Here is a 56,744-nt window from a genome sequence, read left to right as displayed (position 1 = left end):
TGCCTAAGTACTACGACTGGCGCTCTCGTTCAGGCTGTACGTTCTGCTTCTTCCAACGCAAGATTGAATGGGTTCGCCTGCGTGAAGAGCACCCTGAAGCCTTTGAGGAAGCAAAGGCTTACGAGAAAAGAGCAGAAACCAGTGCCAATGGTGAAACCTTCTTCTGGATGGGCCCTAATGAACCATTAGAAACACTCGAAGATCCTGAGCGTATCAAGCAAATCAAAGAAAACCACGAGAAAGTAAAGGCTCGGTTCGAAAAGAAAAAGCAACGTGAAAGAAAGCGCCGCTTAGGTATGCATGCTATGGTCGATGAAAGTATGCTCATCGACACGCTAGACATGGACGCGATGTATGACCTTGAAGAGGGCGGTGGTGCCTGTATCACTTGCTACAAATAAGTGAAAGCTGCAACAAAAAAGCGCTTTGTAAAACACAAAGCGCCTTCGACATTATGGTAGTAGGTTAAGCTTAGACTCGTAAGCTTAACAAACGCGCCTTCAAGGAGCTTTCCAATGCGTCAAAACGTTCAGACAAGGCAGCTTCAATATCCTCAATAGCCGAACCAGTAGAGATACGTTTAAACGAACCACCAATCAGAAGCGAATCCATCACAATATTGTTTTGTGGAATATCAGCAAAATAACGCGAGGGGTCCATTGAGCTAATCACATTATTCGCCGCACCAGAAATCAGTACTCGGTTTAACGGGCTATTTAAAATGTGATTAGGATCTTGACGGATATCCTCGGTTTTTTGCCCCAGTCCTTTTACTGAGCCCAGCGGGATAATATGGTGGTCATTCAAACCATCTGACGCATTCGCTGGCCACAACACAACGTCACCCTGCTCGTTCTTTCTGAATGCATTGAGTGGTTTAGTTTCTGTTGCATGTAAGTCATAACTAGGCGACACACTCAAAACGTATTGCAAAATCAAATTATGAATACCTTCTTTCGGATACTCATTTAAACGCTGCATCAATAGTTCTTTAGACGCAAACTTGTCATCTTGGAAAATCTGCGCTTCTCGATCCAAGATTACCTGTCCCTCTCCGTTAGCAACCCAGTTGTACAGCTGATTAATATCATCAATCACCACTGCACTTTGATCGTAAAGGTAACGACCAGAGAACGCACTCGTCCAATACCAGAACTCGACTTTTTTATGCACCGCAGCATCATTCCAAAAGCGATCTTCCGCGAAGATGAAAGCGATAGGCTGAATCATTAGCTTGTAGTGCAACTTGTTGGAGTTATAAACACCGCAGCGAATCAATAGGAACGAATATGCGCGCTGTACGGCCAAAGTCGCGGTTTCAATATACTTGCGGATAATTTCAGTATCTAGACTCAGCAACGTTTTTGAACTGGTATCTTTTTTCTTCACTTCAAAATCGTTGCCCGCTTCAAGCTCAATTTCACGACGAGCTAATGCAGTGCAGATAGCGAGAATCGCCTTAGAAAGGTAACCAGAAGGTAAGCCATCAGACAAACTGTCAAGCTCATTGAGATACAGACCACCTGATGCACCACTCGCGTGCTGAAGCGAAGAACAAAGGGTAACCGGTTTAATAAACATGGAACGAATGATAGAGCTGAGTGAGTATGTCGACGTATCCCCAGCAACGCTCTTTGCAACTTTAGCTGATACCAAATCAAAGTCATCAAGCTTCATACCACCATCGTTCAAATGACAGAAAATAGGAATAGCTCGGCGAATATCGTTGGTCACCAGACTATTGAGTTTATAGTCATCAAAAATATCACGAATTAAGTAGTTAGAAACGTTATTCTTCCACTCACTTTTGCAAGTGATGAAGATTTTTTCGATTTCTTCTGAGTAGACAATGCCATTTTCTTCACACTCTTCGATGGAATCAATACCATCAAAAAGCTGTGCCGTATCGTAATGTTCTTTAATGAATGCAAAATCGTCTTCGTATTTGTCACGAATTGCTTGCATGTTGATTTCAGCAATCCCCTCTAAAATGCGGTTCACTACGATCGACTTAGTACCGATCATAAACAGAGGAATCATGCCATATTCAACACAGTCGTTGACAAATTGAGTGATGACCTGTGGTTTAGTCTTACCCGTCTCGATGGCTTTGATTTGGTTGTATGGAGAAAACCACTTAGACACGCCTTTACTGTTGCGCTCATTGAACGTTTCACAGTTAAAAATATCGACGATATCATTAGGCTCGAAGTGATCAAGACCGTCTTTATCAAACACTACCTTAGTGGCATTGAAAACATCCGTAACGTTTTCATTCGCCTTACCAACAACCGGCACGCGAATAAACCAACGCACTTTCATAGGATTAGCTTTTCTCGAAATGAATTCAGACAGTTCGGCTTGGTCGGAGAACTGAGAGAAGTCAAACACATCATTAAATGCATTATACAGTGTAGTTGTTCTCTGCTGGCCATCGAGCAAATACTCGCAAGGGTCTGCACTAGCTAAAGTGTGTTGAACCGTTTCCCCAATTTTACGCAAAGCAAAATCGTTTGACTGCCCTTCTAAAATCAAGGAACTACCAACCGGGAACTTAAGCAGAATAGATGCAAGTAAGCTTTGTTGTTTTGCTGTTCCCCATTTGTAATCCCGCTGGAAGTCAGGCAATAACAAAGTTTGATCGTTAATTTTCTTAAACGTGTCACTGAGAGAGCGTTCCATAACCAACCTTAAAATTTATTTTTAGTCAATATTTTATGCGGTTATTTTCTATCATATAAACCATTCACTTTCCATTGTTAATACAAAAAACTAGCCAATACAAACACTTCTAACATTAATCTAATTACTCGCTCACACAAAATTAAGGATAAATATCAAAAATGAACTGAGAGTAGTAGAAACTCGAAGCTCTTTAAGGTGCTGCATTACCAATGCATTCTCCTTTTTCACAAGCAAGTGAACTATCCGGAAATTCTGGATAGTTCATCACAAGGCATTATTTCGATGGCTTTTGGATTCAAGTTCCAGTGCTAGTATCAAACCCACCAACCGAAAAACAACCCAAAAGCGCTCTTGCTCACAGCCAACCACGTGCTGCATCATGGGCTTTCACATGTGAAAGTTCATCAGCCCTCAAGCGCTTCAAACTGATCAAATCCCACAATAATCTAGAAATTTACCGTCACAATCCCATCAAAAGAAATAATCGACGCTCAGGTCCCACAATGATTGGAGTACAACTCCCTACATCCCCGCCAAAACAATAAAGCAACGAAAATAATCCGTAGCAACATCCCACAAAGATAGATATCTGGAAAGCACAAGGATAGGTCCCAGGAGAGGAATCGCTGCCATGCTTGCCAATCAGCGGTGGGACACGAGGAAAATTACGCACCCCAAAAGGGCAATTACAGATGCGTAAGTAACAGTACGTTTGCGCTACCTTGAGCAAAACAAACAAGGAGCCACTATGACTGTATTAAATGAACATTCCGCCGCCTATCAATGGCATCAACGAGCCCAGCAGCGACACCCCGAAAATGAACCAGAATGCTTTGAACTCGCGCTTTCCCAATCACTAAAAGCCCTTGCCGATATCGAGAACTTTGCAATGCAGGAGCCCTATTTGCTTGAGTTTTTAGCCAGTTGCTACGCGAACCAATTTTGGCGAATCCATCGAGCCCATAAGGACACCTCACCTGGCCGCTACGGCTGCCGTGTTCGGGTTCGCAATCATCGCTTTGAAGCGGCTTGGTACTACAACTGGTATATCAGTACCAATCAAATGACACAGCGACACAACAAAGAACAGCGTGTTCGCTCAAAGCATTTATCCAAAGGTAAAGGCTTTCGTTACCCACCGGGGCGCTTTTCAAAAGCCAACGCTGAATGGGAATCCGATCTTATTGAGTACACAGAGGATGCCTTCGCACTGATCCGCGAAGTGCGGCATGAAATCCTCACAATCAAACAAAAAGCGCAAATCTGTACAAAACGACTTCACAAACTTAGTGAACACTTTCAAAAAATGGAGAAGCAAAATGGCTAAGAAAACCATACCAAACGTCGGTATTACCGACTATTGCGGAGAGCTAGATCTATCAGATTTTGATATTGCACTGCCAGAACAATCTCCGTTGCCAGAATTAATCAAAGATTTACCTCTGTTTGTCGCCGATGAATCGAAGATACTAATGTTTGCGGCCAAAGACCTTGAAGCACGATTGGAAAATCTGTGCAAAGCTCTGACAGTTGAGTACAAAGTGAAATATCCAATGCGCTACAGATTCAAAGTCAAAAAATCAAAAGGCTTACCAGAGATCACATGGTATCGCCTCATTCTTCATCGCTTTCCAGACGAAGAGCTTGAAGAAAAAGAAGTATCCGAAGGGGTATTGAGACGTTTTTCAAACGCAATGTCCTGGGAGATCCCGCTGTATCTTCATTTGCTAGACCAGATCAACCGACTGGAACAGCGTGTGAAGCCAATAAGAGAGCTGTCTAGCCAGGTGAAAAAAACGATGCGAGCGATAAAAAAACTGCACATTTAGCTCTATCCAATCAGGAAGCTTCATGCCGTAAAATGAAGCTTCTAGCCACAGTTTGCATTTTCAAAATCGATGATACGCTGGTAGTAAAGTGAGGAGAAAATGCAGTGATGAGATTGAAAGTTCAGGTTGAAAAAATCAATGCTGAAAGCATCGAGGTCGCTTGGTTCACAGGGTTGAACAATCACGGTATCGTTACGGTTCAAATTGCTCAAAGTGAGTTCCGGTGCGCTGTAGCAGAGTTAACGGCGGCTAGGTTCTTAATTCTCGACAAACAGGTACTCGGGCGCTTACCAAACAGCGGTAAAGGTCTCGCACTCAGCCTAACCAAAGAAACCATTTTAGCGGCCAAGAATGAAGCTCTCAAAGCAGCCGCACTGTTTCTGTCCAACCGTCTATCCGGTATCAAACTTTATTCTGACGAGATTGTTGATATCACTCATCCAGAAACAAAAGACATTATTACGCCTTATGCTTCACCCTATCCTACGTTTGAGGTTGCAAAACTTGGCACCATCGCCATCAGTAACCATGCAATGCAACGCTACCAACAAAGACACAGGCAAGGTGATATTCGCAATCCGTGGCATAGCTTACAGAAGCAACTCTCCCATCCAAATCTAGAAAGACTAGCTTTGTCATCAAGAACACGTTTTCAAAAGCTACTCCGTTACGGAAGCGAGCAACATGAGATTTGGGCCAACCCTACAGGCAATATTTACTTTCAAATTGCATCCTTAGCAGAACACAAGTTGGTTGTGACGGTTTTTTCTCAGGTAACGCATGCTTTCGATGAAATTCATGCTTAGGAAAGCTAAGCTAAATAGAGATAGAAGATACTTGCAGGAGGTAAATATGGAACTTTGGATTTGGCTGGGTGGTTTATTACTGACAATAGCCGCAGTCGGTGGGATATTTTGGTATTCAGGACGACAGCGATAGCTTTATTACTGGTCGATGTTATCGAGCTCCTGCCTGATCTGCTCAATAAGCGCCTGCTTTTTAGTTTCACTGAGCTTTTCAATCAAACATGCCAGTTCTGCTGAGCTGTCGGAATCTGAAAAGAAAAACGCAACAGGCACACCAAGCTCCTGAGCAAGCTTTTGTAGCGTACCGATATCGGGCATATGACGCCCTTTTTCATAATGATTCATACGGCCACTCGCTGAACTTGGGTCCATACCCAAACGGATACCAAGCTCCCTCTGGCTGATACCAACGCGATTTCTTGCCTGTTTAAGGCGCTGTGGAAATGGATTTGTTTTAGACAAGTGAGAATCATCATCAACCTACGATGCTTAGATTTTCTAAGTTTTAATTATACCTGTATACTTAGGAAAACTAAGTACAAAATGGAGACTAAGATGAAAACACTAAAAAAGTTCGCACTCTTTTGCGTTTTTTGTCTTGGTGCGTTAGTGACTGCATATCAAAGCTGGGGAGTGGTGTTGATGGCCTTCCCAAGCGTTATTTGGCTACATAAGCCACTGGATGTTATCCACAAAAATAAGTACATCGCGTTGTTATTTTGGTTTGTACTCTTCTATATAAACTGGCTATTCGCCACTGCCGCCGCCCTCACCTATTTCTTCATTCATGTCTGGCATTTGCACCAACAGAACATTCCGCTCAATGACTCGTCTTGCGTTAAGCGAGCGCCTCGACGCATCAACCCAAGCACTGGTTTGTTGATGAAGAACAGGCACTTTGACATGACAGGTGAAGCTTATGGCTGGAAGATTGATTGATATGGGTAGGTGATGATCACACTCGCCCCTACAGGAAAGGATCGTAAATACAAAATGATCCACGATCCATAGCAAAAGCCCCCGATCAATAACTGATGAGTTTAATGATCAAAAGATATCTCCTGCTTATCCACAATGAGTCAACTTGGTGATCAACCGATAAATAACTGCAAAATCAAATTGTTTTGAAAAGGAAATCTCTCATGAAACCGAAGGCTAGGTTCACTCAGCTATCGTTACTAATTTTGCTCACTGGATGTGCCTCTACATCAACTCCTATCCAATATGACAACAGCCACAGCCGTGCTCATAACATTGCTCATGCAGGTGGGCTCTACCAAACAGAAGACAAAGTCATTCCAATGAGAGACTTTGAAGCATTTAAGCTAGCGAAAGCTGCCGCAGGAAATACATTGTTGCTTGGATGCCTATACAAGAAACGACATCCGCTCGAGACGCACAGCAAAAGTTGCTCTACCATTTCAACGAAGCCATCGAAACCGTGCTTCAAGAACAATCTATTCACTATGAGCGTACTAATGGCAATTCAGAACAAAAGGTAGAGTTCTACTTCCATAGTGCAGACTACCAATGTCCAAAATACCAAGCTGGTATGACAAACCAGGACCTATGCTATATCACCGCAGAAGTTTTCGAACCGAGAAGAACGATGTCACCATCTTTCATCAACGATGGACAGGAAAGTTTTGCATTTGAATCCAACCATCACGTCTACTATCAGAGATTTAGAATTTCGCCAGGCAAGAATAGTGACATCCCTTCTGATGCACTTTACGCTGCTATCAGTAGTAAGTTACCCGATTGGATCTTCATCTATATAGCAAAAGGGAACATTCACTTTGGTAAACAGACGATCACCGCACCTTACCTGCTAGAGAGAGGAAAACCACTCTTGTTTATCGTTGCTGAGGAGAAAGAAGGTGAAAGCAGATCCGGTTTCCCACCATTCCCACTTTTCCCATCCTGATCTATGATGGAAGTCATCTTGGGAAGTAAGAATTTGACCATAAATTGCAATTTGGTCCCCAATCGGTCCCCAAGACGTCGCACGAGGCCAGCTATTATGGGAAACTTCACTTTCTGTATCGGGAAGTAAATAATCGAACGCGCGGTGCTGAGCTTAACTCACACCGCGTTTCTTTTTGTACGGCAAGCCATCCATGAGCTTTAGCCGTCGCATTCAATAAGGAAGAAGTATGATCCACATTATTACAGGCAGCACGTTAGGTGGCGCAGAATACGTAGGGGATCACCTGAGTGATCTACTCAACGAGAATGGATTTGAAACAACGATCCACAACCAGCCTTCCCTCAGTGATATCGAAAATCAAGGTACGTGGTTGGTGATCACCTCTACACATGGAGCTGGTGAGTATCCTGATAATATCCAACCTTTTATCGCAGCATTACAAAATACACCGCCAAAAATGACTGATGTAAAATTTGCGGTGATTGCGATTGGTGACTCTAGCTACGATACGTTCTGTGCCGCTGGTCAACACGCTTATGATTTATTAGAGGATATTGGTGCAACCCCTCTCGCAGATTGCTTTAAAATCGATGTACTGAGCCATGATGTGCCAGAAGACGCCGCAGAGATGTGGTTAAAAGAGAATATCGAACGTTTTTAAACTCACGACTTTCCCTTCAACAGAGTCGAAATTCGGCTCTGTTTTCTCCCATGTGAATAACTCCCACCAAATTATTTTGTTTAACCGCTCAAAAACCAACCAAACAGACTGTGGATAACTACAATAAGATCCAGTGATTTTCCTTTAGTTATCCCAATAACAACTTTGATCAATTTTACCCCCTGTGTATAACCACCACTTTTGATCCCAGGTAATCCTCGATCTGATCCAATCATGATCACAAGATATGATCCAAAGAAGATCCATGATCTTGTTGATCATTTTTAGGTTATCCACAGAAACGGTCGATCTTAATAGTAGATCTAATAAAAGATCATATATATAGATCTTATATATTTATCTTGAAGCTTAAAACGGATAAAACGAGAAAACGTTTTTCTCTCTGGCATAAAGCAGGTAAAATACGGCTCCTTTATCTGTCCATTAAATCCCTTTGAATACCTGAGGTCAGTTCATGCTTTATCACGAAAACTTTGACGTCATTGTTGTCGGTGGCGGACACGCAGGAACGGAAGCCGCGCTCGCATCTGCACGCACAGGACAAAAAACGCTTCTCCTTACCCATAACATCGATACATTAGGCCAGATGTCTTGTAATCCGGCGATCGGTGGTATTGGTAAAGGTCACTTAGTAAAAGAAGTAGATGCTATGGGCGGTTTGATGGCTGAAGCCATCGACCATGCAGGTATTCAGTTTCGTACACTAAATGCCTCCAAAGGTCCTGCAGTACGAGCAACTCGAGCTCAAGCCGATCGCGCTCTGTACAAAGCGTACGTTCGTAATGCATTAGAAAATGCGCCTAACTTAACGTTGTTCCAGCAATCAGTTGATGATCTGATTGTTGAACAAGATCGCGCAGTTGGTGTGGTAACTCAAATGGGACTTCGCTTCCATGCGAAAGCCGTTGTGCTAACCGTGGGTACCTTCCTTGGTGGTAAGATCCACATAGGTATGGAAAGCTCGTCTGGTGGTCGTGCCGGGGATCCACCATCGATCGCATTAGCGGATCGACTGCGTGAACTTCCGTTCCGTGTGGATCGTTTAAAAACAGGTACTCCACCGCGCATTGATGCTCGTACTGTTGATTTTTCAGTGCTAGAAGCTCAGCACGGTGATAACCCAACGCCTGTATTCTCGTTCATGGGCAAACGTGAACAGCATCCGCGTCAGATTCCATGTTTCATCACCCACACCAATGAACAAACTCACGATGTGATCCGTAGTAACTTGGATCGCAGTCCAATGTACGCAGGTGTGATTGAAGGTATTGGTCCTCGTTACTGTCCGTCTATAGAAGACAAAGTGATGCGTTTCGCTGACAAAAACAGCCACCAAATCTTCATTGAGCCAGAAGGCCTAACCACGCACGAGTTATACCCTAATGGTATCTCGACCAGCTTGCCATTTGATGTGCAAGTACAAATCGTGCGCTCAATGAAAGGGTTTGAAAATGCACACATCGTTCGCCCAGGTTATGCGATTGAATATGATTTCTTCGATCCACGTGATTTGAAGCAAACGTACGAGACGAAGTTCATCCATGGTTTGTTCTTTGCTGGCCAGATTAATGGTACGACTGGCTACGAAGAAGCCGCAGCGCAAGGCTTGATGGCCGGTCTAAACGCAAGCTTGTTTAGCCAAGACAAAGAAGGCTGGAGCCCACGTCGTGACCAAGCTTACATGGGCGTGTTGATTGATGACTTATCGACCATGGGTACCAAAGAGCCGTACCGCATGTTCACTTCTCGTGCGGAATACCGCCTGCTACTTCGTGAAGATAATGCCGATTTGCGTTTAACGGAAAAAGCGCGCGAGCTAGGCTTGATTGATGATGTTCGTTGGGCTCGCTTTAACGAGAAAATCAACAATATGGAAACGGAGCGTCAGCGTTTGAAAGCAACGTGGATGAATCCGAAGTCAGAGGGTGTTGATGAGTTGAACAAGCTACTGAAAACCCCAATGGCCCGTGAAGCGAGTGGTGAGGATCTTCTGCGTCGTCCAGAGATCACTTATGCGCAACTGACGCAACTTGAAGCGTTTGCTCCTGCTCTTGAAGATCAGCAAGCGGCTGAGCAAGTTGAAATTCAAGTGAAATACGATGGTTACATCAAGCGTCAGCAGGAAGAGATCGAAAAATCACTGCGTCACGAAAATACCAAGTTACCTGCTGATTTGGATTACCGCGATGTAAAAGGTTTATCAAACGAAGTCGTTGCTAAACTGAGCGAGGCCAAACCAGAGAGCATCGGTATTGCATCACGCATTTCTGGTATTACGCCTGCTGCAATTTCTATTCTACTTGTTCACTTGAAAAAGCATGGTTTGCTGAAGAAAGGTGAGGAAGAATAATGAGCGCATTGCGAACAAAGCTGGATTCACTGATCGCGAAAACCGATTTGGAAGTGTCAGAACAGCAACGAGAGCAGTTAGTTGGTTATGTCGAACTGCTCGACAAATGGAACAAAGCGTACAATTTAACATCGGTACGTGATCCGCTTGATATGTTAGTGAAACATATTCTTGATAGTATCGTTGTAAGCGCACACCTGCCCGGTGAGCGCTTCATTGATGTTGGTACTGGTCCGGGGTTACCGGGCATCCCTTTGGCAATCATGAACCCTGAGAAAACCTTCTTTTTGCTCGACAGTCTTGGCAAACGCATCCGTTTTATCAAGCAAGTCGTGCACACATTAGGGCTGAAAAACGTGACACCAATTCAAAGTCGCGTCGAAGAATTCCAGCCTGAAGAAAAATTTGATGGCGTTTTGAGTCGAGCTTTTGCTTCAATGACAGACATGGTGGAATGGTGCCACCATTTGCCGAAACAAGAGCACGGGGTGTTTCTAGCGCTGAAAGGACAGCACCCTAAAGATGAAATGGATCAGCTTCCTGAATGGTGCAGTGTGACAGAGATCATATCTTTGGCTGTTCCTGAGTTGGAAGGTGATCGTCATCTAGTAATCTTATCGCGCAAGGAAAATTAGCGAGGTAATCGTGGGTAAAATTGTAGCAATCGCCAACCAGAAAGGTGGGGTCGGCAAAACAACAACGTGCATTAACTTAGCGGCTTCGATGGCGGCAACAAAGCGCAAGGTTTTGGTGATCGATCTCGACCCGCAAGGTAATGCTACGATGGCCAGTGGCGTGGATAAGTATATGGTCGACGCCACCGCATACGATCTTTTGGTCGAAGATACACCGTTCGATCAAGTCGTTTGTACCCAAACAACAGGGAAGTATGATTTGATCGCGGCGAACGGAGACGTAACCGCGGCAGAAATCAAATTGATGGAAGTTTTCGCTCGTGAAGTGCGTCTAAAAAATGCATTGTCGTCAGTTCGCGATAACTATGATTTCATCTTTATTGATTGTCCTCCTTCTCTAAACCTTCTTACAATCAATGCGATGGCGGCAGCTGACTCAGTGCTGGTGCCGATGCAATGTGAATACTTTGCGTTAGAAGGTTTAACTGCTCTTATGGATACAATCAGCAAGTTAGCGGCTGTTGTGAATGAAAACCTCAAAATCGAAGGTTTATTGCGTACCATGTACGACCCACGCAACCGCTTATCGAATGAAGTATCCGATCAACTTAAAAAACACTTTGGGAATAAAGTTTACCGTACTGTCATTCCGCGTAATGTTCGTTTGGCTGAAGCACCAAGTCACGGTAAGCCTGCAATGTACTACGATAAGTACTCCGCAGGTGCCAAAGCGTATCTTGCTCTAGCGGGCGAAATGCTCCGCCGCGAAGAAATCCCAGTTTAACTCTAACCTAAGGAATTCAATCCCATGTCTAAGCGTGGTCTCGGAAAAGGACTGGATGCGTTATTGTCGACCAGTTCGTTTGCTCGTGAAAAACAGCATATTGCATCGCATAGCCAAGAATTATCGGCAGACGGTGAGTTAACCGATTTAGCGATTGGTCAATTGCAGCCGGGCGTATACCAACCGCGTAAAGATATGGCGCCTGAAGCGCTAGAAGAACTAGCGGCTTCGATTCAATCACAAGGCATTATTCAACCAATCGTGGTTCGCCAGGTCGAAAATGGTCAGTTTGAGATCATCGCAGGTGAGCGCCGCTGGCGTGCTGCAAGGCAGGCGGGTTTAAAACGCGTGCCGTGTTTGGTGAAAAAAGTTGAAGATCGTGCCGCCATCGCCATGGCGTTGATTGAAAACATTCAACGTGAAGACTTGAATGTGATTGAGGAAGCCCAAGCGCTTGAGCGTCTACAAGATGAATTCACGCTGACACATCAGCAAGTGGCCGATGTGATTGGTAAATCAAGAACGACGGTGAGTAACCTATTACGTCTGAATCAGTTGGAAGTTGATGTAAAAGGTCTGGTTGCAGATAAAAAATTGGAAATGGGTCATGCTCGAGCTCTGTTAGCGTTAGAAGGCGAACAGCAAGTCGAAGTAGCTCAACAAGTGGCTAAGAAGCAAATGACTGTTCGCCAAACCGAACAGTTAGTAAAAAAGTGCTTAGCCCCACAAAATGAGCAAAAAGGGCAACAAGAGGATACCGAAGCCGAGCAAATGTCGCATAAATTGAGTCAGCTGCTTGATGCAAAAGTTTCTCTTACCCGTTCTGCAAACGGAAAAGCGAAATTGACGATAAGTCTTGATGAGCCTCACAAATTGGACCAACTAATTGCCAAGCTTGAGGCCTAGATGAGATAATTGATTTAGGTCAATTAATCTAATTAATCGAATTTTGTGCGAAAGTTGTCGTTTTGTAAACAAAACTGTAAGTTTTTGATGCAATCGAATTGCTTTACGTTGAACTGAACGTATAATTTTCGCCAATTTCCCAGCACAGAGAGTTAAGTGCGAAGTGGATATTACTAGAGGTACGAATACATGGTAGCTGCGTTAGCTAGACCAGGACGAGAGCTCGCAAGGCAATTGTTAATGATCCAGTCTGGCGCGGTTATTTTTGTGGCAGCAGGAATGGCGGTAGCCATAAATCCTGACTGGGGATTTTCAGCGCTGATTGGCGGAGGCATTTTTGTTGTTGCCAATGCAGTATTCGCGCTGTGTGCTTTCATGTTTAGTGGAGCTCGCGCTGCCAAGCGCATCGCTGCTTCCTTCTATACGGGTGAAGTACTGAAAATTCTCATCACGGTTGCACTGTTCTATGTTGCCTACATGTATATGCAGGTGGAACTTGTTCCCCTCAAACTAACCTATTTGCTGGTACTAGGTATTAATATCTGTGCACCAGTGCTATTCATTAACAACAAAAAATAGGATGAGTTATGGCTGCGCCAGGTGAAGCGCTAACATCGTCCGGTTACATTGCCCACCACCTTTCTAACCTATCGCTATACAAGTTGGGTTTAGTAGGGTCGGAGACAAGTTTCTGGAACGTACATATCGATAGCCTGTTTTTTTCTTGGTTTACTGGTTTAATTTTCCTCGGAATTTTTTACAAAGTAGCAAAGAGAACAACAGCGGGTGTACCGGGTAAGCTTCAGTGTGCTGTAGAAATGATCGTTGAATTTGTCGCCGATAACGTCAAAGACACGTTCCATGGACGCAACCCACTGATCGCGCCTTTAGCACTGACTATCTTTTGTTGGGTATTTTTGATGAACGTGATGGACTTAGTTCCTATCGACTTCTTACCATACCCAGCAGAGCATTGGCTAGGTATTCCTTACCTTAAGGTTGTACCGTCTGCTGATGTGAATATCACCATGGCTATGGCTCTAGGCGTTTTTGCATTGATGATTTACTACAGCATCAAAGTAAAAGGTCTAGGTGGATTCGCAAAAGAACTTGCACTACATCCATTCAATCACCCACTGATGATTCCGTTTAACCTACTAATTGAAGTGGTATCGCTATTAGCGAAACCTCTATCACTTGGTATGCGTCTATTCGGTAACATGTTCGCGGGTGAGGTTGTATTCATTCTTTGTGCGGCAATGCTACCATGGTACTTACAATGGATGGGTTCACTACCGTGGGCAATCTTCCATATCTTGGTTATTACGATTCAAGCCTTCGTATTCATGATGTTGACAATTGTTTACCTGTCAATGGCACACGAAGATCCTGATCATTAATTTTTTTAAAGCTTTTTATTTGGGCACTAAGCCAACAACTATAAATTGGAGATAGTAATGGAAACTTTACTGAGCTTTTCTGCAATCGCCGTAGGTATTATCGTCGGTCTTGCTTCTCTTGGTACAGCGATTGGTTTCGCACTGCTAGGTGGTAAATTCCTAGAAGGTGCTGCACGTCAACCAGAAATGGCTCCTATGCTACAAGTTAAGATGTTCATCATCGCGGGTCTACTTGATGCGGTTCCAATGATCGGTATCGTAATCGCGCTACTATTCACTTTCGCAAACCCATTCGTTGGTCAACTAGGTTAATCACCTTTAACTCGGGACGGGCGATTATCGCTTGTCACTGATTAACACTAAGTCCAAATAGAGGGGTAGCTGTTGTGAACATAAACGCAACTCTGCTAGGTCAAGCAATCTCGTTCGCACTATTTGTGTGGTTCTGCATGAAGTATGTATGGCCACCATTGATGCAAGCGATCGAAGAGCGTCAGAAGAAAATTGCTGATGGTCTTCAAGCAGCAGAACGTGCTGCGAAAGACTTGGATCTAGCACAAGCCAACGCTTCTGATCAATTGAAAGAAGCGAAGCGCACAGCAACTGAGATCATCGAACAAGCGAACAAGCGTAAGTCTCTAATTCTTGATGAAGCTCGCGAGGAAGCTCAGGCAGAACGCCAGAAAATCCTAGCGCAAGCAGAAGCAGAACTTGAAGCTGAACGCAATCGTGCACGCGATGAGCTGCGCAAACAAGTTGCTACTCTGGCTGTAGCTGGTGCTGAGAAAATCCTTGAGCGTTCTATCGATAAAGATGCGCAAAAAGATATTCTCGACAACATTACTGCAAAACTTTAAGTCTGGGGGCGCATATGTCTGATTTGACTACTATCGCACGCCCCTATGCTAAAGCAGCCTTCGACTTTGCTTTAGAGAAAGACCAGTTGGACCAATGGGGCCAAATGTTATCTTTTGCTGCTGAAGTGGCCAAAAACGAACAAATGAACGAACTACTAACGGGTTCGGTTTCTGCTGACAAAATGGCAGAAATTTTTGTTGCAGTTTGCGGCGAACAAGTTGATGCGCACGGTCAAAACCTTTTGAAGGTAATGGCTGAGAATGGTCGTTTAGCGGCCCTTCCTGATGTTTGTAAAGAGTTTTTTACTCTGAAAAAAGAACATGAGAAAGAAATTGATGTTGAAGTAATTTCAGCAACAGAGCTTTCTGATGAACAACTTGCAAACATTGGCAGCAAACTTGAAAAACGTCTTGAACGCAAAGTGAAGCTGAATTGCAGTGTAGATGAGACCCTACTTGGTGGGGTTATTATTCGAGCCGGAGACCTAGTCATCGATGACTCAGCGCGTGGTCGTTTGAACCGCCTGAGCGATGCATTGCAGTCTTAATGGGGATTGGAGCATGCAACTTAATTCCACGGAAATTAGCGATCTGATCAAACAACGTATCGAATCTTTCGAAGTTGTTAGTGAAGCTCGCAACGAGGGTACTATCGTATCGGTAAGCGATGGTATCATCCGCATCCACGGCCTAGCGGACGTGATGCAAGGTGAAATGATTGAATTACCGGGTGGCCGTTATGCACTGGCACTTAACCTTGAGCGTGACTCGGTTGGTGCGGTTGTAATGGGCCCATATGCTGACCTTAAGGAAGGCATGAAAGTTACAGGTACTGGCCGCATTCTTGAAGTGCCAGTTGGTCCAGAACTACTAGGCCGCGTAGTAAACACGCTGGGTGAGCCTATCGATGGTAAAGGTCCAATCGAAGCGAAAATGACTTCGCCTGTAGAAGTGATCGCACCAGGTGTAATCGACCGTAAATCGGTAGACCAACCTGTGCAAACTGGTTATAAGTCAGTTGACTCAATGATCCCAATCGGTCGTGGTCAGCGTGAGCTTATCATCGGTGACCGTCAGATTGGTAAAACAGCACTGGCGATCGACGCGATCATCAACCAGAAAGACTCTGGTATTTTCTCTATCTACGTAGCAATCGGTCAGAAAGCATCGACTATCGCTAACGTTGTTCGCAAACTAGAAGAGCACGGCGCACTACAAAACACTATCGTTGTAGTTGCATCAGCTTCTGAATCTGCAGCGCTTCAATACCTAGCGCCTTACGCAGGTTGTGCGATGGGTGAATACTTCCGCGATCGCGGTGAAGACGCACTGATTGTTTACGATGATCTATCTAAGCAAGCGGTAGCTTACCGTCAGATCTCTCTACTACTGAAACGTCCACCAGGCCGTGAGGCATTCCCAGGTGACGTATTCTACTTACACTCGCGTCTACTAGAGCGTGCAGCTCGTGTAAACGAAGAGTACGTAGAGCGTTTCACTAACGGTGAAGTGAAAGGTAAGACTGGTTCTTTGACTGCTCTTCCTATCATCGAAACTCAAGCAGGTGACGTTTCAGCATTCGTACCGACTAACGTAATCTCGATTACCGATGGTCAGATCTTCCTACAAACTGAGCTATTCAACGCTGGTGTTCGTCCTGCTGTTGACCCAGGTATCTCAGTATCTCGTGTAGGTGGTTCAGCTCAGACGAAAATCATCAAGAAACTATCAGGTGGTATCCGTACAGCACTAGCTGCATACCGTGAACTAGCGGCATTTGCTCAGTTCTCTTCTGACCTTGATGACGCAACGAAGAAACAGCTAGACCATGGTCAAAAAGTTACAGAACTAATGAAGCAGAAGCAGTACGCTCCAATGTCTGTATTTGACCAAGCTCTAACTATCTTCGCGGCAGAGCGCGGTTACCTTGATGATGTAGAACTTAACAAAGTTCTAGATTTCGAGGCGGCTCTACTATCGTACGCTCGCGGTCAATACGCTGAACTAGCAGCTGAGATCGACAAGTCTGGCGCTTACAACGATGAAATCGAAGCTCAGTTGAAGAAACTGACTGACGACTTCAAAGCAACCCAAACTTGGTAATTAGGTCGGTGGCAGTTTCTGCCACCAACTAACGGAGAGTAACGATGGCCGGCGCAAAAGAGATACGTAATAAAATCGGTAGTGTTAAAAGCACTCAGAAAATTACGAAAGCGATGGAAATGGTAGCAGCTTCAAAAATGCGTCGTTCTCAAGATGCAATGGAAGCTTCTCGTCCATACGCTGAAACAATGCGTAAAGTGATCGGTCATGTGGCTAACGCAAACCTAGAGTACCGTCATCCGTACCTAGAAGAGCGTGAAGCTAAACGTGTTGGTTACATCATCGTTTCGACAGACCGTGGTCTGTGTGGTGGTTTGAACATTAACGTGTTCAAAAAAGCCGTTACAGACATGCAAGCATGGAGAGAGAAGGGTGCTGAGATTGAGCTAGCCGTTGTTGGCTCAAAAGCGACAGCTTTCTTTAAACATGGTGGCGCAAAAGTTGCGGCACAGGTTTCTGGTCTTGGAGATAATCCAAGCCTACAAGACCTAATCGGCTCTGTTGGCGTAATGCTGAAGAAATACGATGAAGGTGAACTGGACCGTCTATATGTAGTATTCAACAAGTTTGTAAATACTATGGTTCAGCAACCAACGATCGATCAATTGCTACCTTTGCCTAAATCGGACAGCGAAGAGATGCAGCGTGAGCATTCATGGGACTACATCTATGAGCCTGAACCAAAACCTCTACTGGATACGCTATTAGTGCGTTACGTAGAGTCTCAGGTATACCAAGGTGTGGTTGAGAACCTTGCTTGTGAGCAAGCGGCTCGAATGATTGCGATGAAGGCTGCAACGGATAACGCAACCAGTTTGATTGACGATTTGGAACTTGTGTACAACAAAGCCCGTCAGGCTGCGATTACACAAGAACTATCAGAAATCGTTGGTGGTGCAGCTGCGGTTTAAGCTTAGGTAAAACGAAATAGTTTAGAGGATTAACGATGGCTACAGGTAAGATCGTACAGATCATCGGTGCGGTAGTCGACGTAGAGTTCCCACAGAGCGATGTACCTAGTGTATATGACGCTCTAAACGTAACGGACTCAAAAGAGCGTCTAGTTCTTGAAGTTCAACAACAGCTAGGCGGTGGCGTAGTTCGTTGTATCGTAATGGGTAGCTCTGATGGTTTACGTCGTGGAGTAGAAGTGGTTAACACTGGCGCTCCAATTTCAGTACCAGTAGGTACTAAAACTCTAGGTCGTATCATGAACGTCCTAGGTGACGCGATTGACGAGCGTGGTGAAGTGGGTGCGGAAGAGGTTTACTCTATCCACCGTAGTGCACCAAGCTACGAAGAGCAATCAAACGAAATTGCACTTCTAGAAACGGGCGTTAAAGTAATCGACCTAATTTGTCCATTCGCTAAGGGTGGTAAAATCGGTCTATTCGGTGGTGCTGGTGTAGGTAAGACCGTTAACATGATGGAACTTATCAACAACATCGCACTACAGCACTCAGGTCTATCAGTATTTGCTGGTGTTGGTGAGCGTACTCGTGAAGGTAACGATTTCTACTACGAGATGCAGGAAGCGGGCGTTGTAAACGTTGAGAAGCCTGAAGAATCAAAAGTAGCGATGGTTTACGGTCAGATGAACGAGCCACCAGGTAACCGTCTACGTGTTGCACTGACTGGTCTAACAATGGCAGAGCGTTTCCGTGACGAAGGTCGTGACGTACTACTGTTCATTGATAACATCTACCGTTACACACTTGCAGGTACAGAGGTATCAGCACTACTAGGTCGTATGCCTTCTGCGGTAGGTTACCAGCCAACTCTTGCAGAAGAGATGGGTGTACTTCAGGAGCGTATCACGTCAACGAAATCAGGTTCTATCACGTCTGTACAGGCGGTATACGTACCAGCGGATGACTTGACTGACCCGTCTCCAGCAACAACGTTCGCGCACTTGGATGCAACGGTTGTACTTAACCGTAACATCGCTGCAATGGGTCTATACCCTGCGATCGACCCGCTAGATTCAACATCTCGTATGCTTGATCCACTAGTCGTTGGTCAAGATCACTACGAAGTTGCTCGTGGTGTTCAGCAGACTCTTCAGCGCTACAAAGAGCTGAAAGATATCATTGCTATCCTAGGTATGGACGAGCTATCTGAAGAAGATAAGCAAGTTGTATCTCGTGCACGTAAGATTGAGCGTTTCCTAACTCAGCCTTACCACGTAGCAGAAGTATTTACAGGTGACCCTGGTATTTACGTACCTCTAAAAGAGACTCTACGTGGCTTTAAAGGCCTACTAGCTGGTGAATACGACGACATTCCTGAGCAGGCATTTATGTACTGCGGTAGCATCGACGATGCTATTGAGAATGCGAAGAAGCTATAAGGCTAACTAGGAGGCGATATGGCAGCAATAACCTTTCACCTAGACGTAGTAAGCGCTGAGAAGAAAATCTTCTCTGGTCGTGTTGAAACGTTTCAGGTGACCGGTAGCGAAGGTGAACTTGGTATTTTCCATGGTCACACACCGCTGCTGACCGCTATCAAGCCTGGTATGGTGCGTATTGTGAAACAGCACGGCCACGAAGAAATTATTTATGTTTCTGGTGGTATGGTAGAGATTCAGCCTGGTACAGCGACTGTACTAGCTGATACAGCTATCCGTGGTGAAGAGCTAGACGCAGCGAAGGCAGAAGAAGCCAAACGCCGCGCTGAGGAGCAAATCCAGAATCAGCATGGTGACATGGACTTCGCACAAGCGGCCAGTGAACTGGCTAAAGCCATTGCTCAGCTACGAGTTATCGAGCTGACAAAAAAGCGTCGCTAAGCTCAATTAGCAACGTTGCATGAAAAAAGGCGGCCAATTGGTCGCCTTTTTGATTAATTTTAGTTGGAAATTTACATCCCACCATTAACTAATCCTTCCAAGGTGTTTAAAATAACGCCCAATTAAAATAGAACGTCAATAGGTTATTAATGAAATTCAGTGCTGTGATCCTTGCTGCGGGTAAAGGTACCCGTATGTATTCAAACATGCCTAAAGTGCTACACACTTTGGCAGGGAAGCCAATGGCAAAACATGTTATCGATACATGTACAGGTCTTGGCGCACAAAACATCCACTTAGTATATGGTCACGGTGGTGATCAAATGCAGCAAACGCTAGCAGAAGAGCCTGTAAACTGGGTACTGCAAGCGGAGCAACTAGGTACAGGTCATGCGGTTGATCAAGCGTCTCCGAAGTTTGAAGACGATGAAAAAGTACTGGTGCTTTACGGTGATGTTCCACTGATTTCAGCTGAAACGATTGAAAACCTATTAGATGCACAGCCAACAGGCGGTATTGCACTACTAACAGTGATTCTAGATAACCCGATAGGCTACGGTCGTATTATCCGTAAGAATGGTCCTGTTGTGGCGATCGTTGAGCAAAAAGATGCAACAGAAGAACAAAAACAAATTAAAGAGATCAATACTGGTGTGATGGTTGCGACTGGTGGGGATCTTAAGCGTTGGTTGTCTGGCTTAAACAACAACAACGCACAAGGCGAATACTACCTAACTGACGTTATTGCAGCTGCACACGATGAAGGTCGTGCCGTTGAGGCTGTACACCCAGTCAATGCCATTGAGGTGGAAGGGGTCAATGACCGCGCACAGCTTGCTCGTCTAGAGCGTGCTTTCCAGTCAATGCAAGCTCAGAAGCTACTAGAGCAAGGTGTCATGCTACGCGATCCAGCACGCTTTGATTTGCGTGGTGAGTTACAGTGCGGTATGGACTGTGAAATCGACGTGAATGTTATCGTCGAAGGTAAAGTTTCACTGGGTGATAACGTGGTTATCGGTGCGGGTTGTGTACTGAAAGATTGTGAAATCGACGACAACACCATCGTTCGCCCTTACAGTGTGATTGAAGGTGCAACGGTTGGTGAAGAATGTACGGTTGGTCCATTTACTCGTCTTCGTCCTGGTGCTGAAATGCGTAACGATTCCCATGTGGGTAACTTCGTTGAAGTGAAAAATGCGCGCATCGGAGAAGGTTCAAAAGCGAACCACCTAACTTACTTAGGTGATGCAGAGATCGGTCAACGTACTAACATCGGCGCAGGTACTATCACTTGTAACTACGATGGTGCGAACAAGTTTAAAACCATCATCGGTAATGATGTATTTGTTGGTTCTGATAGCCAGCTGGTGGCGCCTGTCACTATCGCTGATGGCGCAACCATAGGTGCAGGCACGACACTAACAAAAGATGTTGAAGAAGGTGAGTTAGTAATTACTCGCGTCAAAGAGCGCAAAATTACTGGCTGGCAGCGTCCTGTAAAACAGAAATAAACATTACCTGCACTCACTCTATCGCTATACTGTCAAAGCCGCTCAACAATAGCGGCTTTGTTGTTTCTAGCTCAGGCTTCATCGTTAGTAGCTAGGAATAGCAATACGTTTTTCGAGCCAACGAACGGCTTGAGATACAAATAGGATGAGTAACAAGTACTCCAAAACGAGGAAGGTATAAATCTCTAACGGTAAGTACTCATTCACCACCAGCTCATTAGCACGGCGAGTGAGATCGCTTAAACCAATCACGCTGACTAAAGAACTCATCTTGAGAATGTAGACAAATTGATTGCCCAGTGGAGGGAGGATTTGTCGAAACGCTTGGGGAAGAATTACCAAGCGCATCTTTTGCCAATAGCTTAAGCCCAAAGACTCAGCTGCTTCATGCTGGCCACGGCTGATAGCTTGTATCCCACCGCGAAACACTTCCGCCATAAACGCACTCTCAGCGATAGTCAGTGCAATAACACCCGCCCAAAAGTGATTGAGTGAGACATCCAATAGTGTAGGCATGCCGTAATACACCCAAAGTAGTAAGACTAAAACTGGCACTGAACGGATCACCTCGACATAAATACGGTTTATCCACTTCAGAGAGGCAGAGTCCGACAGAGCGGGTAACGCAACGATCAGGCCCAAGCTCATCGCAAATAACATACTGAGGAGTGATACCTGAATGGTGTCATTAAACCCAGCGATTAAAAACTTTAGATTGGTGAGCCCTTGATCCGTCGAAGGGTCAAGTACATACCAGCCCCATTGATAATCTGAACAACCAGTGAGTAATAGCAGTGAAAACAGCCATAGAGTTCGAAACGTCACATTTACTCCCTGAATTAACTAAAAAACTTCCTTTGCTGCTGCTATGTTATCAGTAGAGCTCTAATAAAGGTTAATTATTAAACCGTATAAGGTCATTATTTTTAAGGGAATAAAAATGAGAAAGATTTTACTAGTGCTAGGAATGTGTTTGCTTGCTGCGACTCAAGTCGCTCACGCTGAAAGCCGTCTTCAATCCATTTTAGACAATGGCGTACTCCGAGTTGGAACGACGGGAGATTGGAATCCGATGACGATGAAAGACCCCGCGACAAACAGTTATCGTGGCTTCGATATCGATGTAACAACAGAACTTGCTAAAGATCTCGGTGTAAAAGTGGAGTATGTGCCCACGGATTGGAAGACGCTAGTTAATGGCATTACCGCCAACAAATACGATATTACTGGCAGCGCATCTCTGAACATGTCTCGCGCGAAAGTAGCTGGATATAGCCAGCCATATTTCTACCTTGCCTTTGTACCTGTGGTGCAAAAGAAAGATCTCGCCAAATTCTCTGATTGGGCGGATTTTAATAAACCAGAAGTAAAAGTCGCAGCGACGTTAGGTACGGTACAAGAAAAAATGGTGAAAGAGTTCTTCCCGTCTGCTCAGCATATTGTTATTGAAGCGCCAGCGCGCGACTTCCAAGAACTACTAGCTCGCAGGGCCGATGTATCGGTGACGTCCAATGTGGAAGCAGCGACGTTGGTGGATAAGTTTAAACAGTTGGCGATAGTGCCAGTGACCGCACCGCGTAAACCAACCCCAATTGCTATGTTGTTGCCGCAAGACGATCAAGTATGGATTAATTACATCAATCACTGGGTAGAGTTGAAAAAGACTCAAGGCTTTTTTAAGCAGACTGCCAAGAAATGGGGGTTGAAAAGCTTATAAACAGAAAGAGCCGCATTGCGCGGCTCTTTTTATTATCTGAACGATTAAAGTTCGTCTTCACTCACGACTCGGGCGTTGTCAGGAGTCGTAAAGTGCTTGGATAATTCGCGATTCGACAGAATGTATCCCATCCACAGCCCACCCATACAGATGATGATTGCGATGCCAGTAACCATCTGAGCTTGGCTTGCCATTGCGGCTACCAATGCACTTGAGAAGCTACTTACACAGATTTGCAGGCTGTTTTGCAGACCTGCTGCTGTTGCAGGGCTCTGTTGTGCGCTGGCCAGTGCACGGTTTACCACTATTGGGTACAGCGCGCCGTTAGCAACGGCAATCAAACAGAATGGCGCAAGAATAGGCCAAATCGATGACAGCTCCCACTGTGAAGCAATGAAAATCATTAATGCCGCGACACTAAATAGGCCAATCAGTTGGCGCAGAACCTTTTCATCACCAAATTTTCGAACGCCTACTTTACCTAAGTAGCCACCAGCCATAAATGCGATAGTTTGTGGGATAAAGCTCAAACCAATATCTTTTGCTTCGTAGCCCAGTTGCGCCATGATTTCTGGCATCCCTGTTAGGTAAGCAAAGAATGCAGCTGAAGCCGTCGCAAACATAAACACGTTGCCAAGGTATTTTTTAGAACTCAGCAGCGCTTTGATGTCGGCAGACATACTGGTTTGTTTGATTTCTGCTTTCTCGTCTTTTTGTGCCATGGTCGCAAAGACCAAAAAGACACCAACCAGTGTTAGCGTAATAAAGATACTGTGCCAGCCGAAGTTATCTGCCAACACAACCCCTAATTGAGGTGCTAGTGCTGGTGATAGCGCGACGAGTGGCATTATTGTCGCAAAAATTTGTTGGCTACTGCTTGAGTAGCGCTTAATGACCATAGCCTGCCAGATCACGGCTGGTGCACACACACCGATAGCTTGGATAAAGCGCAGTGTGAGTAGTTGCCATACTTGATCACAGAAAGCCAAACCGAATGACGCGATAGTAAATAGCACCAACCCGGCTGCGAGTGTATTACGATGGCCAAATTTATCGGATGCCAATCCCCACATTAGTTGGCCAATCGCCATACCAACGAGGAATACCGTTAAAGAGAGCGCAATTTGCTCAGGGCCTGTTGCAAAGTCGATTTCCATCGCTTTGAATGCTGGCAGATACATATCGGTAGCAACGAAGCCAAGCATCGATAATGCTGCCAGATAAATGAGCTGTAGTTTTGAGATTTTCATGATTCAACCAGTCAAATTATTTAATCATTTTTTAATCAACATCAGTTGGCGCCAACCCTGATTTATTTACCTTATTATTCTATTTTTCGATTTTGAGAAAATAAAACGCTAAAATTGTTGGTTATCAATCAAATTTTTTAAAAGGTTAAATCATGTTCTCTAAAGCGTCTTTGGAAATGCTGGATACGGTTGCCCGTTTAGGCAGTTTCACCGCTGCGGCTGAGGTATTGCATAAAGTCCCCTCAGCCATCAGCTATGGAGTAAGGCAGGTCGAGCAAGATCTAGATGTGGTGCTGTTTCGACGTTTACCAAGGAAAGTCGAGCTAACTCCAGCGGGTGAACTTTTTATGGCCGAGGCGCGCTCTTTGCTGCGTCAAATGGAAGAGGTGAAAGCACAAACGCGGCGAGCGGCTCAAGGATGGAAAAGCACGTTAAAGCTGACCTTAGATAACGTGGTGAAGTTAGAAAAACTCAAACCTTTAGTGGAAGATTTTTATCGCGAGTTTGAATTTGCTGAATTGCAGATCAATATGGAGGTCTTCAATGGTTCTTGGGAAGCCATAGCACAAGGTCGAGCCGACATTGTCGTTGGCGCGACATCTGCGGTTCCCGTTGGGGGAGATTTTGAAGTCAAAGATATGGGCGTATTAGATTGGGCATTTGTAATGTCACCCGCTCATCCTTGCGTTCGACAACAAGTGCTTACTGAAGAGTTTGTGAGTCAATTTCCGGCGATCTGTCTTGATGATACTTCGAATGTGCTGCCAAAACGCCATACTGGCCATTATTCGCAACAGCGCCGATTATTATTGCCCAATTGGTATAGTGCGATTGAATGTTTAAAAAATGGGGTGGGCGTGGGTTACATGCCACGTCATATTGCAACACCCTTAATCAATGATGGTGTGCTGGTGGAGAAGGTCATGCCGGATGATAAACCGCTCAGTCACTGCTGCTTAGTATGGCGCAAAGATGATAATCATAAATTGATCCAGTGGATGGTGGACTATCTTGGGTCGCCTAATCAGCTACATAAAGATTGGTTACAGTCATAAAAAACACCTCGCATTAGCGAGGTGTTTTCATTGATATGTTTAAAATGTGGCGTTTTATGACAAGAAAAACTTATACGATGGGTTGTCTGTCTCGTCTTTGCATTGATAGCCAAGTTCACGTAAATGTGCAGAAAACTGAGCTAAATCGCTTTCATCTAACTCGAAACCACATAAAACACGTCCGTAGTCAGCGCCGTGGTTACGGTAGTTGAACAAACTGATATTCCAGTGTGTGCCGAGTGTGCTTAAGAACTTGAGTAGCGCTCCCGGATATTCTGGGAATTCAAAGCTGTAGAGGCGCTCTTTAAGCGGCTTAGACGGCTTACCACCAATCATGTAGCGCACGTGCAGTTTCGCCATTTCATCATCAGACAAATCAACCACTGGGTAGCCACCATCACGTAAGTCGTGAATGATATGTTCTAGCTCTTCCTGACCGCCTTGCAAACGAACACCGACAAAGATATTCGCCAGTGAGTCATCATTGTAACGATAGTTAAACTCCGTTACGGCACGGCCGCCAATGAGGTTACAGAACTCAAAGAATGCACCTTGACGCTCAGGAATGGTAACGGCAAGCAGACCTTCACGTTTCTCACCAAGCTCGCAACGCTCAGAAACATAACGCAGACCATGGAAGTTAGTATTGGCACCAGACAGCACGGTGCTTAGATTCTTACCTTGCAGTTTGTTTTGCTCAGCAAACTTCTTCAAACCTGCCAGAGCAAGTGCGCCTGAAGGCTCTGCAATCGCACGGGTGTCTTCAAAGATGTCTTTTACTGCTGCGCAGATTTCATCGCTAGAGACTGCAATATGGCCATCAATGTACTTCTGGCATAGACGAAACGTCTCTTCACCAATGCGTTTTACTGCAACGCCATCGGCAAACATGCTGACTTGGTCTAGTACCACTGGCTCACCAGCATCCAATGCTGCTTTGAGGCATGACGAGTCTTCTGGCTCAACTGCAATCACTTTGATTTCTGGCATGAGCTGCTTCACGAGTACCGCAACACCGGCAGCTAAACCGCCACCACCGACAGGGACGAAAATGTAATCAAGGTGACCATTTTGCTGCAGCATTTCCATGCCTATGGTGCCTTGACCTGCAATCACCAGTGGGTGATCGAAAGGAGGGACAAATGTGTACCCATGCAGATCAGAAAGGCGTTCCGCTTCCGCTTTTGCCTCATCAAAGTTGCTGCCGTGCAGCACTACATTGCCACCGAAGCCACGTACCGCATCGACTTTGATGTCTGGTGTGGTTTTAGGCATCACGATGGTGGTTTTGATGCCTAGCTTAGTACCAGAGAGCGCCATGCCTTGAGCGTGGTTACCTGCCGATGCTGCAATGACACCAGCGGCTTTTTGTGCTTCAGATAAACTCGCCACCATGTTGTATGCACCGCGCAATTTGAACGAGTGTACGGGTTGGCGATCTTCACGCTTGATCTGCACGTTATTCCCGATACGTGCAGATAAACGAGGCATTTCTTGCAGTGGCGTCACTGTTGCTACTTCATAAACAGGTGCGCGAAGGATTTGGCGCAGATAATCTGCGCCAGTTTGGTTCACTTGTTTTTCGGGTTGAGCTTCCATCATTGCTAGCCCTCTAGCTTCGACTTGTCTCGTACTGCACCCTTGTCAGCACTGGTTGCCATACTCGCGTACGCTTTGAGTGCAAATGAAACTTCACGTTGGCGGTCAACTGGTTTCCAGCCTAGTTCGTCTTGTTTTGCACGGCGCTCAGCAAGTTCTTGTTCAGACACTTGGAGTGAAATTGAACGGTTTGGAATATCAATTGCGATCATATCGCCTTCTTTTACCAGGCCAATTGCACCGCCGTTTGCTGCTTCAGGAGAGGCGTGGCCGATAGAAAGACCTGATGTGCCGCCAGAGAAACGGCCGTCAGTCAGAAGTGCACACTCTTTGCCAAGGCCCATCGATTTTAGATAAGTGGTTGGGTAAAGCATTTCTTGCATGCCCGGACCACCTTTAGGGCCTTCGTAACGGATAACAACCACGTCGCCAGCTTTTACTTTGCCGCCTAAGATGCCTTCTACGGCGTCTTCTTGGCTTTCGAAAACTACGGCTGGGCCAGTGAATTTATGAATGCTCTCATCCACACCAGCAGTCTTAACGATACAACCATCTAATGCGATGTTGCCTGATAGAACGGCTAGGCCACCTTCTTGGCTAAAGGCATGATCGATAGTACGAATACAGCCTTCCGCACGGTCGTCATCAAGGCGATCCCAGCGGCAATCTTGTGAGAACGCTTGAGTAGTACGAATTCCCGCAGGACCTGCGCGGTAGAACTTAAGTACTTCTTCGTCTTCAGTTTGGATGATGTCGTATTTCGCCAGCTGCTCTTTCATCGAAAGGCCAAGCACGGTGCGCGCATCATTGTGTAGAAGACCTGCACGATCTAACTCACCAAGAATTGCCATGACGCCACCAGCGCGGTGTACATCTTCCATGTGATATTTCTGGGTAGATGGTGCCACTTTACATAGGTGTGGTACTTGGCGTGATAGGCGATCGATATCTTCCATATCGAAATCCACTTCACCTTCTTGCGCTGCAGCCAACAGGTGCAAAATGGTGTTGGTTGAGCCACCCATTGCAATATCCAGTGCCATCGCATTTTCGAACGCATCAAACGTAGCGATGTTGCGTGGCAGTGCTGATTCGTCATCTTGCTCGTAGTAACGACGAGTCAGTTCAACGATGCGACGACCTGCATTAAGGAACAGTTGTTCACGGTCAGCGTGCGTTGCCAGCATAGAACCGTTACCTGGTTGAGAAAGACCCAGTGCTTCCGTTAGACAGTTCATTGAGTTTGCAGTGAACATGCCTGAACACGATCCACACGTTGGACATGCGCTGCGTTCGATCTGCTCGCTTTGCTCATCAGACACTTTTGGATCCGCGCCTTGGATCATCGCATCTACAAGGTCTAGTTTGATGATCTGATCAGAAAGCTTGGTTTTACCCGCTTCCATTGGACCACCAGAAACAAAGATAACCGGGATGTTGAGACGCATAGATGCCATCAACATTCCCGGAGTGATTTTGTCACAGTTAGAGATACATACCATGGCATCGGCACAGTGCGCGTTGACCATGTACTCCACAGAGTCTGCGATCAGTTCGCGTGAAGGCAGTGAGTACAGCATGCCGCCGTGACCCATTGCGATACCATCATCAACCGCGATGGTGTTGAATTCTTTCGCAATACCGCCAGCTTTTTCGATTTCGCGTGCTACAAGCTGACCCATGTCTTTCAGGTGTACGTGACCCGGAACAAATTGAGTAAACGAGTTTACAACGGCGATGATTGGTTTACCGAAGTCTTCTTCTTTCACACCCGTTGCACGCCACAGTGCTCGTGCACCCGCCATGTTACGACCATGTGTGGTGGTAGCTGATCTATATTTTGGCATTTCCTAATCCTTCTTACTTCTGTTCTGGGTACACATAGTCTAACCAGCCCCACTTATCTTCCGTGGTGCCGTCAAATAGGCCAAAGTAGGCTGCTTGTAGTTCTTTAGTGATAGGGCCGCGCTTACCAGTGCCCACTTCAATCTTGTCGATGGTTGCCACTGGTACAATCTCAGCCGCAGTACCTGTCATGAAGACTTCATCGGCAAGGTAAAGGGCTTCACGAGCAATGTTCGCTTCACGTACTTCGTAGCCTTTATCGCGTGCAATTGTCATGATCGAGTCACGAGTGATGCCCGGTAGAATCGCGCTAGTTGCTGGTGGTGTGGTGATTACGCCATCTTTGATAACGAAGATGTTTTCACCAGCCCCTTCCGATAGGTAACCATCTACGCTTAGCGCAATACCTTCGTCGTAACCGTGACGACGCGCTTCACCACCAACCAATAGTGAAGATAGGTAGTTACCGCCTGCTTTAGCTGCAGTTGGGATGGTGTTTGGCGCAGCGCGGTTCCAGCTTGAAATCATCGCATCGACACCTTTTTCTAGCGCTTCTTCGCCTAAGTAAGAGCCCCAAGGAAATGCTGCAATGATTAGATCCATCTCAGTGCCAACTGGTGGACATACGCCTAAGCCAACATTACCGACAAAACCCAATGGACGAATGTAAGCGCTGTCGAGTTTGTTTTGGCGCAGTGTTTCGCGGGTCGCTTCCATGATTTCTTCTACAGAGAAAGGGATCGGAAAGCGGTAAATCTTGGCAGAATCTTTTAGACGTTGTGCATGCTCACGGTGACGGAAGACAATTGGGCCTTTTGGTGTGTTGTAACAGCGCACGCCTTCAAACACGGATGTACCATAGTGCATTGCGTGAGTCAGAACGTGAACGTTCGCCTCTGCCCATGGAACCATCTCACCATTAAACCAAATGAAATCTGCAGTTTTCGTTGCCATTTGTTGCCTTCCTTATGCACTTACGTGTTGTTGTAAGTTGTGATTTGGCAGTTCATCGTTGCGGATTTTTAGCACCTCAACCTTACGAACGTCCCACAACTTCTCTATTTGATTGATCAAAAACGAGATTGGTCGATCGCTGTCGACGATGATCTCGACGCTGGCTACTTTGCTTTCGTGGTTTTGCGTAGCAGCGACTTGTTTGATCACGAAGCCTCGGTGACGAATCACACGTAGAACGCGCTCCAACAGTACCGGTTTGTCATCGGCTTTGATGTCGAGTAAATATCTGTCCATGCGATTGTCTCCTATGTATTTTCCAACATATCACTGTTTGATGCGCCAGGTGGCACCAATGGCCACACGTTTTCTTCTTCATCAATCAAAACGTGAAGCATGTAAGAAGTTTCACTCGCTAGCATCTCTTTGAGAGCAGGTTCGACTTCTTCTTTCTTGGTGATGGTTTTGCCCGGGATATCGAACGCTTTTGCTAACATCACGAAATCTGGGTTGTCATCAAGAATGGTTTCACTGTGGCGACCGTCAAAGAACAATGACTGCCATTGGCGAACCATGCCAAGACGTTGGTTATTAAGAAGGACAATCTTCACTGGAATCTGACGACGCTTCAGCGTGCCCAATTCCTGAACGTTCATCATAAATGAACCGTCACCTGTAATAAGGATAGACTGATCATCAGGACGTGCGACTGCAGCACCCATCGCCGCTGGCAAGCCAAAGCCCATGGTGCCAAGGCCAGCAGAAGTGATGAAATTTTGTGGTTCGCGTGGCTGGATATGTTGCGCTGCCCACATCTGGTGCTGACCGACGTCGGTCGAGACAATTGAGCTATCTGGCATCATGTCAGACAGCTGTTTAAGCAATAGCGGTGCGTAGATTAACTCGCCCGGGTGGTCGTAACGCCACTTAAAGCCGCTGCGCAGACTTTCACTGTGATGAACCCACGGTGAGATATCTTGAGTCAGCTCTAGCTGAGGAAGAATGGTGTTGATGTCGCCACGTAATGGTGCGTTGGCGTGGCGCAGTTTATGAATCTCCGCAGCATCAATGTCGATGTGAATCACTTTCGCATTTGGTGCAAACGTGTCGAGCTTACCCGTCACTCGGTCATCAAAACGCGCGCCAACCACAATCAATAGATCGGCTTCTTGAACCACTAGGTTGGCGGCTTTGGTACCGTGCATACCCAACATACCAAGATAGTGAGGATCATGGCGTTCAATGGTACCGAGACCTTTTAATGTGCTAACTGCAGGCATTGGGTTTAAGCGAAGAAATTCGCGTACTGCATCGGTTGCTTTCGCAAGTTGCACGCCACCACCAACATACAACACTGGGCGAGTAGATGCTGCCAGGACATCTTGCGCACGTTTGATATCTTCAGCGCTGACATCTTCGATTGCTGGTGCTATGTATGGAGGAAGAAGGTCTGTGGGTGCTTGAGCGAGTTGAACGTCTTTGGCGATATCGACAATGACTGGACCCGGACGACCGGTTTTTGCGACCTCAAAGGCTTCGGCAAGTGTCGGAGCTAGATCTTCAATTTCGGTCACGAGATAGCTGTGCTTAGTACAGGCTAGGGACATTCCGATCACATCCATTTCTTGGAATGCATCGGTACCGATATGAGAGCTAGCAACCTGGCCTGTGATGGCAACTAGAGGTACGGAGTCAAGGAAAGCGTCGGCAAGGCCGGTAACAAGGTTAGTGGCTCCTGGGCCGGAAGTTGCCATGCACACAGCAACGTCTTGAGTGGAACGAGCCATCCCGATAGCTGCCATAGCGGCCCCTTGCTCGTGACGGCATAGGATGTGTTCCACCCCACCGTCATACAAAGCATCATAGATTGGCATGATGGCCCCGCCGGGGTAGCCAAAAACGGTTTCGATGCCTTGCTGTCTTAAAGCGGCTACGACAAGTTGTGCACCAGTCATCGTAAACCTCCTTTGCTACGTTGTGGCTCGTAGCGATTGCCATATTTATTGCACTTCATGTGCACTCCCATTCTTCCCGTTAAACTGTCCGAGGGTTAGACAGATGACAACTTGTAGTTGTAAAAAAACCCCCGGACTTTTCAGTGCGGGGGTTTTTTGTAATTTGTGGTTACCTTTCGCCCACAATACCCCGCGCGGTGCCAATAATGACCACGATAATCAGGGCTAGCAGTGCGTTGATATGAGCGAAAAGGTTCATCTGTCTGTCGTTCTTTTTTCGTTAAAAAATGTTGTGTAATGTTCTACGAAATTGTTTGCGTCATTAGTGGTATCACACAATTCCGCTGCATGACAAGCAAAAAGTCATTCTTTTTTCACATTAACTCTCAATTGGGACGCGGTATATAACATAACCAACTAGATAAAACATTTGTTTACAGAGTGTTCAAAAAAATTGAGGAACGTATGGGGCTGGCAATCATTCATAGTCGAGCAAGCGTCGGGGTGCAAGCGCCATCGGTTAGTGTAGAAGTTCATATCAGCAACGGCATGCCAGGGTTTACCTTAGTAGGCTTGCCAGAGACAACGGTAAAAGAGTCCAAAGATCGCGTACGCAGTGCGATCATTAATTCTAACTTTCAATTTCCTGCTAAGCGGATCACCGTGAACTTGGCTCCGGCAGATCTACCCAAGGAGGGAGGACGTTTTGATCTTCCTATAGCATTGGGGATTTTGGCCGCTTCGGAGCAAATCGCGACAGATAAGCTCAAAAACTACGAATTTGTTGGTGAGTTAGCGCTATCTGGTGGTCTAAGACCTGTAAAAGGTGTGCTGCCTGCTGCGCTGGAAGCCAGTAAGATTCAACGTCATTTGGTCGTCCCACATGTGAATGGCGATCAGGCGGCGCTGGTGGGGAAGGAACAACATAAATCGGCCCAATCATTACTGGAAGTATGTGCCGAGCTTTGTGGTCAACATCGACTGAATCTTTTTCAAACGCCTAAGCGAAAAACGATCGAAAAACATGGTCGAGACTTACAAGATATTATTGGCCAACAACAAGGTAAGCGAGCACTGGAGATTGCTGCCGCTGGAAACCACAACTTACTTTTCCTTGGCCCGCCAGGTACTGGAAAAACGATGTTGGCTTCGCGTTTGTGTGACTTATTACCGGAAATGAGTGACGAAGAAGCAATGGAAACCGCTTCGGTGGCATCGTTGACTCAGAGTGAAATTAATGAGCATAACTGGAAGTCGCGTCCGTTTCGTTCTCCGCACCATTCAAGTTCAATGGCGGCATTAGTCGGCGGTGGTTCGGTACCCAGACCAGGGGAGATCTCTTTAGCCCACAACGGGTTATTGTTTCTCGATGAAATGCCCGAATTTGATCGTAAAGTTCTAGACTCGTTACGCGAACCGCTCGAATCTGGCGAGATCATTATCTCTCGAGCGCAAGGTAAAACACGCTTTCCGGCTCGCTTCCAATTAGTTGGAGCCTTGAACCCAAGCCCGACAGGATATTACGAAGGCAATCAAGCGCGCACCAATCCACAAGCTATTTTGCGCTACCTTGGTCGATTATCTGGACCACTGTTAGATCGCTTTGATATGTCTTTAGAAATCCCAGCTTTGCCCAAAGGGACATTAGCAGAAGGTGGTGATCGCGGTGAGCCGACTGCTATCGTAAAAGCGCGTGTGAGCCATGCGCGTAACAATATGCTAAACCGCAGTGGTAAGGTCAATGCACTGCTAGGTAGTCGAGAAATTGAGGCGTTTTGTCCCTTGCACAAGAGTGATGCTGAGTTTCTTGAAACCGCTTTGCACCGTTTAGGACTCTCGATTCGTGCGTATCATCGTATTATCAAAGTGGCGCGAACAATCGCCGATCTGGATGGGGCGGAGCAAATTGAACGAACGCACTTGGCTGAAGCACTTGGGTATCGAGCGATGGACCGTTTGCTGAAACAGCTTACGGCGCAAGCGGTATAGAGACATGCAAAATGTCATCGCAACAAGTGTTGTGAGCGCCTTGTTGCGATGAAGGACGTTAGAAGGTGTAGTTGAGACCAAGCGACAATAGGTACTCTTTCTCCTCATAAAACGTGATATTCGAGTCAGTTTGGCTATAGCCGGCTAAAGAAATGAACGACCAGTCTTGCCAGTCAAATACGTTTTGATATTCGTAGGCCGCAAATAGGCTAATGGTGTCGTCATTTCGTGTTTTAGCAAAAGTTTGGCTAGCGGCTTGATAGTCTTTCCATGCATAACCCGCGGTGAGGGCCAATCGATGGCGATTGATAAATTTAAACCAGCTAATGTCAAATCCGTACGAATCAAATGACTCCGCCTTACCGTCGGCATCTTGATTGATGTAGGTGAAAGCGGGTTGCAACATAGACGTTTGGTTGAGTGGAATGCGATAGTCGCCTTTGACATAGTAAAGGTTAGCATCGCGAGCAAGTGAGCGGTCTGTCACTTCCTCCTGCTCGATGTCTTTATCAGCATAAGCAAGATCAAGGTTGAAGTTCTTATCAATTAACCCTTTGATCTGAAAGCGATACGCATTGCCGTCAACATCCGTCTCTTTACGTGCGGTTCCTACTTGATAAGGGTTGCGCCAAGTTTCGCCTTTGAGTACCGTCGGCAGATAGGAAACATCGAGCACGGTGCCAGATTGTAGCTCGTGTTGATAGCCCAACTGAAAAGCGAGTGTACCTACCGCGACATCTGAGCGTGTGGTACCGGCGTAAACTTGGTGGTTGAGTCGGCTACCAAAGGTGTATGTCACACTCCCTAGCGGTGCAGCGATAACGGAACTGTCACTATCGGCACGCTTATCGAGAGAATCGATGGTGTTACTATTTTCTGTATTGAAATTGGATTCTGATGATATGAATCCGGCATTCAGCGAAATTTCACCGCCAAAACCTGCGGTTTCAGCGAGTTGAGCCTGAGCAGAACTGACGACAAAGGCCAAAGGCAAGAGAAGTAGCCTTGGTTTCATTCGTTATCTCCTTGTTGTCGAATGAGTGGTGCACATATTGGTTGCGGTAACAAATCTGACCATTCCCACGCATGTTCCAATGTGGCAAAGGCGCAGTATAATTACACGCTGTTTTATTCTTCACACATTATCACTGTTGTTTGACTATCATGTTGGCATATTTGTTATTTTTTTTTAACGCTTCTTTTGTGATTCTCAATTCTGCGGTTTGTTCACTCGCAATTTGTGTTATCGCTGTATTTAAAATATTGCTTCCTGGCGTAAAGCTAAAAGCGATAGCGACCGCTTGTGCCAATAAGGTGATGTGGTTATGGGCTACCGTTAATGCGTGCATTCTGGCGGTATCTAACCGTGTTGAGTGGGATGTTCAGGGCGGTGAAGCGCTTAAAAAAGACGGGTGGTATCTGCTGATCAGTAACCATCTCAGTTGGACAGATATTGTTGTGCTTTGCTGCGTGTTTAAAGACCGTATTCCCATGCCGAAGTTTTTCCTCAAGCAACAACTGCTGTATGTGCCTTTCATCGGGATGGCGTGTTGGGCGCTCGATATGCCATTTATGCGTCGCTATTCGCGAGAGTATCTGATCCGCAACCCTCATAAGCGAGGTCAAGATTTAGAGACGACACGTCGCTCGTGCGCTAAGTTCAAACACAGTCCAACCACAGTGGTTAACTATGTCGAAGGAACTCGATTTACCGAAGAAAAGCAGCGTAAGAGTAAAGCAAACTATCAATATTTGCTGCAACCAAAATCGGGCGGGATTGCGTACACGTTAGCGGCGATGGGGGAACAGTTCGAGAGCATTATCGACGTTACGTTGGCGTACCCAGAAAATACGCATAAACCGTTCAAGGATTTATTGATGGGTCGCATGAGCAAGGTGGTTGTGCGTGTAAATGTGTTACCCGTTGATGAACGAGTGCTCGGTGATTACTTCAACGATAAGCCCTATAAGCGGCAATTTCAGCAATGGTTGGGTGATGTGTGGCAAGAAAAAGATCGGTTACTACAAGAGATTTACAAATAAACAAAAGGGGAGCGACGTGCTCCCCTTTTGATTGATATCGATGTGCTTATTTTAGTGTCAGCAAGTAGTTCACCAGAGAGAAGTACTCATCCATCGTTTTGATGCTTTGTGCTTGAACTAGGTATTTGTTGTTAACGATAACCGCAGGAACGCCGGTTAGACCGCTGTTTTCAAATTGCTTGTCCATACGGCGAACCATTGAATCAACCGCGAAGCCTTTGAATGCAGAATCGAATTTTTTCGCGTCTACACCTTCATCAAGGAAGATTTGACGAAGTTCTTCATCATTACGTGGCGCCTTCTTTAGATTGTGGATGCGGTTAAACATCACTGGCACCATTTTGTCTTCCACTTTTAATGCAACCATCGTTGCGTAGGCTTTGCTCATTGATGGGCCCATGTTGCCACCCATGAAAGAAACGTGGTTTTTTAATAGCTTAGTACCTTCTGGCAACTGCTTTTTCAGTTGCTGGATAACTGGTTCAAAGCTATTACAGTGCGGGCAGTAGAAAGAGAAAAACTCCGTCACAAGAGGTTTTTTTGATGCCTCAAGATCCAATACTTTGTAATGTTCACCTTCTTTGAATTGCGCTGCATGTGCCGACAGGCTTAACATCAGCATAGAAAACAGTGCGAACAGTTTTTTCATCGAAATATCTCCATTTTTGAATTTTTGGCCTGACTTACCATTGAGGCATTAAAGACAGCGGTGCTTCTTCTAAAGCGGCGATCTGCTCTTTAAATGCAAGGACCTGACCTTCCCAGTATTTTGGCTCATTAAACCATGGAAAAGCGAGAGGAAATGCAGGGTCATGCCAACGTTTTGCTAGCCATGCCATATAGTGCACCATTCGTAGACCGCGAAGTGGCTCGATTAGTTTCAATTCTGCAGGATTAAAGTCGCAAAACTCTTGGTAAGCCTCTAAAACAATATCCAACTGCATCAGTTTGTCTTGGCGTTCACCGTTCAATAACATCCATAAGTCTTGTACTGCAGGGCCGTTACGAGCGTCATCCAAATCAACAAACATAGGGCCATCTCGCCACAAAATATTGCCTGGGTGGCAATCGCCATGCAAACGAATGATATTGAAGCCTTCTTGCCAGTGGCTTTCAATTGATTTGATCAGCATATCCAAGTCATTGAAGAAGCTGTTCTCCAAGTGCATTGGAATCATATTGGCGTTTTGCAGAATCTCTCTTGGTTGATACAGGTATTCTTGTAAGCCAATAGTAGGACGATGTTGGAAGGCTTGGCGGCTGCCGACTTTATGGATTCGGCCAAGGAAACGCCCTACACCTTCGAGCTGATCTAAATTGTCAACCTCGTATTGGCGACCACCCACGCTATCAAACAGCGCAAAAGCATAGCCTTGATAGTGATGCAGGGTTTCACCGTTGATGCGCACAGGTGGTGCGACGGGGATCTCATTGCCAATCAGCTCTAAAGTAAAGTCGTGTTCCTCTTGGATCTGTTCATTGCTCCAACGTTCAGGACGGTAAAACTTGACGACATAACGACGACGCTCTTCGTCAGTGAATTGATAAACACGGTTTTCGTAGCTATTGAGGGGAAGAAAGCCTGATTCTGCGCGAACGCCGATGCTTTCTAACGCGTACCACATAAAGTCTGGGGTAAGGGCGTCAAAGTTAAACATACTTTGGGACATATAAACAAAAAGGCTCATTACTGAGCCTTTTTCCGTTAGTCACTGAAGTAGCGCTATAGTTTTTTAATAAAACGGCTTTCTACTTCAATAGTGAATTCGTTGCTCTTATCGGTGAGTATAAACTGAATTGTCGTAATCGCAGAGTTTAGCTTGTCAGGATCGGCACCAAGACTCATTGGCAGGTTTAATACCTCACCTGGCTGGACCTGAATTGTCTGCTTACCATACCAGCTTACATCGGATAGCCCTTCAACATCCAACGAGTACTCTTGCACTTGCTGAGTTTTGTTGATCACCTTGAGGGTGTAGGTGTTTTCTACTTCTCCCGAGCCATTAACGCGGAACAGTTGGTTACGGTCGCGAATAACACTCATGCCGGCTGGGTCTACCGCTGCAATTTGGGCAAAGAAAAGACCGACCATGACGAGTAGTACGGCACCATAGCCTAGCAGCTTCGGACGCATGACTTTGGTACTCTTACCCGATAAGCGATGCTCGGTGGTATAACTAATTAGGCCTTTCTCGTAGCCCATGCGATCCATGGTGTTATCACACGCATCAATACAGGCGCCACAGTTGATACATTCATACTGCAAGCCGTCACGAATATCGATACCTGTTGGGCACACCTGCACACACAAATCACAATCAATACAATCACCCAAACCAAGTTGCTTTGGATCGGCTTTACGCGGACGTGGGCCACGTTTTTCCCCACGTTTTGCATCGTAGCCAACGATGAAGGTGTCTTTATCAAACATGGCAGACTGGAAGCGCGCGTAAGGACACATGTGAATACACATGATGGAACGCATCCAACCAGCATTACCATAAGTACAAATGGCAAAGAACATTACCCAAAAGACGGGCCAGAAGTTGGCGTTAAAGGTGAAAAAGTCGATAACCAATTGCTTCATTGGCACGAAGTAGCCAACAAAAGTAAAACCAGTGGCGAGTGCAATGGCAAACCAAGCTATATGTTTGACGGTTTTACGCATCGCTAAATTCGCTGTCAGCTTATTGGAGTCTTGTTTACGGCGTTTATTGGCACTACCTTCCAGCTTCTCTTCAAACCAGATATACATGAAGGTCCAGACGGTTTGTGGGCAGAGATAGCCACACCAAACCCGACCTAAGAAGGTGGTAATAAAGAACAACCCAAACGCCGCGATCACAAACAGCAAGGCGAGTAGGGTAAGATCTTGTGGGTACAGTGTGGTACCGAAAAAGTTGAACTGCTGGTTGCCAATATCAAGCAAGATCGCTTGACGTTCACCGTAAGGAATCCACGGTATCAAAGCGAAGAGAAGTAGTAAGAACCAACCACCGTAACGACGTAGTTTCTGGTAAGTTCCTTTACTTTCGCGTACATAGATGCGATTACTTGGGTTAAACCGATCCCCATTTCCTTTGTGGGTTTTGGGATTATAGGTTTTAGGAGTCACATCTTTGATATCGATCTTGTCCTGACTCATGCACTCATCCTTCTTAGGCTTTTATAATGTACGGCGTCATTTCTATTGATGTCGCTCGATGACATTGCTGCTCGTTCCGTCATAAAGATGACCGAACATAATTATTTTAGTAAATACTGATGAACGGCGATTATACAATCAATAACAATTCCGTTTCTTTAACGCAGTCAATGTTTAACAACAAAAATCAGTACAGTTAACCTGATAATTGGCTGAACAGTTATAACCAATTGTGGGACTAAAAACTTTGGTTATAAAAAAGCGACTCACAGAGAGAGTCGCTTAAAGAATACTGGCTGTTGAGCTGGTTATTTGATGATGCCACGAGCGCGTAGGATCGCCGTTTTAAAATCGTCCTCTTGGTCTTTTTTGAGTCCAGGGATCATTTCATCTTTGCTGCTATTACGCATTTTAAGGTGGTAGATCAGTACATCGTCGGTCAGATCTTCTAGCTTTCCTTCATAGCCTGCTTCTTTTGCCAGCTTAACGATGAACTGCAATAGGTTCAGCTCTTGCTCTTTATGCCATTCAGGCTCTAGTAGCTCAAGCAGCTCTTCAATGCGATGACACTTCATTTCTTTCTCCACAGAATTTATAGGTGTAATTAGCAGTAAAGGTACCAAATTGCTTTGCGAAGACCAAATAGGAAAAACTATCTCTTTCACTGTAGTTTGTTCTAAGTCTTTGAAGCTTTATGAGTCGCGTGCAAAGAAAAAAGCGCAGCTGGCGCCGCGCTTTTGATTAAGCTGCTTTGATAACTTTGGCCGGAACACTCGACATCATTGCTGTCTTCTCAACCAATGTCATTGCTGGCGCAACTTGCTTTGCCTTTGGTGCAGTAGTAAAGCCACTGCGGCGGCGCATTGCACTAGTATTAGTGTGTGCGAACCTGACTGTTGTTGGGCGCATTAATTTACCTAACTGTCAGGCATATCCATTGCCGATGTAATGGCCTGAATCATTATGAGCTAGGCTCCAACAAGATTGAAGAATCACTCTTCTGGCTCTCGCCAATCCAGTTAATGAGTCAGGAATACCGATATGCATGCATATCAAGTGTAAGATTAGCATCCTTGTAATAATTGGTCGATAGTTGAGCAATTGAATTGTTTAGATTTTGTCATTTTGTCGCGATGTTCGAGGCAATTTTTGTTTGATCCCACGATCAGCAGTAGTAGTATGAGATCTCGATGAAGGAGGTGCCTATGTCATTTTTGAAGAAGACACTTGCCAGTTTTGGGATTGGGAGCGCGAAGGTAGACTCAATCTTAAACCAAGACGTGCTATACCCAGGTCAAAGTGTGGATGTGTCGATCCATGTATATGGTGGTGCGACTGAACAAGCGATCGACAACATTGATTTAAAACTCTGTTGCCGCTACATCGCAGAAGCCCCTGATGACCGTGGTGCGCGAGAAGGACACAGCATGCGCCGAGTACCTCAAACTCATGTGCTTGCTAAGTGGAGTCTCCCTTACGCATTTACCATCCATTCCGGCGAAGAGCGTACCTTCGATGTTAAGCTCGATGTGCCTTGGAACACGCCTGTCACCATTGGTGATGCCAAAGTATGGTTAGAAACCGGCTTAGACGTTGCTGCTGCTTTGGATCCGACTGATAAAGACATCCTCACCGTTCGACCTGATCCACTGATGGATGCGGTACTATCTGCATTTGAAGCGCAAGGTTTACGAATTCGCCAGGTGGAATGCGAGGAAGTGAAAGGATTCGATCTACCATTTGTGCAAGAGTTTGAACTGGTGCCAACCGACGGACCTTACCACGGCGTGTGGCGCGAATTAGAATTTGTTGCCCACCGAAGTGAGCAAGAGCTCAAGTTGTGGTTTGAAGTTGACCGCACACGCAAGGGGCAAGGTGGCATGCTCGCGAGCTTACTGGGTAGTGGCAAACTCAAGCGAGAGCTGACCATCCCTGCCACGACTAAGCCAGATCAAGTTGGCGAACTTGTCCTCAATTATCTCGATCAAACTACTGCCGTTCATGAGTCTTAATTTAAGCTTACACGTGTAAGCCTAATGTGCCATACTAGAGCAAATTTCAAACTCTAGTATAGGCGCATTGATGTCCGAACTGCAGAAACCTCAATACAGTCAACGTGAAGAACTGGCCAATACCATCACCCACGGTATAGGGATGATTTTTGGTATTGTTGGCTTGATACTGCTGTTAGTTAAAGCCATAGACCATCAAGCTGACACTTTAACGCTTACCAGTATGGCGATTTATGGTGCGAGTATTATCGTGCTATTTTTGGCCTCGACGCTCTATCATGCGATCCCTCATCCCAAAGCGAAACGTTGGCTAAAAACCTTCGACCATTGTGCTATTTATCTTTTGATAGCAGGCAGCTATACCCCTTTCTTGTTAGTCAGCTTAAGAACACCTCTAGCATTTGGGTTGATGATCGTTATTTGGAGCATTGCGTTGATCGGCATCATCATGAAAGTTGCGTTCGTCTATCGATTTAAAAAGCTTTCTTTGATGACGTATTTGGTGATGGGATGGTTATCGTTGATTGTGATTTATCAATTAGCTATTAACTTGGATGTCGGCGGACTTACACTGCTCGCCGCTGGTGGAATTGTGTATTCACTGGGGGTGATTTTCTACGTTGCGAAGCGTATTCCCTTTAACCATGCGATCTGGCACGGCTTTGTTTTGGCTGGCTGCGTGTGCCATTTCTTTGCGATTTATTACTTTGTTGAGCCTATCTAGCCGATAGGCTCAACAAAGAATATTAAACACGTATTAGCGAGTTTTTACCTCTAGCACTTTGGCAGAAAACTGGTATTGCTGTGATTGCGGTACAGCCAATTTAATGCTCTTACCTTGTTCCGCTTGCTGTGGTCTCAGGTAGGTATCCGCCATGCGCTTGATGGATTGCCAAACCGTCACGTTTTCTTTTGCCAGTTGCTGACCAGACATATCAAACACTTGCACCTCAACTTCCACTTGAATGACAGATTGAGAGCTTTGGTTAGTGATTGATGTAGGCAAAATAAGCTCACCGCTTTGATAGCTTGCTGAACCAATCAATACATCCACACCTGAATCTGATAGCTGCATGGTTGGCTTTTTGGCGTTTACCACCACGGTCGTGCCAACGGTTTTCGTTACCACTGGAATTGTCGCAATCGCAGGAGCTGCGATTGTTTCAACTACGCTTGCTGTTGTTTGTGTCTCCGTCGCTTGCTGCGCCGGTTTTTTCATGACGTATTCCCAGGTAAAGTCATCGTTCAACTTCACTTCTCGACCATCGGCTAAAGTGATGACCTCGGCGGCGTATGTGGATGAGGCGGCAAGTAGGGTCGCCAGAGTAATCCATGTTTTCATTGTTATACCTTTTAATTAGAGTCTGCTTAGCGGCGCCAAAACGCAGGAAAGAACAGTACAAGAATAGTCAGAATTTCCAAGCGGCCCATTAACATCCCAAAGCTTAAGAGCCATTTGGCAGTATCGGGCAGAGGCGCGAAGTTGCCTGTCGGGCCAATCACACTGCCCATACCAGGGCCAACATTGGCAACGGCGGTGATTGAGCCAGAAATACTGGTCACAGGGTCGAGGCCAAGAGCACTTAAACAACCCGCGATAAAGATAATGGTGATAAAAAACATCAAGCCAAATGCCACCACTGAGCGAACAATATCATCATTCACCGGTCGCTGGTTATAACGCTGTACAAACACCCCTGAAGGGTGAATCAACTTCATCATTTGTTTGTTTAGCAGCGTCATCGCAATTTGGAAGCGGAAGATTTTGATCCCGCCAGACGTTGATCCTGAGCATGCTCCCGCCATCATTAAGAATGCGAAAAGAGTAGTGGGTAATGCGCCCCATGCGGTGAAGTCTTCTAAGCCAAAGCCAGTTGTGGTGACGACAGAGACAATATTAAACATCGACACTCGCAGGGCATCCAAAATGGTGTACCCATCTCGAATCACTAGCCAAGCTGAAATCACTAAGCTAGAGAATACGAACAGGTACGCAAATCCTCTAACTTGAGCGTCGTTAACCAACACATCAATACGGCGTTTACGTAATGCGGCGATAAAGAGCAAAAACGGCAAACCACCTAAGAACATAAAGGTAGTAGCCACCCAATGTGCGCCATTAGAGAAGTGGTTCATTGACCCATCAGATGTAGAGTATCCACCCGTCGATAGCGTAGTAAAGGCATGGTTGATTGCTTCGAACAGGTTCATGCCGGTGATCAAGTAGCCCAAAATACATAGGCCCGTTAGCATCAAATAAACCGCTACGATGTTTTTGGCGACCGTTTTCGCTCTTGGACTACTTTTATCCGACCAATCTGATGATTCGGTTTGGAATAGCTTCATACCACCGACATTCAGCATAGGTAGCACTGCTACCGCCATTACGATAAAACCAATGCCACCAAGCCACTGTAAAATAGAGCGCCACAACAATATGCTCGGCGCCATGTTGTCTAGGCCACTGAGCACCGTTGAGCCCGTCGTGGTGATACCCGACATCGTTTCGAAGTAGGCGTCGGTGAAGCTGATGTGGTTGATAAACACAAATGGCAAGGCGGCAAACGCACTCGCGATGGTCCAAACCAAACTGGTGATGAGGAACATATCACGTACGCTGAGTTTGAACTTGGCGGTTCGACCTATCGTTAGGCAGATGAAGGCGGCAAGGTGCGTGATCACAACGGCTTGGGCGAAATCGAGGAATCCCCCCGTACCGGTAAAGAAAGCGACCAAAGTCGGCACGTACATAAACAGGGCCAGTTTGGATAAAACTAGCCCGATAACAAACAGTACGGGACGTAAGTTGACCATAGGAAAATCCTAGAGGAAGAATGGACTCGGCTGGAATAGCGCTTCGACGTCTGATACGTATTTTTTGTTGACCAGGAACATCACCACATGGTCATCCTGCTCGATGACCGTACGGTCGTGGGCAATAAGAACTTCTTCGCCACGAACGATAGCACCAATGGTGGTCCCAGGTGGCAGTTTAATGTCTCCAATCGCACGTCCAACCACTTTAGATGTACTTTCATCACCGTGAGCGACGGCTTCAATCGCTTCCGCAGCGCCGCGGCGAAGTGAGGATACGTTTACGATATCAGCGCGACGAACGTGCGTTAGCAAGGCTGAAATAGTGGCTTGCTGAGGTGAGATTGCTACATCAATTACGCCGCCTTGTACTAGGTCTACATAAGCGCCACGTTGGATCAGCACCATCACTTTTTTAGCGCCCATGCGTTTTGCCAACATTGCAGACATGATGTTGGTTTCATCTTCGTTGGTCAGCGCGATGAAGACGTCGACTTGGTCGATGTTCTCTTCCGAGAGAAGCTCTTGGTCTGCCGCATCACCGCAGAACACGATGGTGTTTTCTAGTTGCTCAGAGAGCTTTTCTGCACGCTGGTAGTTACGCTCAATCAGCTTCACGCTGTAAGTTTGCTCTAGGCGTTTTGCCAAGCTTGCGCCGATGTTACCCCCGCCAACAATCATGATGCGGCGGTACGGTTTTTCTAGGCGCTGAAGCTCACTCATCACTGAGCGAATATGATTACTTGCTGCAACGAAGAACACTTCATCGTCGGCTTCAATGATGGTGGTACCTTGTGGGCGAATCGGACGGCCTTGACGGAAAATCGCCGCCACACGGGTATCGATGTGCGGCATGTGCTCACGCAAAGCAGACAGCGCGTTACCCACCAACGGGCCACCATAGTAGGCTTTCACCGCCACTAGGCTGACTTTCTGTTCAGCAAAGCTCACCACTTGCAGCGCGCCTGGGTATTGGATCAGACGTTCGATGTAGCTCGTGACGAGTTCTTCTGGTGCGATAAGGTGATCAACAGGAATGGCGCCAGATTTAAACAGGGCTTCTTTTTCTGCCAAGTATTCTGGAGAGCGAATACGCGCAACGCGGTTTGGGGTATTGAATAGAGTGAACGCGACCTGACAGGCGGCCATGTTGGTTTCATCAGTGTTGGTTACTGCGACGAGCATATCGGCGTCTTGCGCGCCAGCTTCGTGTAGCACGTCTGGATGGCTCGCATGGCCATTGACTACACGTAGGTCGTATTTGTCCTGCAATTCACGCAGTCGGTCGGCATTATTGTCGACGATGGTGATGTCGTTGTTTTCACCCACTAGGTTTTCTGCCAGTGTGCCGCCAACCTGACCTGCACCAAGAATAATGATCTTCATACTCTTTTCTCGTATCTGAAAAAGGCGATTGAAATCGCTTCAATCGCCCTATTTAGCATGCTGTTACGCGTGTGTTTTAGTTAGCACTGCGTAGTAGAAACCATCCATATCTTCTTCGCCTGGTAGAATTTGACGACCAGGCTGGTCGGGATCAGAATCCAGCAGTTGCGCATCCGCGGTACGTGCTAAAAACGCTTTTACTTGCTCCACGTTTTCTTGCGGTGTGATTGAACAAGTCGCGTAAACCATGGTGCCGCCGGGCTTCAGTTGCGTCCACATGGCATCAAAAATTTCACTTTGTAGCTCTGCTAATGCGGCGATGTCGTCTGCACGACGTAGCCATTTGATGTCTGGGTGACGACGAATCACGCCAGTCGCAGAACATGGGGCATCCAGCAAAATGCGATCAAATTGCTCGCCTTGCCACCATTCTTGTGGATTACGCGCATCACCGCAAACCACTTTTGCCTGAAGGTTGAGACGCTTCAGGTTTTCATGCACACGTTTCAAGCGTGTGTCGTCGCAGTCAATCGCGACCACTTCACTGCCTGACGTGCGCTCTAGAATGTGCGCCGTCTTGCCACCTGGCGCTGCACAGCAATCTAAAATCAGTTCGCCGTCTTGTGGTTTTAGATAGTTGATCGAGAGCTGCGCCGCCGCATCTTGGACCGAAACCCAACCTTTTTCAAAACCAGGTAGCTTCATCACGTCACATGGTGCGGCCAATTTTATGGCGTCCATTGCTTCTGTGTGTGGCGTGCTATCAATGTTTTCATTTTTGAGCAGCGCAAGGTATTCATCACGAGTGTGGTGTTGATGGTTCACACGCAGCCACATTGGTGCTTTTTGGTTGTTCGCTTCAACAATGCTTTCCCATTGCTGTGGGTAGGCCTCTTGCAGCAGTTTTAGTAACCAGCTTGGGTGACCGTACTTGCCAGCGTTGTTGCTGACGGCCATTTGGTCGAGTTCTTCTTGGTTGCGCTGGTAGTTACGCAATACCGCGTTAATCAAACCACGCAGACGAGGACCTTTCAGCTCTTTAGTGCCTTCAACCGTTTCACCGACAGCTGCGTGCGCAGGAATGCGCATGAAGCTCAGTTGGTAAATACCAACCAGAATTAGGTGATGGAATACACGTTGTTTGCCTTTTAGCGGCTTATCCATCAATTGGTTTGCGATCATTTCTAGGCGAGGTAGGTAACGTAGCGCACCGTAACAGATCTCTTGTAACAGAGCGTGGTCACGAGGTCGTACCGTTTGTTGAGCCGCTGGAAGAGCGCTTGAAAGTGAGTGGCCCTTGTCGACGACAAGATACAGGACGTTAGCAGCCGCAGCGCGAACATTCATGATGAGTACCTTAAAGTAAAGGAGGGCATCTCTGCCCTCTAAAAGTTCGTATAATCGGGGATAATAACCCCTAGTATGGCTTAAACCAGCAGAGTGCCAACTTCAAACCAAGCCGCACGCGAATTCAGAATATCCTGAACTGACATGGCTTTTTTGCCAGGAACTTGCAGTTGCTCTAGCACCAGTACGCCGTTGCCTGTCGCAACATAAATACCGGTTTTATCTGCTTGTACGATGGTGCCGGCTGGCTTGTCACTGGTTTGCTCTGCCACACGGCTTTGCCATACTTTGATGCTGTTTTCTGCCGCCTCAAAGTGGCTCATTGGCCATGGGTTAAATGCACGAACGCAGCGCTCAATATGCGCCGCATCGTCGTTCCAGTTGATGCGTGCTTCTTCTTTGCTGAGCTTTTTCGCGTAGTTCGCGAGCTCATCGTCTTGCTTCACTGGCACTGCTTTACCCGCAGCAATGTCTGCTAGGCAGTCAATCAGGGCTTCTGGGCCAAGCTCAGCCAATTTTTCGTACATTGAAGCGCTGGTATCTGTCGCTTCGATTGGCAGAGTTGCAATCTTCAGCATAGCACCAGTGTCGAGACCGATGTCCATCTGCATGATGGTCACGCCAGTTTCTGCATCGCCCGCCCAAATAGAGCGTTGGATTGGAGCCGCACCACGCCAACGAGGTAGGATAGAACCATGTACGTTGATACAACCCAGTTTAGGGGTATCAAGAACCGCTTGTGGCAGCAGCATACCGTACGCCACGACAATCATGAGGTCGGCGTTCAGATCTGCAAGTTCTTGTTTCGCTTCGTCGGACTTAAAGCTTTCAGGTTGGTAAACCGGGATATTGTGTTCTAGCGCCAGTTGTTTTACCGGTGGCGCAGCCATTTTTTTGCCACGACCCGCTGGACGATCTGGGTTTGTGTAAACCGCGATGACTTCATGCTCCGAAGACAACAACGCCGCCAAGTGACGGGCGGCGAAATCCGGAGTACCTGCAAAGACAATACGTAAAGACTGACTCAAGGTAGACTTCCTTCTAATTGGGATGGTTCGAGATTAAGCGTTTTGCTGCTTCTCGTTAAAGCGTTTGATTTTTGCTAGCTTGTCCTGAATGCGTTTGCGTTTCAGTGGTGATAGGTAATCCACGAATAGCTTACCTTGTAGGTGATCAAGCTCGTGTTGAACACAAATCGCTAGCAGGTCGTCGGCTTCAAAGGTGAACTCTTTGCCATCACGATCCAGTGCTTTAACGGTAACTTCTGCAGCGCGAGGCACAAGTGCGCGTGCACCTGGTACCGACAGACAGCCTTCTTCGATGCCATCTTCGCCACGCTTTTCCAGAATCTCAGGGTTGATTAGCACCATCGGCTCATCGCGAGTTTCTGAAATATCAATCACTACGATACGTTTGTGGATATCAACCTGCGTTGCAGCAAGGCCAATACCTTCTTCGTCGTACATGGTTTCAATCATGTCATCGACGATTTTTTGAATCTCAGGTGTCACCGCTTCAACAGGCTTTGCGACTGTGCGCAGGCGATCATCCGGGAATGTTAATACTTGTAATACAGACATATTCACTCGAAATATTGAACTGTGCCGAAACAGCACAAACCTTGTTGGCTCAATTCTAGACATTTTATAGCCTAAATGACAGCATCCTTGCACCAATTTCCATTCTGGTTCCTGCTTAATAGACCAAGGACGAGGGTCATGAATCGAATTTTCCGCAACGTTGCCAGTGTTACGTTGCCGTTACTTTTCTCTTTCAACGCTGTAGCAAATGTGGATGCGAACCCACTGACAGTTAAAGATGATGCGCCACAAACGTATGTAGTCGTGAAGGGCGATACGCTATGGGATATTTCGGCCATGTACTTGGATAGCCCGTGGTTGTGGCCTCGTTTATGGCAAGTAAACCCGGAAATCGACAACCCTCATTTAATTTATCCTGGAGACAAGCTGTCTTTGGTGTGGATTAACGGTCAGCCCGTGTTGAGCCTAAAACCGGTTAAGAAGCTGAGCCCGAAAGCTCGCATCACAGAAAAGAAAGCCGTACCAACGGTCGCGGAAGGTTTGGTGATGCCTTACCTCAAATCGGATCGGTTGCTAGATAAAGATTCGTTGAACAGAGCAGCAAAAGTGATGGGTAGCAGCAAAGGCAGTAAGTATCTGACTGCAGAAGATGTGCTGTATATCAATGGCAATCAGACCGCGACAGGTTGGGCTATTTACCGACCAGTAGCTACCTTTTCGCGTGACGATGTGTCCGAAGAGATTACCGCGCTGCGTTTGATTGCCAAAGGCGAGCTCGTTGAAGCTTCGAGTGATTATTCAGGTTTGAAGCTTACATCGCAAATGCAAGAAATCCTACGTAACGATATCGCGTTGCCAAATCAATCGGTTGAGAATACTGACTTCACGACTACGTTCTATCCGCTGCCGTCGCCACAAGGCAGTTCTGCAAAGTTGCTAGGTAATATCGAAGGTATTCGCTTTAGTTCAACTAACCAAGTCGTGGTGATTGATAAAGGCACGTCAGACAATCTCAAGCAAGGCAGTGTGTTTGATTTAAAAGAAGACGCGCACCCAGTTTACAAAGACGGCGATGAGTTCAAGAAAGAGTTTGGCGTGCTTGATAAGAAAATCACTTTGCCTCAAAGCAAAGTTGGTGAGTTGCTGGTCATTCGTCCTTATGAGTACTTTAGCTTGGCACTGATCACTAACAGTACGAAACCCATTAACCAAGATATTTCGGTGGTGTCACCGTTGGCGGACGAATTAACCATCGATGAATCGACGAAATAACGATGATCTCGCTGCCTGGTTAAAACTGAGTTGTTTACCAGGCATTGGCGGCGTCAAAATGAATAAGCTACTGGCAAGAGACACGCCACGTAACATCGTAAACTTCTCTCCTGAACAGCTACAACAACTTGGGTTAACAACTAAGCAAATTCAAGCTTGGGCTTCAACAGATAAAGAAGTCGATGCTTGTTTAAGCTGGCTTGAGGCTTCTACAAACCATCATATCCTGACACTGACTGACCCGCGTTATCCACCTCAACTCAAACAAATCGTTGCACCGCCACCTCTACTTTTTGTTCAAGGAAACCCTACTTGTCTTTCTCAGCCACAAATCGCGATGGTTGGCAGTCGAAATGCGAGTATTGATGGATTACAGCATGCACGTCAGTTTGCTGCAGAGTTTGTTCAGCACGATTTTATTGTCACCAGTGGTCTCGCTTTAGGCATTGATGGTCATGCGCATGATGGTGCGTTGCAAGCGGGTGGTAAGACGATTGCGGTGCTAGGATCTGGCTTAGAAAATATTTATCCGGCACGTCATCGTGGTTTAGCGCAACGTGTTATTGAACATGGGGCTTTGGTGTCTGAGTTTCGGCCTAATGCCAAGCCGCGCCCAGAAAACTTCCCGCGTCGTAATCGTATTATTAGTGGATTATCGCTTGGTGTACTGGTCGTCGAGGCGGCGAAAAAGAGCGGCTCGTTAATTACAGCTCGTTACGCGCTTGAGCAAGGTCGAGAAGTATTTGCGCTGCCAGCGTCAATCAATGCCCCCAATGCCTGCGGTGGAAACCAGTTGATACGTCATGGCGCTTGCCTCGTAGAAAAGACGAAAGATGTCTTAGATGAAATACAGTCCTTGCTTGATTGGTCTATTAATCAGAGTACCGATTTATTTTCTACGTTAAATGATGAAGAAGAATTGCCATTTCCTCAGCTGTTAGCTAACGTAGGAAGTGAAGCTACACCGGTTGATATTCTTGCAAACAGGACCAATATACCTGTCCAAGAAGTCATGATGCAGCTCTTAGAGTTAGAACTCTCTGGGCATGTCGTTGCGGTTTCAGGTGGCTATATTCGAAAGGGGAGGGGCTAGCTATGATGATGGATATACTGATGTATCTATTCGAAACCTACATCCATAGCGATGCAGAGTTACAGGTCGAACAAGACGAGTTGGAAGAAGAGTTGCTTCGTGCAGGCTTCCAACAAAAAGATATCTACAAAGCCCTTGTCTGGTTAGAAGAGCTTGCCGCATTGCAGCAAAGTGACACCTCTTCTGCAATCTCGACTTGCATGGCTTCGTCATCAACTCGTATCTACACAGCGAAAGAGATGCAGCGTTTAGATTTGGAATGCCGAGGATTTCTATTGTTTCTCGAGCAAATCAATGTGTTAACCACAGAAACTCGCGAAATGGTGATTGACCGAGTGATGGGATTAGAAACGAGTGAGTTTGAGCTTGAAGATCTCAAATGGATCATTCTAATGGTGCTGTTCAATGTGCCTGGTAACGAAAACGCTTACACGCTAATGGAAGAGCTGTTGTACACCAAGGAACAAGGGATTCTTCACTAACCATCTGGGCAAGTTCGAGTTTAGCTAGAATAAACGCGAGTTTGTCTTTTTGTGTGTTTTTCACGAAACGGTAAGTATGAGTAGTAAAATCGACAACACCCTTTTCTCTGCCCATGAACACGCTTTGGAGCACGAGCCGTGTCCAAAATGTGGTGGTGAGCTGACTCTCAAGCACGGAAAACATGGCCCATTTCTCGGCTGTAACCATTACCCAAGCTGTGATTACATTAAACCGCTACACAGCAATGATGGGCACATCGTGAAAGAGTTGGGTGTGCCTTGTCCTGAGTGTGGCAATGAGTTGGTACTCCGCCAAGGGCGCTACGGCATGTTTGTCGGTTGTAGTAACTACCCGGCTTGTCATCATATTGAGTCGATTAATCAACCAGAGCCAGAGGCGCAGTCACAAGAGCAACACGCTTGCCCTGAATGTGGCAAAGGACATTTGGTTGAGCGTAAAACCCGATTTGGCAAAACTTTCTACGCGTGTGATAACTACCCTAAATGCAAATTTGCTGTGAACCTTGCTCCGGTCAAGGGGCGATGCGAAGAGTGTGGTTTTACTCTGTTGGTGGAGAAGAAACTTGCCAGTGGTGTGAAATTGCAATGTGCTAATCGTAAGTGTCAGCACACCCAGCAAGGGTAAATACATCAAAGGAATTAAAAAGGGTCGCATCGTGCGACCCTTTTTTGTTTTTTTGCTGCCAAACGTTAGTGTTGAGGCTGTTTAGCGAATGCTTGCACAGCAGGGAAAGCTATTGGGTCTAAGATGTCTGCCAGAGCGCACAGCCTACGGTGCAATTCTCCTGGGTAGTCGCCACACACGTTGATGTGTCCCATCTTGCGACCTGCACGTTTCTCTTTGCCATACCAATGAAGGTGGCAACCATCCATTGATAACAATGCTTCTGGTAGTGTGTCTTCACCAAGAATATTGATCATTGAGGTTTCACGAACTAATTTCGTACTGCCTAATGGTAAGCCGCACACTGCGCGCAGATGGTTTTCAAACTGACACGTTTCTGCACCTTGCTGTGTCCAGTGACCAGAGTTGTGCACGCGTGGAGCAATCTCATTCACTAAAAGTGCCCCATCGACATCAAAGAACTCAAGCGCTAATACGCCAACGTAATCTAGGCTATCTGCGACTGCCGTGAACATTTGCTTTGCTTGTTCCTGTAACCCTGGCGCATCAATCGCAGTAGAAAGACTCAATACACCGTTGGTGTGGACGTTCTCTGCCAGAGGATACACTTCCACACTGCCATCTTTGCTTCGAGCACCAACCAGTGATACTTCGCGGTTAAAAGGAACAAACTCTTCAGCAACAATCGCTTGAGTTGGTGTTGCCGCGATGCACTCTGCCATCTCAGTCCAAATGTCGTCGACTTGAGAAGCTTCTTTTAAGCGCCATTGGCCTTTACCATCGTAACCACCTAATGCACTTTTCAGAACCATTGGCATACCAACGTGTTCAATTGCGCGGTCAAAGTCTTCACGAGTTTCAATGACGTAGTATTTCGCGTTGCGCACGCCAGCATCATCAAGCAGTGCTTTTTCAATACGGCGATCACCACCTGCTTTGATGGCTTGCGTACTTGGTAGAAACTTGCCGCTCGCTTCGCAAACCTTGAGCACGTCATGTGGAATATGCTCGAACTCGGCAGTAATCACATCAACTTGCATAATCGCATTTTCCAAGCCATGGCCAAGTACCTGTTGAGTTAAAGGGTGAACGACATCACCGCTGCTGATATCGTAAGCTGAAATTTGAATATTCAGTGGCGCACCAGCCAGAGACATCATACGAGCCAACTGACCCGCACCAAGAACCAGTACATGCATCTGATTAATCCTCTGCAGGGTTTGGATTTGCGAGAACTGTTTCCGTTTGCTCATTACGGAATGCTTCTACCTTCGCCATGATGTTTTCATCATGAGTACCTAGGATTTGCGCTGCTAGGATACCGGCGTTTGTTGCGCCCGCTTCGCCAATCGCCAATGTACCAACCGCAATTCCCTTTGGCATCTGTACAATAGAAAGCAGTGAATCCATACCTTTCAGTGCACGAGACTGAACGGGAACCCCAAGCACTGGCAAACTAGTAAACGCCGCCGCCATACCTGGTAGGTGGGCTGCACCACCTGCGCCTGCGATGATAACTTTGATGCCGCGTTCTTTTGCGCCACTAGCGTAGTCAGCCAGTAATTGAGGAGTTCGGTGTGCTGACACGACTTTTGTTTCGTAAGGCACGCCAAATTGGTCTAGCATGTCCGCTGCTAGTTTCATGGTTGGCCAATCGGATTTAGAACCCATGATGATACCGACTTTCATCTCAAACTCCTTTAAGCTGCAAAAATTAGGTGAGCTATAAATTTGTACGCATTATACGGGGATTTTTATCTCAAGCAAACGTTTGCGTCTTGTTGTTGGCGCTATTGATACATTTTATAAAAAAATTGCTTTAGTGTCTGAGAATGAATATTTGTACACTTAGTGAAAACAACACAGTCAAACAAATAGGAAGTAATCGGTGGATAACTTTGAACAAGTGCTCAACGCACTCAAGCAAGGCGAAGTGATTGCCTATCCAACAGAAGGGGTTTTTGGTGTCGGATGTGATCCAGATAACCCAGAAGCAATTCAAAAGCTATTAGAGCTCAAGCAGCGTCCGGTAGAAAAAGGGCTGATTCTCATCGCGGCAAGTTATGATCAGCTCTTGCCTTATATTGATGAATCTCAGTTGACTGAAGAACAATTACAGACTGTTCATGCCACTTGGCCAGGCCCATACACCTGGATCATGCCAGCGAGCGATAAAGTATCCAACTGGGTTTCAGGGCAGTTTGATTCAATTGCGGTTCGTGTGACTGATCATCCTTTGGTGCAAAAAATGTGTAATGCATTCGGAAAGCCGTTAACCTCTACCAGCGCGAATCTTTCCGGCTTACCACCGTGTATGACCACGGAAGAAGTCGAAGAGCAGTTGGGTGATAAGCTGGTCGCCATTCTTCGTGGCGAGACCAGCGGTCGTGATAAACCCAGCGAGATTCGTGACGCCAAAACTTCACAAATATTAAGACAGGGTTAACCCTGCTAGCCAGCCATCATTAGGTTTCACGTAATAGGTAATAACGTATGTCAGCGATCGATAAGCACGCCGTAAAGCAGTTCTTGATGTCACTTCAGGACTCCATTTGTCAGCAGTTAGAACAAGAAGATGGAAAGGCCGTCTTTGTCGAAGATGCATGGCAACGTGAAAAAGGAGAGCGTCTGGGTGGCGGTGGTCGCTCACGTGTTTTGCGTGATGGCCTTGTTTTCGAGCAGGGAGGCGTGAACTTCTCGCATGTGGAAGGGAAAGAAATGCCAGCATCTGCGACAGCGCATCGCCCAGAGCTAGCGGGTCGTCGTTTTGAAGCGATGGGTGTTTCTTTGGTTATTCACCCTAAAAACCCTTATGTACCGACTTCACACGCCAATGTCCGCTTCTTTATTGCAGAAAAAGATGGCGAAGACCCAATTTGGTGGTTTGGTGGTGGTTTTGACCTAACACCGTTCTACCCATTTGAAGAAGATTGCCAATCATGGCACGACACTGCAAAACAGCTTTGTGCACCATTTGGTGACGATGTTTACCAAGAGCATAAGGCATGGTGTGACAAATATTTCTTCCTACCACATCGTAATGAAACTCGCGGTGTTGGCGGTTTGTTCTTTGATGATCTAAACCAGTGGGAATTTGATAAGTGTTTTGCTTACATCAAAGCCGTCGGTGAAGGCTATTGCCAGGCTTATTTGCCGATCGTTTCTCGTCGTAAAGAGATCGAGTATGGTGAGCGTGAGCGTGAATTCCAACTATATCGTCGCGGCCGTTACGTAGAGTTCAACTTAGTGTATGACCGTGGCACCTTATTTGGTTTACAAAGTGGTGGGCGTACTGAGTCGATTCTGATGTCAATGCCGCCGCTCGCTCGCTGGGAGTACTGCTACGAGCCAGAAGCGGGATCGCCAGAAGCTGAACTTTACGAGCGATACCTAACGCCACGAGAGTGGTAAGCACGGAATCTCCTTTTCTATATAGATAGATAGTGATAGGGTCATCTGTAATCAGGTGGCCCTGTTTTCTCTATATCTAAGTAAGGAACAAAGGTAAGGAAATGACCCAGCAAATCGATCGCTATGCCGTGTTTGGTAATCCTATCGGACACAGTAAGTCGCCATTCATTCACACCTTGTTTGCTCGTCAAACTAATCAATCTTTGGTGTACACCGCAGAAAGTGCACCTGTTGATGGTTTTATTGACGCGGCGAAGGTGTTTTTTGCTGAAGGTGGCAAGGGGTGTAACATCACTATGCCATTTAAAGAAGATGCTTATCAATTTGCTAGTCGATTGACAGAACGGGCTCAGTTAGCAGGCGCGGTAAATACCCTCAAGAAGTTAGACGATGGTGAAATCATCGGTGACAACACTGATGGTGCAGGTTTAGTGCAAGATCTGCTTCAGCATCAGGTTGTATTGGAAGGCGCGCGAATCCTAATTATTGGCGCTGGTGGTGCAGCTCGTGGTGTTATTAAGCCACTACTTGATCAAAAGCCGACCTCTTTAACCATTACCAACCGTACCTTTAGTAAAGCACAGGAGCTTGCAGAGCTGTTTGTCTCTCACGGTCCTATCCTCGCCAAAGAGATAGCAAGTATTGATGAAGAGTATGATGTCATCATTAACTCCACATCCGCTTCTCTTAGTGGTGAACTGCCGACTATTTCATCCTCCATCTTTGCCGCTAACAGTACAAGCTATGACATGATTTATGGCAAAGGGGTGACGAGCTTTAACTTATGGGCAAAAGAGAATGGTGCCGCTCATGCGTATGACGGTCTTGGAATGTTAGTTGGGCAGGCTGCGGAAAGCTTTATGCTCTGGCGTGGCTTACGTCCTGGTGCCAAACAAATTCTCAGAGAACTAAGAAAGAATCTTGAAGGTCAATAAGCGATGAATCAATCCATCTTATTCCCAGATATTCAATCATGGGATGAAGTATCACAATCGGTAAACTTTTCGGCGCAACAATCAGGCGCACTAATAGAGTGCTTTGTGACGAAACAAAAGTTAGAAAAGCTCAGTGGTTCACTGATTGAAACTGAGCAAGCGGCAATTAAAGTGTTTACTGATTACCGATTCGACCTAGAAGAAATGGCTGAAGAGCTAATAGAAGATGAAGCCTTCAACGAAGAAGGCCATATCATCATCGGTTAACAGGGTTTTAGTTCAAGTCTTTTACTTCATTTAAGTAGTCGTTTTTGTTCTGCACATAGTTGTTGGCAGACTTTTGCAAGAAAGCTCGTTCTTTTTCTGACAGAGGGCGAGCTTGTTTTACTGGGCTTCCAACATATAAGTAGCCACTTTCTAATACTTTCCCAGGTGGCACTAAACTGCCTGCTCCGATCATCACCTCTGACTCAATTACAACAGCATCTAAAACAATAGCTCCCATACCAACCAAAACACGATCGTGGATCTCACAACCGTGCAGCATCACTTTGTGGCCAATCGTAACGTCATTACCAATAATCAATGGGTAGCCGTTTGGGTTTTCGGCGTTCTTATGGGTGACATGCAAAACACTGCCATCTTGAATATTCGTTCGATCACCAATGTGAATGTGGTTTACATCACCTCGCGCTGCTACCAGTGGCCAAATGCTAGAATCATCGCCAATTCGGATATCACCGACTAAAACAGAGGTTGGGTCAACGTAAACACGCTCACCAAGTTCAGGCTTTATACCTTTGTAGCTTCTCATTGAGCTCATCTTTTTTCCTTATTCAGGGCGATTACAGGGTGTATGGAGGTAGAATAGTAGTGAAAACTCGCCTTTTAGAATAAAAAACACCCAAACGATAAAAAAATCAAAAAAAACGAGAAAAAGGGCTTGCCAATGTGATCGCAATCTCTATAATGCCACCTCGCTGA

At 46.2% G+C, this 56,744-nt stretch carries 58 protein-coding genes and 1 pseudogene (1 of these 59 running past the window's edge); 35 read left to right on the top strand and 24 right to left on the bottom strand.

All coding sequences use genetic code 11. The features are described from left to right. Positions 1–401 carry the final stretch of a phosphoadenosine phosphosulfate reductase family protein gene (locus tag R7Q46_RS19465; protein ID WP_031850114.1) on the top strand. 499 nt of this gene lie to the left of the window's left edge, so 401 of the gene's 900 nt are visible here — the last part of the coding sequence; the start codon falls outside the window, past its left edge; the stop codon is at positions 399–401. A 70-nt stretch (positions 402–471) separates the two neighbouring features. Here the strand turns inward: R7Q46_RS19465 and R7Q46_RS19460 are convergent, their stop codons facing one another. Next, entirely contained in the window at positions 472–2,682 is a 2,211-nt protein-coding gene (locus R7Q46_RS19460) for a DUF262 domain-containing protein (RefSeq protein ID WP_069520607.1), read from the bottom strand. A 751-nt stretch (positions 2,683–3,433) separates the two neighbouring features. On the opposite strand from R7Q46_RS19460, the gene mobI reads away from it, so the two are divergent. From mobI to R7Q46_RS19445, 3 genes are all read left to right on the top strand, one after another. Continuing rightward, positions 3,434–4,012 (top strand): conjugative transfer protein MobI(A/C), encoded by a 579-nt coding sequence (gene mobI, locus R7Q46_RS19455; RefSeq protein ID WP_053308111.1) that lies wholly within the window; start codon positions 3,434–3,436, stop codon positions 4,010–4,012. Further along, a complete protein-coding gene (locus tag R7Q46_RS19450) occupies positions 4,005–4,514 on the top strand; it encodes a hypothetical protein (RefSeq protein WP_053308110.1) in 510 nt (169 codons plus the stop codon). The genes mobI and R7Q46_RS19450 overlap by 8 nt, the downstream gene beginning before the upstream one ends. Positions 4,515–4,621: 107 nt before the next feature. Further along, the gene (locus R7Q46_RS19445) at positions 4,622–5,320 is read left to right on the top strand and encodes a hypothetical protein (protein ID WP_053308109.1); all 699 of its coding nucleotides are present in this window, start codon (positions 4,622–4,624) and stop codon (positions 5,318–5,320) included. A 138-nt stretch (positions 5,321–5,458) separates the two neighbouring features. Here the strand turns inward: R7Q46_RS19445 and R7Q46_RS19440 are convergent, their stop codons facing one another. Then, the gene (locus R7Q46_RS19440; protein ID WP_078558403.1) at positions 5,459–5,782 is read right to left on the bottom strand and encodes a helix-turn-helix domain-containing protein; all 324 of its coding nucleotides are present in this window, start codon (positions 5,780–5,782) and stop codon (positions 5,459–5,461) included. A 93-nt stretch (positions 5,783–5,875) separates the two neighbouring features. Here R7Q46_RS19440 and R7Q46_RS19435 point away from each other — a divergent pair, with 93 nt between their 5' ends. The 17 genes and pseudogenes from R7Q46_RS19435 to glmU all read left to right on the top strand — a co-directional run bounded on the left by R7Q46_RS19435 (position 5,876) and on the right by glmU (position 21,269). Further along, positions 5,876–6,259 (top strand): hypothetical protein, encoded by a 384-nt coding sequence (locus tag R7Q46_RS19435; RefSeq protein ID WP_053308108.1) that lies wholly within the window; start codon positions 5,876–5,878, stop codon positions 6,257–6,259. A 203-nt stretch (positions 6,260–6,462) separates the two neighbouring features. Further along, positions 6,463–7,247 (top strand): annotated as a pseudogene (locus tag R7Q46_RS19430) (hypothetical protein). A gap of 229 nt (positions 7,248–7,476) precedes the next feature. Beyond that, positions 7,477–7,911, top strand: coding sequence for an FMN-binding protein MioC (gene mioC / locus R7Q46_RS19425; RefSeq protein WP_005378900.1), 435 nt, complete (start codon positions 7,477–7,479; stop codon positions 7,909–7,911). Between the two features lie 475 nt (positions 7,912–8,386). Next, positions 8,387–10,282, top strand: a complete 1,896-nt coding sequence (gene mnmG, locus R7Q46_RS19420) for a tRNA uridine-5-carboxymethylaminomethyl(34) synthesis enzyme MnmG (RefSeq protein WP_062730794.1) — start codon at positions 8,387–8,389, stop codon at positions 10,280–10,282. Next, positions 10,282–10,917 (top strand): 16S rRNA (guanine(527)-N(7))-methyltransferase RsmG, encoded by a 636-nt coding sequence (rsmG, locus tag R7Q46_RS19415; protein ID WP_005378902.1) that lies wholly within the window; start codon positions 10,282–10,284, stop codon positions 10,915–10,917. Before mnmG ends, rsmG begins: the two co-directional genes overlap by 1 nt. A gap of 10 nt (positions 10,918–10,927) precedes the next feature. Further along, positions 10,928–11,701: a ParA family protein gene (locus R7Q46_RS19410; RefSeq protein WP_005383838.1), complete on the top strand. Its 774-nt coding sequence runs from the start codon at positions 10,928–10,930 to the stop codon at positions 11,699–11,701. Between the two features lie 24 nt (positions 11,702–11,725). Next, positions 11,726–12,607, top strand: coding sequence for a ParB/RepB/Spo0J family partition protein (locus tag R7Q46_RS19405; RefSeq protein ID WP_005383840.1), 882 nt, complete (start codon positions 11,726–11,728; stop codon positions 12,605–12,607). A gap of 189 nt (positions 12,608–12,796) precedes the next feature. Then, positions 12,797–13,186: a F0F1 ATP synthase subunit I gene (locus tag R7Q46_RS19400; protein WP_005378921.1), complete on the top strand. Its 390-nt coding sequence runs from the start codon at positions 12,797–12,799 to the stop codon at positions 13,184–13,186. 8 nt (positions 13,187–13,194) lie between these two features. After that, positions 13,195–14,007, top strand: coding sequence for a F0F1 ATP synthase subunit A (gene atpB / locus R7Q46_RS19395; protein WP_005378922.1), 813 nt, complete (start codon positions 13,195–13,197; stop codon positions 14,005–14,007). Positions 14,008–14,064: 57 nt separating this feature from the next. Next, positions 14,065–14,319, top strand: coding sequence for a F0F1 ATP synthase subunit C (gene atpE, locus R7Q46_RS19390; protein ID WP_002540812.1), 255 nt, complete (start codon positions 14,065–14,067; stop codon positions 14,317–14,319). A gap of 74 nt (positions 14,320–14,393) precedes the next feature. Continuing rightward, positions 14,394–14,864 carry a F0F1 ATP synthase subunit B gene (gene atpF, locus R7Q46_RS19385; RefSeq protein ID WP_318077713.1) on the top strand — a complete coding sequence of 157 codons (471 nt, stop codon included), beginning with the start codon at positions 14,394–14,396 and terminating at the stop codon, positions 14,862–14,864. 14 nt (positions 14,865–14,878) lie between these two features. Continuing rightward, positions 14,879–15,412, top strand: a complete 534-nt coding sequence (gene atpH, locus R7Q46_RS19380) for a F0F1 ATP synthase subunit delta (protein WP_005378930.1) — start codon at positions 14,879–14,881, stop codon at positions 15,410–15,412. A gap of 13 nt (positions 15,413–15,425) precedes the next feature. After that, the gene (gene atpA / locus R7Q46_RS19375; RefSeq protein ID WP_005378931.1) at positions 15,426–16,967 is read left to right on the top strand and encodes a F0F1 ATP synthase subunit alpha; all 1,542 of its coding nucleotides are present in this window, start codon (positions 15,426–15,428) and stop codon (positions 16,965–16,967) included. Between the two features lie 44 nt (positions 16,968–17,011). After that, positions 17,012–17,878 carry a F0F1 ATP synthase subunit gamma gene (gene atpG / locus R7Q46_RS19370; RefSeq protein ID WP_005378932.1) on the top strand — a complete coding sequence of 289 codons (867 nt, stop codon included), beginning with the start codon at positions 17,012–17,014 and terminating at the stop codon, positions 17,876–17,878. A 35-nt stretch (positions 17,879–17,913) separates the two neighbouring features. Beyond that, entirely contained in the window at positions 17,914–19,317 is a 1,404-nt protein-coding gene (gene atpD / locus R7Q46_RS19365) for a F0F1 ATP synthase subunit beta (RefSeq protein ID WP_005378933.1), read from the top strand. Positions 19,318–19,335: 18 nt separating this feature from the next. After that, on the top strand, positions 19,336–19,758 hold the full coding sequence (locus R7Q46_RS19360) for a F0F1 ATP synthase subunit epsilon (RefSeq protein WP_005378937.1): 423 nt from the start codon (positions 19,336–19,338) through the stop codon (positions 19,756–19,758). A gap of 149 nt (positions 19,759–19,907) precedes the next feature. Further along, positions 19,908–21,269 carry a bifunctional UDP-N-acetylglucosamine diphosphorylase/glucosamine-1-phosphate N-acetyltransferase GlmU gene (gene glmU, locus R7Q46_RS19355; RefSeq protein ID WP_318077712.1) on the top strand — a complete coding sequence of 454 codons (1,362 nt, stop codon included), beginning with the start codon at positions 19,908–19,910 and terminating at the stop codon, positions 21,267–21,269. 84 nt (positions 21,270–21,353) lie between these two features. Here the strand turns inward: glmU and R7Q46_RS19350 are convergent, their stop codons facing one another. Further along, positions 21,354–22,094, bottom strand: coding sequence for an amino acid ABC transporter permease (locus R7Q46_RS19350; RefSeq protein WP_005383852.1), 741 nt, complete (start codon positions 22,092–22,094; stop codon positions 21,354–21,356). Between the two features lie 115 nt (positions 22,095–22,209). Between R7Q46_RS19350 and R7Q46_RS19345 the strand changes: the two genes are divergently transcribed. Then, positions 22,210–22,986: a transporter substrate-binding domain-containing protein gene (locus R7Q46_RS19345; RefSeq protein WP_005378944.1), complete on the top strand. Its 777-nt coding sequence runs from the start codon at positions 22,210–22,212 to the stop codon at positions 22,984–22,986. A gap of 44 nt (positions 22,987–23,030) precedes the next feature. Here the strand turns inward: R7Q46_RS19345 and punC are convergent, their stop codons facing one another. After that, positions 23,031–24,236: a purine nucleoside transporter PunC gene (punC, locus tag R7Q46_RS19340; RefSeq protein WP_005378946.1), complete on the bottom strand. Its 1,206-nt coding sequence runs from the start codon at positions 24,234–24,236 to the stop codon at positions 23,031–23,033. A gap of 152 nt (positions 24,237–24,388) precedes the next feature. On the opposite strand from punC, the gene punR reads away from it, so the two are divergent. Next, positions 24,389–25,291 carry a DNA-binding transcriptional activator PunR gene (gene punR, locus R7Q46_RS19335; protein WP_213872076.1) on the top strand — a complete coding sequence of 301 codons (903 nt, stop codon included), beginning with the start codon at positions 24,389–24,391 and terminating at the stop codon, positions 25,289–25,291. Positions 25,292–25,345: 54 nt separating this feature from the next. Here punR and ilvA read toward each other — a convergent pair whose 3' ends face one another. The 5 genes from ilvA to ilvG are packed head-to-tail and all read right to left on the bottom strand — an operon-like array spanning position 25,346 to position 31,644. Next, positions 25,346–26,893 carry a threonine ammonia-lyase, biosynthetic gene (ilvA, locus tag R7Q46_RS19330; RefSeq protein WP_213872077.1) on the bottom strand — a complete coding sequence of 516 codons (1,548 nt, stop codon included), beginning with the start codon at positions 26,891–26,893 and terminating at the stop codon, positions 25,346–25,348. A 2-nt stretch (positions 26,894–26,895) separates the two neighbouring features. After that, the gene (gene ilvD, locus R7Q46_RS19325; RefSeq protein ID WP_005383859.1) at positions 26,896–28,737 is read right to left on the bottom strand and encodes a dihydroxy-acid dehydratase; all 1,842 of its coding nucleotides are present in this window, start codon (positions 28,735–28,737) and stop codon (positions 26,896–26,898) included. Positions 28,738–28,750: 13 nt separating this feature from the next. Beyond that, positions 28,751–29,689, bottom strand: coding sequence for a branched-chain-amino-acid transaminase (gene ilvE / locus R7Q46_RS19320; RefSeq protein WP_005378953.1), 939 nt, complete (start codon positions 29,687–29,689; stop codon positions 28,751–28,753). Positions 29,690–29,701: 12 nt separating this feature from the next. Then, the gene (gene ilvM / locus R7Q46_RS19315; protein ID WP_005378958.1) at positions 29,702–29,986 is read right to left on the bottom strand and encodes an acetolactate synthase 2 small subunit; all 285 of its coding nucleotides are present in this window, start codon (positions 29,984–29,986) and stop codon (positions 29,702–29,704) included. Positions 29,987–29,997: 11 nt separating this feature from the next. Continuing rightward, on the bottom strand, positions 29,998–31,644 hold the full coding sequence (ilvG, locus tag R7Q46_RS19310; protein WP_005378960.1) for an acetolactate synthase 2 catalytic subunit: 1,647 nt from the start codon (positions 31,642–31,644) through the stop codon (positions 29,998–30,000). Positions 31,645–32,109: 465 nt separating this feature from the next. Between ilvG and R7Q46_RS19305 the strand changes: the two genes are divergently transcribed. Beyond that, positions 32,110–33,633, top strand: coding sequence for a YifB family Mg chelatase-like AAA ATPase (locus R7Q46_RS19305; protein ID WP_005383862.1), 1,524 nt, complete (start codon positions 32,110–32,112; stop codon positions 33,631–33,633). A gap of 58 nt (positions 33,634–33,691) precedes the next feature. On the opposite strand, the gene R7Q46_RS19300 is transcribed toward R7Q46_RS19305, so the two are convergent. After that, positions 33,692–34,648, bottom strand: a complete 957-nt coding sequence (locus tag R7Q46_RS19300) for a DUF2860 domain-containing protein (protein ID WP_005379034.1) — start codon at positions 34,646–34,648, stop codon at positions 33,692–33,694. 149 nt (positions 34,649–34,797) lie between these two features. Between R7Q46_RS19300 and R7Q46_RS19295 the strand changes: the two genes are divergently transcribed. Continuing rightward, on the top strand, positions 34,798–35,676 hold the full coding sequence (locus tag R7Q46_RS19295; protein ID WP_137282462.1) for an acyltransferase: 879 nt from the start codon (positions 34,798–34,800) through the stop codon (positions 35,674–35,676). A 46-nt stretch (positions 35,677–35,722) separates the two neighbouring features. Here R7Q46_RS19295 and R7Q46_RS19290 read toward each other — a convergent pair whose 3' ends face one another. The 5 genes from R7Q46_RS19290 to R7Q46_RS19270 all read right to left on the bottom strand — a co-directional run bounded on the left by R7Q46_RS19290 (position 35,723) and on the right by R7Q46_RS19270 (position 39,730). Then, a complete protein-coding gene (locus R7Q46_RS19290) occupies positions 35,723–36,325 on the bottom strand; it encodes a thiol:disulfide interchange protein DsbA/DsbL (RefSeq protein ID WP_005379036.1) in 603 nt (200 codons plus the stop codon). Between the two features lie 34 nt (positions 36,326–36,359). Then, positions 36,360–37,346 carry a serine/threonine protein kinase gene (locus tag R7Q46_RS19285; RefSeq protein WP_031777274.1) on the bottom strand — a complete coding sequence of 329 codons (987 nt, stop codon included), beginning with the start codon at positions 37,344–37,346 and terminating at the stop codon, positions 36,360–36,362. Positions 37,347–37,399: 53 nt separating this feature from the next. Further along, a complete protein-coding gene (ccoG, locus tag R7Q46_RS19280; protein WP_017821570.1) occupies positions 37,400–38,821 on the bottom strand; it encodes a cytochrome c oxidase accessory protein CcoG in 1,422 nt (473 codons plus the stop codon). Between the two features lie 308 nt (positions 38,822–39,129). Next, positions 39,130–39,396 carry a YihD family protein gene (locus R7Q46_RS19275; protein ID WP_033906580.1) on the bottom strand — a complete coding sequence of 89 codons (267 nt, stop codon included), beginning with the start codon at positions 39,394–39,396 and terminating at the stop codon, positions 39,130–39,132. A gap of 166 nt (positions 39,397–39,562) precedes the next feature. Next, positions 39,563–39,730 (bottom strand): hypothetical protein, encoded by a 168-nt coding sequence (locus tag R7Q46_RS19270; RefSeq protein ID WP_005379043.1) that lies wholly within the window; start codon positions 39,728–39,730, stop codon positions 39,563–39,565. 296 nt (positions 39,731–40,026) lie between these two features. Between R7Q46_RS19270 and R7Q46_RS19265 the strand changes: the two genes are divergently transcribed. Together R7Q46_RS19265 and trhA are read left to right on the top strand one after the other, a co-directional pair. Beyond that, positions 40,027–40,833, top strand: coding sequence for a sporulation protein (locus tag R7Q46_RS19265; RefSeq protein ID WP_005379045.1), 807 nt, complete (start codon positions 40,027–40,029; stop codon positions 40,831–40,833). A 70-nt stretch (positions 40,834–40,903) separates the two neighbouring features. Continuing rightward, the gene (gene trhA, locus R7Q46_RS19260; RefSeq protein ID WP_005379047.1) at positions 40,904–41,557 is read left to right on the top strand and encodes a PAQR family membrane homeostasis protein TrhA; all 654 of its coding nucleotides are present in this window, start codon (positions 40,904–40,906) and stop codon (positions 41,555–41,557) included. A 33-nt stretch (positions 41,558–41,590) separates the two neighbouring features. Here the strand turns inward: trhA and R7Q46_RS19255 are convergent, their stop codons facing one another. The 6 genes from R7Q46_RS19255 to def all read right to left on the bottom strand — a co-directional run bounded on the left by R7Q46_RS19255 (position 41,591) and on the right by def (position 47,960). Then, positions 41,591–42,175, bottom strand: coding sequence for a DUF3157 family protein (locus R7Q46_RS19255; RefSeq protein WP_005379050.1), 585 nt, complete (start codon positions 42,173–42,175; stop codon positions 41,591–41,593). Positions 42,176–42,201: 26 nt separating this feature from the next. Then, positions 42,202–43,647, bottom strand: coding sequence for a TrkH family potassium uptake protein (locus R7Q46_RS19250; RefSeq protein ID WP_017821575.1), 1,446 nt, complete (start codon positions 43,645–43,647; stop codon positions 42,202–42,204). 9 nt (positions 43,648–43,656) lie between these two features. Continuing rightward, positions 43,657–45,033 (bottom strand): Trk system potassium transporter TrkA, encoded by a 1,377-nt coding sequence (trkA, locus tag R7Q46_RS19245; protein WP_005379062.1) that lies wholly within the window; start codon positions 45,031–45,033, stop codon positions 43,657–43,659. Positions 45,034–45,096: 63 nt separating this feature from the next. Next, positions 45,097–46,380 carry a 16S rRNA (cytosine(967)-C(5))-methyltransferase RsmB gene (gene rsmB, locus R7Q46_RS19240; protein ID WP_025628789.1) on the bottom strand — a complete coding sequence of 428 codons (1,284 nt, stop codon included), beginning with the start codon at positions 46,378–46,380 and terminating at the stop codon, positions 45,097–45,099. A gap of 80 nt (positions 46,381–46,460) precedes the next feature. After that, on the bottom strand, positions 46,461–47,408 hold the full coding sequence (gene fmt / locus R7Q46_RS19235) for a methionyl-tRNA formyltransferase (RefSeq protein ID WP_170890924.1): 948 nt from the start codon (positions 47,406–47,408) through the stop codon (positions 46,461–46,463). Positions 47,409–47,441: 33 nt separating this feature from the next. Next, complete coding sequence (gene def / locus R7Q46_RS19230; RefSeq protein WP_005379068.1) at positions 47,442–47,960, bottom strand: peptide deformylase; 519 nt, start codon at positions 47,958–47,960, stop codon at positions 47,442–47,444. 138 nt (positions 47,961–48,098) lie between these two features. Between def and R7Q46_RS19225 the strand changes: the two genes are divergently transcribed. The 4 genes from R7Q46_RS19225 (at position 48,099) to R7Q46_RS19210 (ending at position 51,414) form a co-directional block, all read left to right on the top strand. Next, positions 48,099–49,193, top strand: a complete 1,095-nt coding sequence (locus tag R7Q46_RS19225) for a LysM peptidoglycan-binding domain-containing protein (RefSeq protein WP_017821578.1) — start codon at positions 48,099–48,101, stop codon at positions 49,191–49,193. Further along, positions 49,177–50,286 (top strand): DNA-processing protein DprA, encoded by a 1,110-nt coding sequence (gene dprA / locus R7Q46_RS19220; RefSeq protein ID WP_053350676.1) that lies wholly within the window; start codon positions 49,177–49,179, stop codon positions 50,284–50,286. The genes R7Q46_RS19225 and dprA overlap by 17 nt, the downstream gene beginning before the upstream one ends. 2 nt (positions 50,287–50,288) lie before the next feature. Then, positions 50,289–50,768: a DUF494 family protein gene (locus R7Q46_RS19215; RefSeq protein ID WP_005379074.1), complete on the top strand. Its 480-nt coding sequence runs from the start codon at positions 50,289–50,291 to the stop codon at positions 50,766–50,768. Positions 50,769–50,844: 76 nt separating this feature from the next. Beyond that, on the top strand, positions 50,845–51,414 hold the full coding sequence (locus tag R7Q46_RS19210) for a type I DNA topoisomerase (protein ID WP_053350677.1): 570 nt from the start codon (positions 50,845–50,847) through the stop codon (positions 51,412–51,414). A gap of 65 nt (positions 51,415–51,479) precedes the next feature. Here R7Q46_RS19210 and R7Q46_RS19205 read toward each other — a convergent pair whose 3' ends face one another. Both R7Q46_RS19205 and purE read right to left on the bottom strand, forming a co-directional pair. Continuing rightward, on the bottom strand, positions 51,480–52,613 hold the full coding sequence (locus R7Q46_RS19205) for a 5-(carboxyamino)imidazole ribonucleotide synthase (protein ID WP_182039155.1): 1,134 nt from the start codon (positions 52,611–52,613) through the stop codon (positions 51,480–51,482). 4 nt (positions 52,614–52,617) lie between these two features. Continuing rightward, a complete protein-coding gene (purE, locus tag R7Q46_RS19200; protein ID WP_017635614.1) occupies positions 52,618–53,103 on the bottom strand; it encodes a 5-(carboxyamino)imidazole ribonucleotide mutase in 486 nt (161 codons plus the stop codon). A 199-nt stretch (positions 53,104–53,302) separates the two neighbouring features. Between purE and R7Q46_RS19195 the strand changes: the two genes are divergently transcribed. From R7Q46_RS19195 to R7Q46_RS19180, 4 genes are all read left to right on the top strand, one after another. Continuing rightward, complete coding sequence (locus tag R7Q46_RS19195) at positions 53,303–53,860, top strand: L-threonylcarbamoyladenylate synthase (RefSeq protein ID WP_005379084.1); 558 nt, start codon at positions 53,303–53,305, stop codon at positions 53,858–53,860. Between the two features lie 47 nt (positions 53,861–53,907). Continuing rightward, a complete protein-coding gene (hemF, locus tag R7Q46_RS19190; protein ID WP_047104448.1) occupies positions 53,908–54,825 on the top strand; it encodes an oxygen-dependent coproporphyrinogen oxidase in 918 nt (305 codons plus the stop codon). 101 nt (positions 54,826–54,926) lie between these two features. Continuing rightward, a complete protein-coding gene (aroE, locus tag R7Q46_RS19185; RefSeq protein WP_005379088.1) occupies positions 54,927–55,760 on the top strand; it encodes a shikimate dehydrogenase in 834 nt (277 codons plus the stop codon). A 3-nt stretch (positions 55,761–55,763) separates the two neighbouring features. Then, positions 55,764–56,027, top strand: coding sequence for a DUF1488 domain-containing protein (locus R7Q46_RS19180; RefSeq protein ID WP_005379090.1), 264 nt, complete (start codon positions 55,764–55,766; stop codon positions 56,025–56,027). Positions 56,028–56,034: 7 nt separating this feature from the next. On the opposite strand, the gene R7Q46_RS19175 is transcribed toward R7Q46_RS19180, so the two are convergent. Beyond that, positions 56,035–56,583: a gamma carbonic anhydrase family protein gene (locus R7Q46_RS19175; protein WP_005379096.1), complete on the bottom strand. Its 549-nt coding sequence runs from the start codon at positions 56,581–56,583 to the stop codon at positions 56,035–56,037. Positions 56,584–56,744: the final 161 nt, after the last annotated feature.

The sequence above is a fragment of the Vibrio sp. 811 genome, from assembly GCF_033339195.1.
The sequence above is the reverse complement of the archived record's forward strand: the minus strand, read 5'-3'. Positions and strand labels throughout refer to the sequence as shown.

What these genes read in the sequence shown, in the direction of transcription:
- rsmB (WP_025628789.1), bottom strand. Translation starts at nt 46,380, where the DNA reads ATGAATGTTCGCGCTGCGGCTGCTAACGTCCTGTATCTTGTCGTCGAC.
- mnmG (WP_062730794.1), top strand. Translation starts at nt 8,387, where the DNA reads ATGCTTTATCACGAAAACTTTGACGTCATTGTTGTCGGTGGCGGACAC.
- trhA (WP_005379047.1), top strand. Translation starts at nt 40,904, where the DNA reads ATGTCCGAACTGCAGAAACCTCAATACAGTCAACGTGAAGAACTGGCC.
- R7Q46_RS19445 (WP_053308109.1), top strand. Translation starts at nt 4,622, where the DNA reads ATGAGATTGAAAGTTCAGGTTGAAAAAATCAATGCTGAAAGCATCGAG.
- R7Q46_RS19405 (WP_005383840.1), top strand. Translation starts at nt 11,726, where the DNA reads ATGTCTAAGCGTGGTCTCGGAAAAGGACTGGATGCGTTATTGTCGACC.
- aroE (WP_005379088.1), top strand. Translation starts at nt 54,927, where the DNA reads ATGACCCAGCAAATCGATCGCTATGCCGTGTTTGGTAATCCTATCGGA.
- R7Q46_RS19215 (WP_005379074.1), top strand. Translation starts at nt 50,289, where the DNA reads ATGATGATGGATATACTGATGTATCTATTCGAAACCTACATCCATAGC.
- atpB (WP_005378922.1), top strand. Translation starts at nt 13,195, where the DNA reads ATGGCTGCGCCAGGTGAAGCGCTAACATCGTCCGGTTACATTGCCCAC.
- rsmG (WP_005378902.1), top strand. Translation starts at nt 10,282, where the DNA reads ATGAGCGCATTGCGAACAAAGCTGGATTCACTGATCGCGAAAACCGAT.
- R7Q46_RS19295 (WP_137282462.1), top strand. Translation starts at nt 34,798, where the DNA reads ATGTTGGCATATTTGTTATTTTTTTTTAACGCTTCTTTTGTGATTCTC.
- ilvD (WP_005383859.1), bottom strand. Translation starts at nt 28,737, where the DNA reads ATGCCAAAATATAGATCAGCTACCACCACACATGGTCGTAACATGGCG.
- atpA (WP_005378931.1), top strand. Translation starts at nt 15,426, where the DNA reads ATGCAACTTAATTCCACGGAAATTAGCGATCTGATCAAACAACGTATC.
- mobI (WP_053308111.1), top strand. Translation starts at nt 3,434, where the DNA reads ATGACTGTATTAAATGAACATTCCGCCGCCTATCAATGGCATCAACGA.
- ilvM (WP_005378958.1), bottom strand. Translation starts at nt 29,986, where the DNA reads ATGGACAGATATTTACTCGACATCAAAGCCGATGACAAACCGGTACTG.
- punR (WP_213872076.1), top strand. Translation starts at nt 24,389, where the DNA reads ATGTTCTCTAAAGCGTCTTTGGAAATGCTGGATACGGTTGCCCGTTTA.
- R7Q46_RS19175 (WP_005379096.1), bottom strand. Translation starts at nt 56,583, where the DNA reads ATGAGCTCAATGAGAAGCTACAAAGGTATAAAGCCTGAACTTGGTGAG.
- R7Q46_RS19360 (WP_005378937.1), top strand. Translation starts at nt 19,336, where the DNA reads ATGGCAGCAATAACCTTTCACCTAGACGTAGTAAGCGCTGAGAAGAAA.
- R7Q46_RS19290 (WP_005379036.1), bottom strand. Translation starts at nt 36,325, where the DNA reads ATGAAAAAACTGTTCGCACTGTTTTCTATGCTGATGTTAAGCCTGTCG.
- glmU (WP_318077712.1), top strand. Translation starts at nt 19,908, where the DNA reads ATGAAATTCAGTGCTGTGATCCTTGCTGCGGGTAAAGGTACCCGTATG.
- ilvG (WP_005378960.1), bottom strand. Translation starts at nt 31,644, where the DNA reads ATGACTGGTGCACAACTTGTCGTAGCCGCTTTAAGACAGCAAGGCATC.
- R7Q46_RS19205 (WP_182039155.1), bottom strand. Translation starts at nt 52,613, where the DNA reads ATGCATGTACTGGTTCTTGGTGCGGGTCAGTTGGCTCGTATGATGTCT.
- R7Q46_RS19345 (WP_005378944.1), top strand. Translation starts at nt 22,210, where the DNA reads ATGAGAAAGATTTTACTAGTGCTAGGAATGTGTTTGCTTGCTGCGACT.
- R7Q46_RS19270 (WP_005379043.1), bottom strand. Translation starts at nt 39,730, where the DNA reads ATGCGCCCAACAACAGTCAGGTTCGCACACACTAATACTAGTGCAATG.
- def (WP_005379068.1), bottom strand. Translation starts at nt 47,960, where the DNA reads ATGTCTGTATTACAAGTATTAACATTCCCGGATGATCGCCTGCGCACA.
- dprA (WP_053350676.1), top strand. Translation starts at nt 49,177, where the DNA reads ATGAATCGACGAAATAACGATGATCTCGCTGCCTGGTTAAAACTGAGT.
- R7Q46_RS19255 (WP_005379050.1), bottom strand. Translation starts at nt 42,175, where the DNA reads ATGAAAACATGGATTACTCTGGCGACCCTACTTGCCGCCTCATCCACA.
- ccoG (WP_017821570.1), bottom strand. Translation starts at nt 38,821, where the DNA reads ATGAGTCAGGACAAGATCGATATCAAAGATGTGACTCCTAAAACCTAT.
- atpG (WP_005378932.1), top strand. Translation starts at nt 17,012, where the DNA reads ATGGCCGGCGCAAAAGAGATACGTAATAAAATCGGTAGTGTTAAAAGC.
- R7Q46_RS19180 (WP_005379090.1), top strand. Translation starts at nt 55,764, where the DNA reads ATGAATCAATCCATCTTATTCCCAGATATTCAATCATGGGATGAAGTA.
- atpD (WP_005378933.1), top strand. Translation starts at nt 17,914, where the DNA reads ATGGCTACAGGTAAGATCGTACAGATCATCGGTGCGGTAGTCGACGTA.
- R7Q46_RS19285 (WP_031777274.1), bottom strand. Translation starts at nt 37,346, where the DNA reads ATGTCCCAAAGTATGTTTAACTTTGACGCCCTTACCCCAGACTTTATG.
- ilvE (WP_005378953.1), bottom strand. Translation starts at nt 29,689, where the DNA reads ATGGCAACGAAAACTGCAGATTTCATTTGGTTTAATGGTGAGATGGTT.
- R7Q46_RS19450 (WP_053308110.1), top strand. Translation starts at nt 4,005, where the DNA reads ATGGCTAAGAAAACCATACCAAACGTCGGTATTACCGACTATTGCGGA.
- trkA (WP_005379062.1), bottom strand. Translation starts at nt 45,033, where the DNA reads ATGAAGATCATTATTCTTGGTGCAGGTCAGGTTGGCGGCACACTGGCA.
- R7Q46_RS19400 (WP_005378921.1), top strand. Translation starts at nt 12,797, where the DNA reads ATGGTAGCTGCGTTAGCTAGACCAGGACGAGAGCTCGCAAGGCAATTG.
- atpH (WP_005378930.1), top strand. Translation starts at nt 14,879, where the DNA reads ATGTCTGATTTGACTACTATCGCACGCCCCTATGCTAAAGCAGCCTTC.
- R7Q46_RS19265 (WP_005379045.1), top strand. Translation starts at nt 40,027, where the DNA reads ATGTCATTTTTGAAGAAGACACTTGCCAGTTTTGGGATTGGGAGCGCG.
- atpE (WP_002540812.1), top strand. Translation starts at nt 14,065, where the DNA reads ATGGAAACTTTACTGAGCTTTTCTGCAATCGCCGTAGGTATTATCGTC.
- punC (WP_005378946.1), bottom strand. Translation starts at nt 24,236, where the DNA reads ATGAAAATCTCAAAACTACAGCTCATTTATCTGGCAGCATTATCGATG.
- hemF (WP_047104448.1), top strand. Translation starts at nt 53,908, where the DNA reads ATGTCAGCGATCGATAAGCACGCCGTAAAGCAGTTCTTGATGTCACTT.
- purE (WP_017635614.1), bottom strand. Translation starts at nt 53,103, where the DNA reads ATGAAAGTCGGTATCATCATGGGTTCTAAATCCGATTGGCCAACCATG.
- R7Q46_RS19210 (WP_053350677.1), top strand. Translation starts at nt 50,845, where the DNA reads ATGAGTAGTAAAATCGACAACACCCTTTTCTCTGCCCATGAACACGCT.
- R7Q46_RS19435 (WP_053308108.1), top strand. Translation starts at nt 5,876, where the DNA reads ATGAAAACACTAAAAAAGTTCGCACTCTTTTGCGTTTTTTGTCTTGGT.
- R7Q46_RS19250 (WP_017821575.1), bottom strand. Translation starts at nt 43,647, where the DNA reads ATGGTCAACTTACGTCCCGTACTGTTTGTTATCGGGCTAGTTTTATCC.
- R7Q46_RS19225 (WP_017821578.1), top strand. Translation starts at nt 48,099, where the DNA reads ATGAATCGAATTTTCCGCAACGTTGCCAGTGTTACGTTGCCGTTACTT.
- mioC (WP_005378900.1), top strand. Translation starts at nt 7,477, where the DNA reads ATGATCCACATTATTACAGGCAGCACGTTAGGTGGCGCAGAATACGTA.
- R7Q46_RS19305 (WP_005383862.1), top strand. Translation starts at nt 32,110, where the DNA reads ATGGGGCTGGCAATCATTCATAGTCGAGCAAGCGTCGGGGTGCAAGCG.
- R7Q46_RS19300 (WP_005379034.1), bottom strand. Translation starts at nt 34,648, where the DNA reads ATGAAACCAAGGCTACTTCTCTTGCCTTTGGCCTTTGTCGTCAGTTCT.
- R7Q46_RS19275 (WP_033906580.1), bottom strand. Translation starts at nt 39,396, where the DNA reads ATGAAGTGTCATCGCATTGAAGAGCTGCTTGAGCTACTAGAGCCTGAA.
- R7Q46_RS19460 (WP_069520607.1), bottom strand. Translation starts at nt 2,682, where the DNA reads ATGGAACGCTCTCTCAGTGACACGTTTAAGAAAATTAACGATCAAACT.
- ilvA (WP_213872077.1), bottom strand. Translation starts at nt 26,893, where the DNA reads ATGATGGAAGCTCAACCCGAAAAACAAGTGAACCAAACTGGCGCAGAT.